The sequence below is a fragment of the Cytobacillus sp. IB215316 genome, assembly GCF_033963865.1.
GTDB classification, from domain to species: domain Bacteria; phylum Bacillota; class Bacilli; order Bacillales; family SM2101; genus Nanhaiella; species Nanhaiella sioensis.
This window is the reverse complement of sequence record NZ_JAXBMC010000017.1, coordinates 1-57,671: the sequence shown is the minus strand read 5'-3', so window position 1 is coordinate 57,671 and position 57,671 is coordinate 1. Positions and strand designations below refer to the sequence as shown.

Below are 57,671 nucleotides of genomic sequence, written 5' to 3'. Positions count from 1 at the left end.
TTTTCTTACGTTTTTTAGACACTAATATCACCTCCATCTGTATACTTTAACCTACTTAACTTATTTCATTCGAACAGCAATTTATTTAATCAAACCTCTTTTTATATTGTTTGATTTTAACTAAAGGCTGTTTGCACCTTTAGTGTTGTTTATCGTACAAAGACATAAAACATAAGATACAATTTATAACGCGATTGATAAGAATAATCAAATTGTAAACATCAAATAGCGGCATGAAGATAGCCAAAGTGAAATTTAGCTGTTTTTCGTTTTTCTACAATAAAATTAAACTTGTCAAACGTGTTACTTTGATAATGATCCTTCAACACTATTCTTCGTTTTGCTACGCGCTTTGCTTCAGATAACACTTCCGCTGTGATTTCTGAATAAACTGCTAAATGTTTTAAGCTATTAATACCGTTTGATTCGGTTATCGTTTTTTCAAACATTGGATCAAAATATACGACATCAAAATAATCACTCGGACAATTTTTTAAATATAGTAAATGATCGTAATGAACAATTTCAATCCATTTCATAGCATTGGTCATCTCTAATAACTGAGAATTCCATTCATGTAGCCCTCTCTTAACCAAATATGCTAAATAACGATTTCCTTCAACTCCTACAACTTTTCCACTCCTACCAACTACATAACTCGCCAAAATACTATCAGAAGCTAGTCCAACAGTGCAATCTAAAAAAGTCATACCTTCTGAAAGTTGTACAGCTCTAAGAAACGGGTCATCAAGTCCTAACATTATACGTTTTAAACGGAACATAGCTGAATTAGGATGAAAAAACACCGGTTCATTTGCAGTGATAGGATGTATTTCTAGTCTATTTCTACCTATCATTAGCACATCTTGGTTATAGTGGTGTTTCAATTCCTTTAAAGACGATTTTCTTCTATCAACATAAGGGATTTTTAAATCCCTCGCTACTTCTTTTGCAAGTAGAATACCATTTTCATCTGTTCGACCACCGGTTGTTGCAATCAATGTCATCACCTATTTTTAATTCTTCTGTAAAATCTCATAAATAGTTGTAAGCTTTAATTAACAAATAATATTAAGTGTGCTTTCACGTAATATATAGAAAGAGGACGTCATATAGACATCCTCTTAACATGATTTATTAAAAGCAGATTGTAAGTTCTCCATAATCTGTTCCATCGCATGACCTTCAATTTCATGACGGGGAATAAAATGTACCACTTCTTTTCCTTTCAGTAGAGCCATTGATGGTGATGATGGCTCAAGGTCGACAAAATACTCCCTCATCTTAGAAGTAGCCTCTTTATCTTGACCTGCAAACACTGTAACAAGCTGATCAGGTTTTTTGTCATTATTTAATACAGCCTGCGTTGCAGCTGGTCTAGCTAGCCCTGCTGCACATCCACATACCGAGTTAACTACAACTAGGGTAGTGCCTTGTGCTTCATCTAAAAATTCTTCAACTGATTCAGCTGTCAATAGTTCAGTAAAGCCTGCGTTGACTAATTCTTGACGCATCGGCTTAACCATTTGTTTCATATATTCTTCATAAGCCATCGACATATACAATTCCCTCCAATAACATTCCGATGCTTAAAGAATACTGTACATATCATAGAAAATCAACTAATAACAACTTAATAAAGATCTGTGACCGCACCTTTTGAAGCACAAGAGACTTGATGAGCGAATTTTCCTAGCACACCTCTTGAATGTAACTTAGGTGCTACCCAGCTAGCTCGACGTTCTTCTAGCTCTACTTCTGAGAGATCAACGGCTAGTGACTGTAACTCACTATTGATGGTTACGATATCACCAGTTTTCAACAACCCAATTGGGCCACCTACTTGTGCTTCTGGGGCAATGTGGCCAACAACAAGTCCGTGTGTGCCTCCTGAGAAGCGGCCATCAGTTAATAATGCTACACTCTCTCCTAATCCTTTACCAACTAAGATAGCTGATATTGATAACATCTCAGGCATACCAGGACCTCCTTTAGGTCCTTCATACCGAATAACAAGTACATCTCCAGCTTTGATATCATCATTTAGTACTGCTTGTGTTGCTTCATCCTCTGAATTAAATACTTTAGCTGGTCCAGTTAGGTGCTTTGTTTTCAAGCCTGATACTTTTGCAACTGCACCATCTGGAGCTAAATTACCTTTTAAAATAACTAAAGGACCCGTTGCTTTTAACGGTTGTGAAAATGGCATGATGACTTTTTGACCTTCTACTAAAGGTGGTGCCTCCGCTAAGTTTTCGGCTAATGTTTTCCCTGTTACAGTAAGGCAATGTCCGTGTAAAAGACCTTCATCAAGCAATACTTTCATAACGGCTTGGACCCCACCTGCTTCATGAAGATCTTGCATCACATATTGACCACTTGGTTTTAAATCCGCAATATGAGGCACTTTCTTTTGCAATCTATCAAAGTCTTCCAATGACAAATCGACATCAACTGAATGAGCAATTGATAATAAATGAAGAATTGCATTTGTTGATCCTCCAAGTGCTAATACAACAGTAAAAGCATTCTCAAAAGCTTCTTTTGTCATAATATCCTTTGGATAAATTCCTTTTTCTAATAAATGATAAACTGCTTCTCCTGCTTTCAAACAGTCTTCGCCTTTAAAGGAAGACTCTGCAGGATTCGATGAACTTCCTGGTAAACTCATTCCCATTGCTTCTATTGCAGAAGCCATCGTGTTAGCAGTATACATTCCCCCGCATGAACCAGCTCCAGGGCATGCATGACACTCAATTTGATGGAGCTCTTCACGATCAATATCACCTTTATTATATTGTCCCACTCCTTCAAATGCTGAGACAATGTCAATATCTTTGTCATTATGTCTACCAGGTTTTATTGTACCACCGTAAACAAATACTGCTGGCACATTAGAACGCCCAATAGCGATCATACATCCAGGCATGTTTTTGTCACATCCACCGATAGCAACAAAAGCATCCAAATTTTCTCCACCAACAACGGTTTCAATAGAATCAGCAATAACTTCCCGACTAGGTAATGAAAACCTCATACCTGCTGTTCCCATTGAAATACCATCTGAAACAGTAATTGTATTAAATATTAACGGTGCGCCACCGGCATTTTTAGCACCTTCTTTTGCCTTGATAGCTAGCTCATCAATATGAATATTACATGGCGTTACCTCGCTCCATGTACTTGCAATACCAATCATCGGTTTTTTAAAATCTTCATCACTAAAACCGACAGCACGCAGCATTGCTCGATTCGGTGCTCGTTTTACATCATCACTAAGCGCTTTACTTCGGATACGTAAATCCTTGGACATATTATCAACCTCTCTTTGAGTATATATTTTAACAATATAGTTTGTTTTCATTTGTTTTGCAATAGTTTTTTTGTGAATTTTTTTAAAATACTGTAAATAAGTTTATGACTGGTCAAAATTTACAAAATGAACATAGAAAAAGGGTAAGGTTCCAAAAAATTCAATTGCTTATTTTATTGGATCAACCGCCAATAAAATAGCCAACTTATTAGAACATACCCTATTTAAGTCTGCTTTATTTATCTATTAAATTCTGAATGTTATCGCATTGATTGTTGTTTTTCCTACTAAGAAATAAAAACGGATAAACCAAGCGGTCGTGGTAACTTTCCTCATATTAATAAGGTCACTTGGCATAGATTTATTTTTTCCTGTCCTCTATTATTTTCAATAACCACAAAGTTTACGAAAAGAGCCTTTCCTTAAAATAATTGATAAAAACGGATTGTGAACTCCCTTTTACGTAAATAAAATCAATGCTTATATTCATTCTAATTGGTGGTGTTAATTCAACTCGAACGAGCTGCTCCTTTTGAAGCTCCTTTTTTACACAATGTTCAGGTAAAAAGCTAATCCCCATACCTTGTATGACTAAATTTTTTGCTGTTTCCATATTGTCAACTTCCAAAGAAATATTCGGTGAAATACTATTCGTCGAAAAAATTCTATGAATATAAAGCCAGTCCATCGAGCCATAATCAAAAAAAATGAGTGGCCACTTTGCAACTTGCTCTAACGTTTTCGTTTCCTGCTTCAGCAAAACATGGTCGTTCGAAACAAACAGGCTTATAGGATCATCGTATAAATGAATCGATTCAATTTCTGGATGAGTTTCTCTTCTTATAATTCCAAAATCAACTTCTTGATTAATTACTTTTTGTAAAACGTCTTTTGAATGCCCAGTTATTATCTTCATTCGTACATTGTTAAATTCTGCTTTAAAATCAGGTAGCATAGATGGTAAGACATTATTAGCTATAGATAATGCACAGCCGATTTTTAATTCGTTCGGAAGCAGTTCTTGCTGGAGTCTATACTTTGCTTCTTGATAAGATTGCAATATTTTTTGCGCATGGGGAAAAAAATATTCACCTTTATCAGTTAGCGATACTTTATTTCCTTGACGAAAAAATAGCTTAATATTCATTTCACGTTCTAGAGATTGAATTCGTGCAGAAACAGAAGGCTGAGTCAAAAATAACGCTTCTGCTGCTTTATTAAAGCTCCCAAGTTGACAAACATATATGAAAGCTTCAATATTATCAATATTCATACTCCCCACCCTTTTGTTTTCTCACTCTTCTAACTTATCACTCTACTAAGTTATACGCTTGCTTTATACAGAAAGTAACTCATTATTCATATTTGTTGCTATGTGTACGACCTTTTTTGCAATAATTTCAGTTGGGTCTACCACAATCAATTGTTTTGTTGATTGAAGCACAAGTGGTATTTCGGTACAACCTGCAATAATTGCATCAGCACCAAGTTCCTTCAACTCTTTAGCGATAGCTGATAAGTAAAATAATCCCGTTTCTAGTTTACCACCTTTTATAGAATATATCCCTTTCATAACATATGCTTGCATGTCTTTGTTTGAATTGATAAGGGCAATGTCATATTTATTTAAACAATGCTGATACAAGTTAGATTGTAAAGTACCATCAGTAGCTAATAAACCGACTCTCTTGAATTTGTGCTCTTGTAAATATTTCGCAGTTTCAATTGGCATATGGATCACCGGTATCTCAACTGAGTGTATAACAGCCCTGTAGAAAAAGTGTGCAGTATTACACGCAATCATTAATAAATCTGCACCAGCCTTTTGTAGCCGTTGTGCAGATGCTACAATTGATGGTGTCGGATCTAAGCCTTCACCAATAATTGCTGAAGTGCGATCAGGAATTTGTGAGTTGCTATCCACAATGAGGTGAAGATGGTCTTGATCATGTTTGGCTGGCGTATTATTAATTATTTTATTCATTAAATCTACTGTTGCCTTCGGGCCCATACCACCTATTATGCCTACTTTTTTGCTCTCCATCATTATCACAACCTTAAAATAATCATTAAGTATGAAGTAAATTATAGTTTTATTTTGCTTCATTGACTTATAGAAAAGTTCTATTTAATGATAGAAACATTTAATGATCCGTATAATCATTACCAACAAAAAACCAGGTGTAATAAACTCTACACCTGATTTGAATATATACATCTTATATATTAATCTTTGTTATTCCTACTATCCGTCATCTGTTTCCAAACAGACCCTTTCGCTTCCTCCCCTTCTTTAATTCGTTCAATTGCTAGTTTCATTTGCATACTTACTTCAAATTCCGGATCATTTTGAGCTTCAATTAAAGCAGGCAATGCTGAATCGTCTCCAACTTCATATAAAAACATCGCTGCTCTCCACCTTACTAATTTACTCGGATCTTGTAAAGCTTTAATCATTGCCCCAATCGCACTTGGATCTCCAATATCTGATAAGCAATCCCCAGCCGTTCTTCTAACTGTTATACTCTTATCAGTCAACGCTTTATATAAATATGGTAACACAACTGGTTTTTCTATCATGCCTAAGTACACGGTAGCGAGCCGTCGTATCGAAGCTTTATCATCATTTAATGCTTGTGCTAAAACTGGAATATCTTCCTCAGTTGGCTCCATTTGTTCTAGTGCCGCATACCGTTTAGTCCAATCAGCATTTTCTAGCATTTCAGCTGTTACTTTGTAGCTGTTTTTTAACAAATGACTTGCTGCGGTATGATCTTTTTTCTTTGCTGCATCAACTAGTCTATTTAAGCGGTCTTCATCATAAACAGCTATTAATTCCTCAACCACCTCTGAACCAACATCTTCAATATCACCATAACGAGTTCCATATTCCTGCCATTGTCTATCACTAACGACATTATTTACGGATGATTGCATTGTTAATACTGCTTCTTTAAATCGCTCTGGTAAGCCATACCGTTTTTCAGTTTGTCCATCTAGTAATTTTACTTGCATTGGAATAAATTGGATCATTTGCACAAATACTTTTACATCTCCAAATGTATCAGCAACTTCTTGACGTGTATCGCTAGATTCTTCAATATCTTCCCCAAAAGCCTCCCTTACTTTTGGTAAGATCTCTTGCCAATCATACTTGGCATTACGTTCTACAGCTAAAAAATCAGCAACATGGTATACTCCTTTCACACCATCAATCGACAAAATGTCTTGAATGATTTGTGGTGCACTTTCGCTATTCTCTCTCTTATAATTATTACTTTTTCCAGAGGGTAATTCTTTGTTTAAGATAATTTTCATTGTATTTGGACTAGGTGTTGGTTCAATTGTATTGATCTTCAAACTAATCTCCCCTTTTTTACTACAAGTATAGTAAAAATAATTTTAACATACGTACGTCCTTCCATCCATTACACTCACTCTTAAAAAGTTGTCCGATATATTTCTACAAAAGATGAGCAAATTTACTGTTAATTTGTCATAATCAATCTTATTCACAAATATTAATGTTATAAATCATTCCCCTTTTACTAAGCTCAGGTAATTTTACTTATTTAAAATGACACTTTATTGGAATGGAGGTCAAACATGAAGTTATCAACAGGAACAAAGTATAACTTTGTTTTATCATCAGTTGCCGCCACTGTTGTATTAAGTACGTCATTGCCAATAAACACATCTGTAAATTCCGATATTTTAAGTGTGCGGGAACTAAAGAAAGAACAATTACGTTATGGACATACTGGGCAAGCAGTAAAAACACTTCAACTAAAGCTTAAAAACCTGGCAATGTATCATAGTCATATTGACGGGGTTTATGGTAAGAAAACGAAGGAAGCTGTACAATTATTTCAAAGTAAAACACAGTTAGCTACAGATGGCATTACCGATCAAAAGACGTTAACTAAATTAGCTAAGTTTGATACACTCCACAAGCAAAAAGTTTTGTCATACGGCGCAACAGGTGAAGAGGTAGTAAAATTACAACACCAATTACAAAACCTAGGTTATTACGAAGGACATGTTGATGGAATATTCGGTCCACTTACATTAGCAGCAGTAAAAACATATCAGCAACGTAATAAGTTGACAATTGATGGCATAGCTGGACGACAAACATTGCAACACCTTGAAACAAATAAGAATAAGGTTGGTAAAACAATATATATCAAACCAGCAAAACAAACGACAGTGAACTCTGTTGATACATCCTTGATCACAATTGCGCAAAAATACATCGGAAGCCCATATGTTTGGGGTGGAACTTCACCTAGCGGCTTTGATTGCAGTGGCTTTTTAACTTTTGTATTTGATCAAAAAAGCATCAAAATCCCTAGAACAGTCAGTGACATATGGAATTTTACTGTTGACGTCCAAAATCCAAGCATCGGTGATATTGTTTTTTTTGAAACGTATAAGCCAGGGCCTTCTCATGCTGGAATTTACATTGGGAATAACCAATTTATTCATACTGATTCATCAGTTGGCGTTACAGTTAGTCATCTTAGTAACTCCTACTGGAACTCTCGATATTTGGGAGCAAAGCGAGTTGTCCAATACTAAGAAACCTTCTACAGTGTGTATGTCTACTAAACTAGGAATAGATATATTATTTCTATCAACAATGATTAAGCCATACAAAAAGTCCAACTGTAAAAGTTGAACTTTCAAATGACATGAGAATGTGAATGGCACTGTAAACTAACAACCGAAGGTGTAGGTCTTTAACAAAGGATGTTTTCGCATTAAATATTGCCTTTCGTAATAAATGCGTACACAATTAGATTTCGTGGCACCTTTTTCTTCTGTACAACAATGACTAACCATGTAAAACTACTTTCTTTGGTAATAATTTGGCTTTTAATAGCAACGATGAGAAGAGCCTTAAAAAGTTATACCGAATTATGTTTTTTAGCTGGTGACTTATATCAAATCAAAGTTAATTATTCGGCAGTTGTTCTCAAACAAACGGGATCCATGTTCAGTTTAGTGCATCCATAATTGACAAACATTAATACAACAATTCAGCTCCATAACATAGAGTTTCATTTAGTTGCTTCTATGATTTCAGATAATTCTTCCCAACGTTCCATCAACTGTTCTAATTGTTTTGTAGTATCCTCATGTTCCTTCATTAGTGATTGAGCAGTTTCAAAATCACTTCCTGTTTGTTCAATTTGTTGCGTCAGGTGTTCACAAGTTTGTTCCATTTCTGCGATCCGATCTTCAATTGTTTCCCACTCTTTTTGTTCCTTGTAAGTTAGCTTGCGGATTTGCTTCTTTTCTTTTTTCGGAACTTCTTTGTCTTTTTGTAATTCTTTCACTATCGTCTTTTCAGAACGCTGTTCAATAAAAGCTGTGTATGAACCAAAGTGTGTTTTCACATGTCCATCACCTTGAAAAACGAGAATTTGTTCCGCTATTTTGTCCAAAAAGTATCGGTCGTGTGATACAGTGATTACAACACCTGGGAACTCATCTAAATAATCTTCTAATATTGTCAAAGTTCTAGTATCAAGGTCATTTGTTGGTTCATCGAGTAATAAAACATTTGGTGCATCCATTAATATTTTTAATAAAAATAGTCGTTTTCTCTCTCCACCAGAAAGTTTACGAATCGGTGTACCGTGAGTATGCATCGGAAATAAGAATCGCTCTAGCATTTGAGCAGCAGAAATTGTGTGACCATCTATCGTTTCTATAACTTCTCTTGACTCCTTCACATATTCAATGATCCGTTGATTTTCATTCATATGAAAGGTTTCTTGAGTATAGTATCCAATTTTAACAGTTGGACCGACTGAGAATTTTCCATCGTCAGGCGTTATTTTTCCTGCTATTAAATTTAGCAATGTAGATTTCCCAGATCCATTCTCCCCAACGATACCGATGCGGTCTCCCCGCTTTATTAACAGGTTAAAATCTACTAAAATGGTTTTGTCCCCGTAAGATTTGGTGACATTTTCTAATTCAACTACCTTCTTCCCTAGACGGCTAGATTGTAATGATATATCCAACTTGCTTTCATTTGTTGTAAATTTACTATTTTCTAATTCCTCAAAGCGCTTTATTCTCGCCTTTTGTTTCGTTGTTCTTGCTTTTGCGCCTCTTTTTATCCAAGCGAGTTCATAACGGTATAGATTCTGACGTTTTTCCTCACTAGCCTGTGCTTGTTCTTCTCTTAACGCTTTTCCTTCTAAATAAGATGAATACCCGCCTGCATAACTATATAAGTTACCATTATCCAACTCCAAGATGCGATTTGTAACTCGATCTAAAAAATACCGATCGTGTGTTACGAGCAATATAGCCCCATTAAACTTAGCTAAATAATCTTCTAACCACATGATTGTCTCATAATCTAAATGGTTCGTTGGCTCATCTAAAATTAATAAATCAGGTTCTGCTATCAATGCCTGTGCTAATGACACTCTCTTTTTTTGTCCTCCTGATAGCTCGCCAATTTGTTGTGAATAATCTTTGATACCGAGCTTAGTTAGTATTGCTTTTGCATTTGAATTCGCTTCCCAAGCATTCATAGCATCCATACGTTGCTGTGTAGTAAACAACGCTTGTTGGATTTTTTCATTTGTCGGTTCATCTGCTAGTTTTAATAAAATGTGCTCGTACTCTTTTAATAAGTTAATAAGTGGCGTATCACCATGAAAAACTTGATCAAGCACTGAATGGTTTTCTTTAAATACTGGTTGCTGAGCTAAATAGCTTATTGTATAGCCTTTTGAACACATCATTTGACCTTCATCAGGAGTTTCTTCTCCAGCAATAAGCTTTAACAAAGTTGATTTCCCTGTTCCGTTTACACCTATGACCCCAATTCGATCACCGGACGTTATACTGAAAGATATGTTTTCAAACAACGTCCTTTCTGTATAGCTTTTTGTGAAATTTTCTACTGTTAGTAATTTCATAGCTGACCATTCCATTCCTCAAAAAATTGTAATAAGTACTTTTCTATAAAAACATGCCTTTGTTGCGCTATCTTCTTTCCTTCTTCCGTGTTCATTTTATCTGAAAGGCGTAATAATTTCTCATAAAAGTGGTTAATTGTTGTACTTTGCTCATATCGATATTGCTCATACGTCATGCTTTCCCTTAACGGTATATCAGGGTCATAAAGTACATGTCCCTTTATGCCACCATATGTAAATGCACGAGCTATACCGATCGCACCTAATGCGTCTAATCTATCTGCATCTTGAACAACTCGACCTTCAAGGGATTTCATTGGAACTCCATTTCCTCCTTTAAACGAAAGTGAGGTAATGATATCCATTATATGTTCAGTATCGACAGATTTTACTCCGTTTGAATGCAGAAAGCTTGTTACGAGTTTAATTGCACCTTTTGGATCATCCATAATTTTGTCATCTATCGTATCGTGTAACAACGCAGCCATTTCAACTATAAAAAGATTTGACCTTTCAATTTTACCTATATGTAATGCCAAGTTTCTTACGCGATGTATATGAAAATAGTCATGACCAGTTCGGTCATCAACTAATATTGATTTTACAAATTGTTCAGTAATTTTTATCATTTCTGCATTCATTAATATCACCTGTTTAAATTATTGGACGTTTTACACTATATATCTTGTCCGTTGTAACAGCAAACAAAGAACATCCACTCTTTTAAAATACTATATAACCGACAATTTAATAATGCAGCATTTTTCGTAAAGTTTGAAGCTTTTGAGGCTAATATTGGATAGCACCAAATAAATTTTTGCAATTGACACCATTTAAAATGAGATAGTATGCCAAAGTTGTATTCGTCTATATTTAAGAGTTCAAAAAAACTTTCAATGCGAAAAAAGCCACTTTTAAAAAAAACAGACATAAGCCTATTGCTTTCTCAACACATTGTAACATGACGGAAGGATTATTGTGGAATCATTTTAAGTAGGGACATTTGACTAACAACATGCATATAATGATGAAGATTTAATATTAAAGCAACTAAATATCAAGGTTCTCTTGTCATACTTGTTGCTTTTAAACTAAGCATTAAGAATATGTCTTATATTCATAGTATTTAATGGGTAAAGGTCCTTTTCGTAAACTTTGTTGCGATAGTTCGTAAAATAGCATATAAAAACATCGTTTTATAGGGATGCCCCGAAACTTATTTATATACGTTTGTTATTTGTTGGAACGATAAACAACTTTCAATACGAAAACAGACTTGTTAATTAAGCTATTTAATGAACATGCACTAACCAGGTTGTCCCCAAAATAGGCTGGAGCTCATACACCAATTAATGCTTCTTGTTTAGACTTTGTTAGTTTACAGGTAGGAATAGAGAAAAATTGAAAGGATCTGGTTCACATAAATAATAATAGTTGCTTTCACCAACATCCTCCCCAAACGCAAGCCACAATTGGTACAGCTTGGTATGGACGCCATGTAATTATGATTGTCTGTAATCCTACAACAAACCAATTCGTTTCATTATACTCAAGCTTACATGCTCCTATAGAGCCTACCAATCCAAATTGTGCAGAAACTATAGCTCAATTATTGAGTATAGGCTATAAAATTGAGGCAAGCGTACCACTTTCTACTCATTTAGTGCAATATATACTAGTGTTGTAGGTTCATTTTCACACATGTAACCTTTAAAACAACACTATAACGATATGTAGTTACCTTTCATAATTATTTTCGCATTGAGTGTTGCTTTGCATACAAATAAATTAACACAGACACAACAATAGTTTCATGGCATTTATTCTATTGTGATAACATATGAGACTTCATGTTATTATCGTAATTTTGTATGAAAAAACAACAAAGTTAGAGCCTAATTATTAAACCAGCTAATTCCAATTGTGTCTTCACCTGTATGTACACCGAGAGAAGTAGAAAATGGGTACGTAAGTACATTCAACGAAGGAAACAAACTTTCTATTTTTTGTTTTAGTACCTGTGCTTTATCACTGCGTAATCCATATAATAAATACACTTCTGAGATTGTTGAATGTTGGACTTCTTCTTTCAATATAGTAAGGAAGCGATGTAAGGCCTTACGTTCTGATCGCACTTTGTCATAGATTGCTAATGTACCATTGTTAAAAGTGATGATTGGTTTAATTTTCAACAAACTACCAACCACAAATTGGATACTATTTAACCTTCCACTCGCATATAGCTGCTCAAGACTACCAACTATTACATACATTTTATTTTTGTCTACTAATTTTTGTATAGAAGATACGACATCTTTAATTTCTGTGCCTGCTCCGTTAAGTCGAATACCTTCAGAAATTAAAGCTGTCATTGGATATGAGGTAACTTTCGAATCAATTACATAAATTGGTTTTTGAATTTGTTGTGCTGCTTGAAAGCTTGAAGAATAAGTGCCGCTTAATTTCGAAGAAACATGTATTGAAATAATGTAATCATAACTGTATTGTAACTTTTCATACAATGCTTGAAATTGACCAACCGATGGTTGGGAAGTTTTCGGTTTGGAGATTGAAGATTTTAATTTACTGTATAACTCATAAGGCGTTAGATCCACACCATCCCGATATTCTTGATTATCAAAGATTATCGTAATTGGTACAACGTATACATCAGGGTGATGCTGTAATTCCTCATTAATGCAAGCTGAGCTATCCGTTACCCACGCTATTTTTAGCACATTTCTTCAATCCCTTCTTTTCATTGAACATTATAGCTATTCACATTCATTAGATACTTTTCTAAGTAGTATTTATGGAAGTATTGTTACTTTTTTTAAAAACTCATGAATCTTAGTTCTTTTCGTAAACTTTGTTTTATACCAAATTAGTACCATTTATATGTTAGCCATCGTTGTAAACAAGAAAGGATGCCAAGAACTCTTGTGGTGTGCGTGTTTATTTCTTTATACGAAAAAAACAATCCATGCGAAAACAGCTTTCGTCAAGTTTGTTACGATTGTTTTCAATTAGCAACGTAAGAAGGAATTTAATAGATTAATATTATCGTTTTACTTAAGAAAAGATGCCAAGAACAACAGTTGTGTAGGTGTTTATTGTTTAACTCATTATGATCACACCTACATATTTATAATAGATCATTGTGTTACTACTCTTCACGAATCATCATTTCTAACCTACCTTACTTAAATATATAAAAACTGCACCTTCATAAATATCTACGGCTATTTTGAAGGTGCAGCTTTTTATGACGATAGTTGTATAACAATTGATAGCTCAATTAGTTTAGCAACTGCTCAATATTTTCTTTCATTGCAGATGGTTCTACTTTAGGAGCAAATCTCGATACGGGTTTGCCATTTTTATCAATTAGAAATTTAGTGAAATTCCATTTAATTCCTTTCGAACCTAAAATTCCAGGTGCTTCTTCTTTTAAGTATGTAAATAACGGATGAGCATCCTCACCATTCACATCAACTTTCGAAAACATCGGAAATGTTACACCGTAATTAATTTCGCAAAAGCTCTCAATTTCTTCATCATCACCCGGTTCTTGATTTCCAAATTGATCACAAGGAAACCCTAATACTACAAGTCCTTTATCTTTATATGTTTTATATAACTCTTCAAGTTGTTTATATTGTGGAGTAAAACCGCATTTACTAGCTGTGTTAACAACCATTACGACCTGCCCTTCGTAATCATGTAAAGATTTAGCTTCACCCTTAATTGTTGATGCTGAAAATTCGTATATAGACATCTTTATCCCTCCTGTTTACTATTGTAAAAGTTGTTTTAAGGTATATCAAATGATTACACCTATAAAATTAGTTTAATTTCATAATTGTTGAAGGGTGCAAAGTATAAAATCAACCATTTCAATCAAATCATCAATATTTTCTTCATACATAAAACGGTCAAATATAATGTCCGTATGATGAGTGTATAAGGTTGGTTGTTCACTCGGGTTATGTGATATTGTTTGCTGATAAATATACTCTTGCCCCCACACACTTTTGACGATTTTTAATGCATGTTCCGGTATACCCTCAACTGACTTTAAATATTGCATAAACCCTACACTTATACTACAACCTGGTTTTTGCCCTGGTGTTTGTAATAATTCCTTACTAAGATTAGCAACATCCATAGATAGCTTCATGTATGCAGCTGGTGATCCTTGTCTATCTTTTAGTCGAAAGTTTATCTTATAAGATCTTGACATCGTTGCAAGGTTAACTAAATCATCCCGATTGATAATTTCAATTGTGCCACCTAAATCAAGATCATATATCTCTCCTTCAAGGACAACCTTTAGATTCTCAAAAACGGTAGGGTCGAATATAGTTCCATTTTCCATAATACTAGAATAAGCCCACCGCATTACCATCTTCATCTACATCCATATTTAATGCAGCTGGGTTTGTTGGTAACCCCGGCATAGTCATCATATTTCCTGTTAAAGCTACGATGAATCCTGCTCCGATTGATGGTTTTAGTTCTCTCACTGTAATTGTAAAATCTTTCGGTCTGCCAGCCTTTGTCGGATCATCTGATAAAGAATATTGCGTTTTAGCTATACAAACAGGTAGTTGATCCCAACCCAGCTGTTCAAATTGAGCAATTTGCTTTTTAGCTTTAGAGGTAAATTCCACCTTTTCCGCACCGTAAACTTGTGTGGCAATTGTATTAATTTTTTCAGCAATTGACTCATTTAGGTCATATAACGGTGAGAATTGATTGTTAGTAGATTCCATGACATCTAATAATTTTCCAGCTAAATCCACACCACCTTGACCACCTTTTTCCCATACTTCAGTTAAGGAAACAGGATAATTTTGGTCATTACACCAAGCGATCAAAGAGTTGATTTCTTCATCAGAGTCTGTGACAAATTTATTTACTGATACAACAAACGGTAACCCAAACGCTTTGACAGTTTCAATATGTTTCTGAAGATTTTCTAACCCAGCATTTAACGCAGACACGTTTTCTTCTTTTAAATTATTTTTATTTACTCCTCCATGCATTTTTAACGCACGGATCGTAGCAACAATAACTACAGCAGCAGGGTCAATTCCTGCTGTTCTCGCTTTTATATTCAGGAATTTTTCTGCTCCCAAATCTGCGCCAAAACCAGCTTCAGTTATAACATAATCCCCAAGCTTAGAAGCCATTTTCGTAGCGATAACACTGTTGCACCCATGTGCAATATTAGCAAAAGGACCACCATGTATAAGCGCAGGAGTGTGCTCAAGTGTTTGTACTAAATTAGGTTTAAGTGCATCCTTAAGAAGTAAGGTCAACGCTCCTTCTACACCTAAATCTCTAACTGTTACAGGCTGCTTATCAAAATTATATGCTACAACAATATTTGAAAGCCTATTTTTGAGATCATGTATATCTGTTGCTAGACAAAAAATAGCCATAATTTCGGACGCAACCGTAATATCAAAACCATCTTCACGTGGGACTCCTTGAATAGGTCCACCCAATCCGATAACGACCTGACGTAAAGCGCGATCGTTTAAATCGACAGCACGTTTCCAATTGATTCTTCGTTGATCGATTTTCAGTTTATTCCCATGATGAATGTGGTTATCGATGATAGCTGCGAGCGTATTATTTGCTGTAGTAATCGCATGTAAATCTCCAGTAAAATGTAAATTTATATCTTCCATAGGAATAACTTGTGAGTAGCCACCACCTGACGCTCCGCCTTTGATCCCCATAGTTGGTCCTAAAGAAGGCTCTCTCATTGCAATAATTGCTTTTTTCCCTAATTTAGTAAATGCTTGACCTAATCCAACTGTAACTGTAGACTTACCCTCACCAGCTGCAGTAGGGTTAATAGCCGTTACTAAAATGACTTTACCATCTTGCTTCGTTTTCAAACGATCCATAGCATTCAAAGAAATCTTAGCTTTATAATGACCATATGGCTCCACTTCTTCTCGTGTCAGATCAAGTTGGCTAGCTATTTCTGAAATCGGTTTCATTTCTGCTTTTTGAGCTATTTCAATATCTGATTTAATTGTCATTTTTGTGCTCATATGTATCCCCCATATTCATTCTTTTTATGAGTCATTTTACAAATTTATTGTACCACTTCTCAATAATTCAAGTAGAGAGAAAAATGAATTATATATAAATTATTATTGAATTTACATTGATGATAAATACTCGTTGTAATAATACTAGAATATATAGTATCGTTCCTTCTAAAGGTAAAGACAATAAAAATCCTATTCGCTATTGTTTTTTAAACAACTAGTTCGTTTTACAACTAAACTAATGACGTTATTTCTTTTTAATAATCGATGACAATCGTATAAAACATAAGATTACAGGCGCAATTTAGTAAATTTAGCAACAAAACATACCCAATAAGCCTATTATTCGCAAAACAGCAACAATGTTGCGATAAAAATCCTGAATAAGTGAATACAATTTTTCATTGAATAATTTATTAATAGTTTATATAATATGAATATTTACATAAAGGAGTTGAACCAGATGCCAATTAATATTCCTCATAACTTACCAGCTAAAGAAATACTGGAGAAGGAAAATATCTTTGTAATGGATGAGTTAAGGGCATATTCACAAGATATTCGCCCTCTAAATATTGTGATCTTAAATATTATGCCCGAAAAAGAAAAAACAGAAACAAGGTTGCTAAGGTTGTTAGGAAATTCCCCTTTACAAGTTAATATTACTTTATTAAGACCAACAACACATGAATCTAAGACAACAAAAAAATCACATCTCGACCAGTTTTATAGAACTTTTGATGAGGTAAGAGATAAAAAGTTCGATGGCATGATTATTACAGGTGCTCCTGTTGAACAACTTTCTTTTACTGAGGTAAATTATTGGGACGAATTAAAGGAAATCATGGATTGGACTACTACAAATGTCACATCAACACTTCATATTTGTTGGGGTGCTCAAGCAGGACTATTTCATCATTATGGTGTAAATAAATATCCCCTCCAAAAGAAATGCTCTGGCATTTTTCAACATCGACGCCTTTATAAAAACATTACTCTTTTACGTGGTTTTGACGATATATTTAACGTACCTGTTTCTAGATATACGACCGTAAAACAAGAAGAGATTGAGGAGAATACTAATTTAACTATTTTATCTACATCTGATGAAGCTGGTGTTTGTCTCGTTACCTCAAACGATGGAAAAAGGATATTTCTTACTGGACATTTAGAATATGATGAATACACGTTGAAAGAAGAATATGAACGAGATACTTCAAAAGGAATCTCTATTCATGTGCCAAATCATTATTTTCCAAATAATGATCCTTCAAAACAACCTATTCATTCTTGGCGTTCACACGCTAATTTATTATTTGTAAATTGGCTTAATTATTATGTATATCAAGAAACACCATATATTTGGGAATAAACAAGTCCTGTTAATAGGAGTGGATGCCAATGAATCAACAATGCTTCATTGAGTTAGCTGGTGGTGTATATACACACCATAAATTTTATAGCTCCTTATCAAGAAATAACAAGTTTGATCTTTTTTGGTCATTTTTCACTAGTGATTATAGCTATGTTAAATCAGTGTACGCAGGGGTCGAGATTGACATTTTACAAAAAACTAGCAAACATAGCATCGAACATATCTTCCCTCAAAGTACTATGAAAAAGTATTTAGCCATGAAAAAAGCTAATGTCAATGTAATTAAAGGTGCAACAGTAAACCCACTTAACTTTGCTGCTGCACATAAAAAAGTCAACTCACACAGAGGACACCTACCATTTGATATAGAAAATGATAAAGTTATACACCGCTTAAAATTGAGCGTACCACATAACTACACTGATTTTGGTATTGACTATGAAAACGAATGGATTATTCCGCATGTAAGTAGAGGAAATATAGCTAGAACGATGTTATATATGATGTTAGTTTATAATATTCAAGAGTTGCATATGGATCATTTACATACTTATCGATACTGGGCAAAATGTGATCCCCCTGAAGTATGGGAAATTGAGTATAACTCTTGGGTGTTAGAAAAACACCATATCTCTAATTTATTTGTTACTGATGACATTAAACAAATGGTGAAATTACTAGATGATGATCATTTATTTCAAAATATCCTATGTAACAGATGATCTTCAATCATAAGCGTTTCGGACCGACACCACGATTTAAGCTGTATCGACTTTCGACCTATTTTAGCAAACTAACTTTTTACTTGAAGAAGTTCAACAAATCAAATATGTAAAAAAACGGACTGTCTCATTTCTGTCGAGAACGTCCGTTTTTGTAGTTTTCTGAATTTTATTAATTATTTTACTTTTTGTGCCTTTTTACCTTTTTACCTTTTTTCATTAATCAACAATCTTCCTGTTGAATATATAAATCATGTCGTAATAAAAAAGAAAGGAAGATCGAGAAATGTCTATATTGAAATTATTTACACTTTTTAAAATGACTCCTGAAGAAAGAGTAAGGCATGAGGTTATAAAAAAGAATATAGAAGAAATGAAGCAGAAACAATTAGCATACTGGCGTTGGCATATTTAATTTTCATAAGGCTCAATTGCATTTCTAAATGCAATTGAGCCTGTTAATAGTCATCCTGTAATTCTTATCGTCATATACTTAAAGGCTTTATAAATCCGCCACAGGTGTTTGTTGATTCATCCAACTCCATTCTGTATCAACCAAAAAGCGGTTAGGCCACCCTTCTTTTATCGTGGGCCAATCTGCAAATTGCTCTATACTTTTACAAAAAAGCTCGGCATTTTTACTGCTTGGGGAAGACAGTAAATCGTTTGTTAATTCCATAAAATCTGTAGGTTTGTTGTCAAGTTCACTTAACACTTTCATGAACCATTTATGATAAGGATACAGTACTTTGTTCTGAGCCAATATTAACCTCCCACCAAATAGGACGAGTGATGAAACGATGTGCATCATCAAATATTTGTCATTCCTCTTCTCAGCTTCTGCAACATACCATCTAGCTGCTTCAAATTGCACATAAAATTTTTCTATCTTCTGTTGTTGTTCGTTTACTGGATATGTTGTAATTTGTTGTAATATCATGTCTAATTGAGGTATTTTTGAAAAGCCAATGATGGCATCTTGAAATGCAAATCTTGCTGGCTCACTTCCATGACGTGCAACATCTTCTAAAAATTGCAAATTTACTATTTTGCCATCTACATAGCCACCTTCATAATCACATTCATCACCAGACCAGTAAAATAAGTCATGCTGCTCCTTACGTCTTTCAAATTCTTCATCTGTAGCTATTAAAATTATATCCACATCCGAACTTTCACTAGCGTAACCTTTGGCAACTGAGCCACCTATTAACAGTGCCCGAACTTTAGGGTCATCTTTAAATTGTTCACTTAGTACTTGTACTGCTCTTTTATGATGTTCGTACATTAGTCCCACTCCTCTATCAATAGATCGTTTTTTATAGCTGTTTGTTCCAACTTTGATTCTCATAATATTACTCAAAGAAATACACGCTCTTTAGTTGTATATGCTTATATTTCTTAAGATGAAAAACAACAATCAATCCCTAACAGCCATTTGGTTACAAGATAAAACAACAAGTAATAATCATATGCCTTGTGTATTAGACAACAAAACCACCTAACTTTTACAAAAATATAAGGTCATTTTAACCATTATAATGATAGCTATCAATAGAATTAAACGATCACATTTGGACAAATCCGACTTAAATGATATGTTGCGCTTAAATATTGAGTGAACTAATTTTTAACACCAATAAAAACAGGCCACAATCATGTGGCCTGAATAAATGACAACTTATAACATTCGAATCGCAAAAGGAATATGATACTCTTCTCCTTGGTATGCTTTTATAGCTCCTACAACTGTAAAAATAAAAATGTAAATTCCGACCAACCATATAGTTATAAATCCTATTAAGATTAGCATTAGTAGCATACTTATTATACTATAAATGGTGTATGATATGAAAAAGTTAAAATACATCCTTCCATGATAATCAACAAAAGATGATTCATCCTTTTTAATTAACCATATAACCAACGGACCTAAAAACACTGTAAAAAAACTAATAACGTATATAACTGCTGCTAACATGCGATCTTCACTTGATGGCAAGATGTCACCTCCAAAATATTATTCAATATTACATACGTATGAATATTCAATTGGTTACAAAAATATGATTTTTAATTATGATTGATTCAAGTAATTATGACCATATAGCAAGCTTATTCATCTGTAAATTAATCATGCCCTTTTTATAAGCTTTGTTGCTTTCTTTAACTTGCATCGAGTAACTGATGTGTATGTTATGTTTTTATAGCCTTTAAGAGAAAAGATCCATAAAGCTATATGACGAAAAGCAACCATGTATAGGAGAAACAGCCCTGAAAAAAATAGGAACAGCTCACCAATTTGAACTTTTGAGATTAAATAGGAATAATACACAGGCAATTTAACACTGCATGAATATGTTAATGTTGATGAGGGATTGGAATCCATCCTCATAAGATTACATTTAAGGAGTGATAACATGGTTGATGGTGTTCGTTCAGGAGGAATATTTGCATTAGTCATTGTCTTATTCGTACTGTTAATAATCATTGGCGTCGCTTGTGGCGGTGGGCTTGGTTACGGGTATTAATCATATTCCAAGAAAAGTGAGAAGGTATGGGCAAGTTACAACAGGTGGATAGTAATTTCCAGCCACCTGTTTTTTTATTACCTTTGTTATCGGATAGGTTAAATCTATACAGAACAGCGGTTGTACAAACTCGTTTAACAAGCCATTATTTATCACTTTTATTTATTAGCATTGATACCCACATGAAAGTCAAGGCTTGCTTTAACTCTTTCGGTAAGCTGTTAATTAGTTCGGCTTGAACCTCCTTCTTATATACCCCATGACCATCTACAATGTCCCAATCATGTGACTTTGCTAAGTTCTCAAATTCCCAAGGCATCATCGTGTTACATATGACTCTTTCTCCAAATAGTCTAGGATAGCTATGTTGTCTAGGCGCAGCAGTAGGGCCTAATATACCTGCACAAAAAAAGCCATTAGGTTTTAAGACACGCTGAAATTCTAATAACACATGCTTTGGGTCTTCAGTCCATTCCAGACAATTAATTGCGATAATTGCATCTATTGAGCTAGTTGTAAAAGGAAGTTCTCTAGCGTCAGCCTGTATAAATGTTAACTTATCCTCATCATTAAAAAGGTTTGCTTTCTCAATCATCTCTTTCGATAAATCAATACCAACCACTTGATAATTTTCTTTCGCTAGCTTCTGTGATCCATAACCGTCTCCACAGCCAATATCTGCAACTACCCCACCCAATTTAAAGTACTTCTTAATAAATGGAATAATTGTTTTGCGGCTACCATCTTCCCACATTTGTTCACTTCTGTTATTCCAAAATTCGGCTTTTTTATCCCATTCTTCACCAGATCGGTGATGCCAATTAAAATCCTCCACTACATAAACCTCCTATAATTACTGTTATATTATTATTCGCCAATTTAATGATAATTCCTTGATTAATAAAGGTTTGGCTGTACAAACTAAATTTGTAAGAGATAAATGATGGATAACATCAACTAATTGACACAATCATAGTAAGAAAGAAGCTGATATGATGACTAAAAAAATGAATTACGGGAGCAAGAATCAAAATTCACCAACTAATGGTGAAGTACGTGGTAAAATAGTAGCCGGTGATAATAGCAAGGGTAATAAACGAAATAAAGACCAACGAGATAAATCTGATTTGTACGAATAACAATAGCTAATATGATCGAATGAGAGCTTGAGCATCGTTATCAAGCTCTTTCTTTTATGCTTTTTTTGCAATAATGATGGTTTTTTGTATTAAAATATAAACCGTACCCAACTAAAGTTCGTGGCATCCTTTCTTCTGCACAACGATGAATAACAAATAATACTCTTTTTGAGTACTTAATTGATTACAATCGCAACAAAGTTTACAAAAAAAGCTTTTTTTATCAATGTTCTGCTCTGATGTCGTTTATTCATGATTAAAGTCAAGCTTTTTCTAATATTCAAAATACATGTAACTATATATCATCCTCTATATATACATGATAATAGCTTAAAACCTTGTTAACCGATAGTTATTTTTTCACATCCTCTATGTTCAACATATCCATTCTCATAATCTACTGTTATAATCATAGAGCGAACAAAATTAAGGAGAAGATATATGAAAGTAGTTATAGCCGAAAAACCAGACCAAGCGATTAAATTAGCTGCTCCTTTTTCCTTTACTAAAAATGATGGTTATTTAATGGTGAAGCCAAATACTACATTCCCCAATGGAGCAGTTATCACTTGGGCGATTGGTCATCTTTGTGAATTAAAATCACCTGAGGAGTATCATTCAACATGGAAAAAATGGGATAAGCATACACTCCCAATGGTACCTAATAGATTTGAGTATAAAGTAACTAGATCAAAATTAAAACAGTTTAATATTATTAAAAACTTATTGAAGCGTGCTGAAGTTCAAGAAATCATTATCGCTGGAGATGCCGGACGTGAAGGTGAATTAATTATACGTACAATCATCAAACAATGCGGAGTAAGTATACCAATGAAGCGTCTTTGGATTTCTTCTCTTACTCAAGCTTCAGTCATGAAGGGTTTTTCCTCTTTACTTACAGAAGAAGATACGCGACATATTTATTTTGAAGCTTTAAGTCGTGCATGCGCTGATTGGCTGATTGGTATAAATTCCTCAAGAATTTATACGATTCTACTAAAAGAAAGAGGAATCCAGGATGTTTTTTCTATCGGGAGAGTTCAAACACCTACCCTCGCGTTAATAGTCAAAAGAGAGCATGAAATAGCTAATTTTAAACCTGAAGATTTTTGGGAGGTCGAAGCTCAGTTTGATTTTTTTGGACAGTCAATTAAAGCTAAGTGGCATAAAAAAAACGAAACTAGAATTTTTAATGAAAAACAAGCGAACGCTGTAGCTGAATTTTGTAAAGATAAAAATAGTATCATTTCAGATGTCAAAAAAGAAAGAAAAGAGTATCAGCCTCCATTTCTATTCAATCTTTCAGCACTTCAAGCAACAGCAAATAAAACGCTTAAGCTTTCACCACAAAAAACATTAGATGTATTACAAAAGCTATATTTGAAAGGAAATATATCGTATCCACGATCAGATTCACAGTACCTAACAATAGAAGAAGCTACAGTTTTACCAACTGTACTATCTCGTTTAAAAGATATAGATAAATATGAAAATTTATTACCCCCACCAAATGCGTCGATAATTAATAATAAAAGGTATGTAAATGAAAAGAAAGTAACAGATCATCATGCCATCATTCCTACCGAACAAATACCTGATCTTACTAAGTTAAGTTCAGAAGAGACTAAAATTTACGATTTAATCGTAAGACAAGTGATCAGCGCTTTTTATAACAATGCTATTTTTAATTATACTACTATACATATATTAGTAGACAGTCGTGCTACTTTCATCGCAAAAGGTAAAGAACAAATCGAAGAAGGTTGGAAAAAAGTTATAAACAATCCACATAGCCAGTCGGATGGTGGAGATCAAATTCTCCCGATCATTGAAAAGAATACAAAAGGCACTGTTACAAAAGTAAATTTAAAAAAAGGACAAACTAAGCCACCAAAAAGATATACTGAAGGTAACTTGATCACTTTAATGAAAACAGCTGGGAAGCATTTAGATGATACTGAGCTAGAGAATGTATTAGCAAAAACCGAGGGACTAGGTACCGAGGCAACACGAGCTGGAATTATAAACCTATTAAAGAATCGTAATTATATAAACATTAACAAAAACCAAACGATAGCTACCGCAAAGGGCATGCTACTAATAGAAGCTTTAGGAGATAGTATATTGGCCTCCCCAAGCATGACAGCAAAATGGGAGCAAAGACTTTCTGAAATAGGTGAAGGTTCTGCTTCACCCCGAAATTTTATTGAACAAGTGAAAAAATTATCACAGAATATAGTAGAGAATGCTCAGCAGCTAAGTAACAGTTGGTCATTTACAAACATTCCTATTGAGACGGTCGGATCGAAGCAGAAAAAAAGTAAATTTAGTAAGAAAAAAATATCTTTGGGTAAATGTAAAATGTGCAATGGTAGTATTCTAGACTTCGGAACGTTCTACGGCTGTACAAACTATAAAAAATCTGACTGTAAGTTTACAATTTCTAAAAAAATCTTAGGCAAAACGATTTCTCAAGCAAACATAAAAAAGCTATTAAAAACTGGCGAAACTAACGTTATAAAAAACTTCAAAAAAGATGATAAAACGTTTGATGCAATAGTTTTATGGAGTGATCGGGACAAGAAGATCGCTTTTAAATATATGAAATAGGACTTGATATGGTTACAGGTATACTCCCTGCCAATTCAAGTCCTTTAAATTATAATAGTTTTTACGAATAATTCTTTTTCCTTACTTAGATCAATCATTTCATTTTGCACTTGCACTAGTGGATTTACTGGATCAAAACGATTAATCATAATTATTTTCGCCTGACGACCATCTGTTAGATAACAACCCTGTCCGACTGTTGTATCCATCATGTGAAATAGAAAAACAAATAAAATATTCGGATCAAACTTACCAAATATATGATCATTCATTTCCTTAATCACTTTATAGAACGGGGATGCAACACGATAAATACGATTGGATGACATCGCATGAAAAACATCAGCAACAGCAACAATTTTGGAAAAATAATCGATTTTATTTCCTGATATCCCATACGGATAGCCTTCACCATTTTCACGTTCATGGTGCTGAAGAGCAACTAAACTGATTTGCTCATCAATACCTTTAGTATTGATTAACATGTCATAGCCGTATATACAATGATTTTTTATCTCTTCATATTCATCATCGGTAAGTTTATCAGGCTTTTGAAGTATGTCTAATGGGATTTTCGTTTTACCAATATCATGTAACGTTGCTGCAAGTGTAAGACGATGTAACTCCTGTTCATTTATATTCAGCCACTTTCCGAGTAATGTTGCAATCACTCCAACACCAATATTGTGTCGATATGTATAGTCATCCTTTTTATGCAATTCATTAAATAGATAGAAAAGATTAGGGATTTCTGCAGCCTGCTGTATCGTTGGAATGATATCTCTTTTAATTTCATAAAGAGGAATCTTATGTGAATTTCTTACCTCTGTAAAAATATCCTTTACTTGGTCTACCACTTCATCAATTTCACGGGAAACAGCTGTGATTTTTTTGTCATAAATCGAGTCAGCTGGAAGTTTAGTAGCATGTGATTGTGTATTTTTTAAATTGCTGAGCATCTCATCAATTTCTTGAACTGTTAGTGGTGTCAGCCTATTCTTTTTTTGCACAAATGAACTCATATTAACACCTCTCTATATTTGATTGTATCATAATTTCCAAACCCTTCCTATCATTAACATAACCGAAGAACTATTTTTTACTTTATTTACAATATAAGATACTTATGTAAAGTTTTCATTTTTCTGTTATTTCTGTCTATTTATATTGACTCAATAATATCATTGGTGTATATTTAAGACATCATTTAGCAGAATGTAAGATTTCATCATCTTAGACAGCTATTGATATTACAAAGCTTCAGCTTAATATATTCCGTTATTTGATAATAAATTATTTTGTAGCACTTTTGTGCAGGAAGTATTAGGAGGAAATCGTACTATGCAAAACGGTAAAGTAAAATGGTTTAATAATGAAAAAGGTTATGGATTTATTGAAGTTGAAGGTGGAGATGACGTATTCGTTCACTTCACAGCTATTCAAGGTGATGGATATAAATCATTGGAAGAAGGTCAAGAAGTTTCCTTTGAAATTGTTGATGGAAACCGAGGGGCTCAAGCAGCCAATGTTGTAAAACTATAAATTAAGCCATTCATTCACATAAAATTTGTTAAAAAAAGACTGTATGATACAGTCTTTTTTGTTTTGTAAAACCTATTTCCTATGGCCCTCACACGTTATGAACAGGTTGATCTTTTTTAACTATAGTATGATTGCGCAAGCTACTATTCGTAGCATCCTTTCAAACATAATACAATGCCGGTCCATAAAATTATTATGATAATCTAAGTACTGTGGCATCAACGTTTGCAACATGACCTTATAAAAAATATTCAATTATAGTGAATAATCGTCTACCCTCCGACTAACTATATAGTCAGGAGGTGTATGTATTGACTAATGAAGAAAATGAAGTATACACAGGATATAATGATATACAAGATCTTAATATGTCAATTCAAAGTGCACAAAAAATAGTAGGACGTGCCACGATGAGTATGGATGAAGAACAACTAGAGGGAGCTACTCAGGCTGTTTCAGAAGCACGTTCTAAGCTTGTAGATGCAAATGCAAACTCAACTGGTTTTGATAATGAATTTTTACAACAATCAGAGAAATTATTATCACAATGTGAAGAGCAGCTCAATGAAGCAAAGCAGTAATACAAATCATTCTAATTAGAGTATTCACTTCATCTGTATTAAAAGAATTTACATTACAAGCTGGGATATTCACCGATTAACATAAAACCGCAATTATGCGGTTTTTTCCTCGTAGGCTTATTTGCCATCATCTCCAAAATGATTAAGCTAGTAATCCCTATCAAGAATTGGCATATTACGTTCAAGTCCTTCATTATTTTCTTTCCCACTTGGATATAATTGACCATGTGACAAATTCTCTCCATATTTCTTTAATAAGTTACCTACTGTACAAGTATGAATACAAAATGATTGTGCATACGTTTTCCCGTATTCTTTTCTAAAATTACTTTTTACAAAACAATCTTGGCAGTACGTATCGAGGATTTCACTTATCTGTTCAATAATTAGTTTTCTTTCCAAAGTATCCACCCTCCTTGTCATGACTACAATACATATATATGTTATGATAAGTTTTAAATTTCTACATTACTGTGAATGACTATCCCTTCCAACGCTTGGCTTGCAAGCTGATCAGCCTCACCATTTTGCTTTCTTGAAATTGGGTCGTAATGAGGATGAATACCTAATTGCCGTATCTTATCCTCTATTTTATCTAACCATGTATTATATACCTCATCAAAGCATGGCCAATCACCTGAAAGCTGTTTGAGTACTACATGTGAATCTCCACGAAATGTAACAGAGATATGGTGAATACCTAACTCTTCTACTTGCCCCAGTAAGTACCAAAGCGCTGCATATTCAGCTTCATTATTTGTTTCAATTTCTGAAAATAACGCATTGGACCTTAAACGATATTTTTTGTTGTTTTGACTGTAATAAATAACTGCACCAAGCCCTGCTTGTTTGTTATTGTTATCATAACCACCATCAAAATATACAATTATATCGTTTGGTTCAGTTTCTAGTTCTTTAGAAAGCCTAATTAGTTCCTTCTTCGTCCATTTGTTATCTTTTTCATCATAAAATAATAACTCGTTTGTTCGTCCAGTACGTTCGAAATCTTCACTGATTGAAAGAGCAGCTTCCACGCTAATTTCCTCAGATGTTAACGTTATAACTTGCTTATTGATTGTTTTATAAGTCCATTCAATTCTAACTTTCATTTTTTCACCTTTCACCTCCGTTTTGTTCAAATGGTGAAATAATTTTTCGTAAGGCTCTTTTCGTAAAGTTTGTTGCTATTTTCACTAAAATTTCGACAGTATGATGAGTTTTATGAGAGCTCAATAATCGCATAAGTAACAAAGATGCCCGACGCCAGGTGTATACGTGCCAATACCTTTGAACGAAAAGTAACAAGCAATGCGAATGCAGCCTTTATTAAATAATGGTCAATTTAGATGAGAGGCTTTTCTGAACTGCATTAAAGATACATCGAACATGAGATGTTTACGTATTTTTATCAAACAGCAATCAACAGAAAAATAACCAAACATAAACACCAGTTTTGTATTCACTATTTTGTAGTATGTATGATACACTACAATTTAGCTTTTTATTTAGATCGAGAAAGGAAGATAGAAATATTGAGAAAGTCCGTCGTTGCAGATGGTGCTCTATTACTTATAGCTTTCGTATGGGGTACCACTTTTGTTCTCGTGCAAAATGCTATTTCTTTTTTACATCCATTTTCCTTCAATGGTATTCGTTTTTTTATAGCTGGAATATTTTTATTGTGCTGGCTTATTATGTTTAATAAACAACAATTAAAACAGCTAAATGCAACAATGTTCATGTCTGGAGTAATATTAGGCATTTGGCTATTTCTTGGTTATGCATTTCAAACATTTGGATTATTGTACACAACTTCATCTAAAGCTGGATTCATTACTGGTCTAAGTGTTGTACTCGTTCCTATATTCGCGGTTTTTTTATTAAAAAATAGCATGACACGTAATGGCATAGCTGGTGCTATGCTAGCTACGATAGGTCTTTATATGCTAACGATGGGTGACGAAGTTTCAATTAATCGGGGTGATGTTCTTGTACTATTTTGTGCCGTATCATTTGCGATGCATATTATATTAACAGGTAAATACACGAAGCGTTTCCCGAGTTTAATTCTAACTGTCACGCAAATCTTAACGGTGGCTTTTTTATCATTATTACTAGCGTTTCTTTTTGAAGATTGGAGAAATCAATTACAAATAAACATTTTACTTCAGAAGGAAGTATTTATTGCTTTAGTAGTTACTTCAATCTTTGCAACAGCCTTAGCATTTTTAGGACAAACTTTTTTTCAAAAGTCCACTACTCCTACTCGAGTTGCGTTAATATTTGCAACTGAACCAGTATTTGCTTCTTTAGCCGGATTTCTTTGGGCGAATGAGCAATTAAGCCACATTGCAATTATAGGCTGTATTTGCATTTTTAGTGGCATGGTGCTATCAGAATTACCTGAAAGGAAAAATAAAGAAGTGAAATGTAGTACAGGAGTCGATTAGAAACGCTCCTGTTTTCTTTATGTATTAATTTTTAGCCTATAAGAAATTACATAAGGTTTTTAATGTAGGCAAATTGTACAGCTTCTTCGCGAGTTTTAATGTTGTTCTCTTGGAAAGATTCTAGTAAAGAGACAAAAAAACTTCCATCAAACTCCTTTTGTACCTTTAAAGTTATTTCTATCGCTGAATTAACTAGTTCATCTGTTGATTTTGTGTATTGCTGACCGAATGTAATAAATCCTAGCGCATCTTCTCGGAAATGAAAGCCTTTATTAGTTAAGTATTGAATGTATTCTTCGACTGTAAAAGCCTTATGTTTTATCATTATGCCTCAACCCTATCTTAATTTCGTTCGAATCCACAAAAAGTTTGGATAACACATTCCTTATATTAACGTAAATTCCTTAAAATATCTATTCGTTTTTTCAACGTTATGCGCTAACAATGTTATGGACATGATGATGCGCTAACAATGAGAGGACATAATAGAACTATATTAATGAAAGGCTCTTTTCATCTTTGTTGCTATCGTGCCTAAACTAGAAGATTAAGATTTCGTTTTACGTAATAGTGATGCTTTACAGAAGAATAGATGCCCATAACACTAAATGTATAGGTGTTTACATCTTAGATCGTAGAGCTTCAATCAAAGAGAAAATAGCCTGATGAAAGACTCTTTTCGTAAACTTTGTTGCTTTTTCACTAAAAATGGGCTGTATGATGAGTTTTATTAAGCATTGTAAAAGCATAAAAAAGCCATGAACGCTATGGTTTTACGTGCTTCTGTATTAGAACGAGAAGCAACAATTAAAGGGAAAAAAGACTATTGAAAAGAGACTAATCTAAGTTATTTAATGAGAGGTCAATTCATAATAAATGATGAAATGGATAAAATATTAGATGGAGGTGAGGTTGTTGACTAAACAAAGTAAAACGAGAGGGCGAGTTAGTTCAGGAGTAAATCCACAAGGTTATGGACAAGGATCTGCTGCAAACAATTCTCCAAAAAGCAAGCTAGAGAATGTTGCAAAGATGAAAAATACAAAATAACAGCATGATCATAGATCATAAACATACGGTATGCTATTACAATTGCTACTATAATAATAAAGGCATGTAAAACCCCAACAGTCAGCATTTTATGTATCAATTACAAATGGATGACTTTGGGGTCAATAAACTTTTACATTTACTCTTCTTTTTTACGGTTTTTCATTTTGTTTGATTCAACTTCTGCATATGACGCAAATTCATTGTTATAGTCATTTTTCTGTTTAGCGTTATTATTTCTTTGTGCATTTGCATTACCTGCTTTTGTTCTTCCCATTTTATCGTACTCCTTTACGGCTATTTAGGAGGTCGATCAAACCTCCAAGCTTAGTATAGGAAATTTGTACGAACATATACTTATTAAATTTTTACAATTTCATTATCATCATACGATATCCAATCACTCCAGCTGCCCACATAGAGTTTAATATTATTATAGCCAGCTTCTTTTAAAGACAAATAATTAGGGCATGCAGTAACGCCAGATCCACAATAGACGATTATATTTTCATCCTTATCGAGTTGTAAGAACCTGCTAATCTGCTCATCACTCGTTTTCCACATACCATTGGAATGTAGACTATCTTTCCAATAGTAATTAATAGATGATGGAATATGTCCAGCAAGCTGATCAATAGGTTCTTCAATTCCTGCATATCTACTATTTTCTCTCGAATCAATAATAACAGCGTCATTACGTTGGCTATGCATTTTAACTTCTTCCATAGTTACCAACATATCATGCTGAATACGCGGAGTAAAAAAACTTCTTGTTACTGTTGGTATATCCGCTGTTATTGGCATGTGCCTTTCTTTCCATGCGGCATATCCACCATTCAAAATTTGTACATGCTTTAATCCAACATATAATAACATCCAGCAAAAACGTGATGCAAAGGCTCCTCCTTGATCGTCATAAGCTACTACCCTAGTATGTTGATTAATTCCTGCTGCATATAATTTTTCACAGAATTCTTCAATGTTTGGCAGTGGATGACGGCCTCCGTTCTTTTCAATAGGGCCTGATAGGTCCTTATCTAAATCAAAATACGATGCACCTGGGATATGCCCTTGTAAATAGCTATTTAATCCTGCCGCAGGGTCTTCTAAGTGAAATCTACAATCAATGATTCGAACATTTGAAATATGTTTGTGTAACCAATCGACTTCAACAATATGTTCCATGTCCCCTCTCCTTTCCATTTATATAAACTTGGCATAGAAGCTAATGGGTAAAACAAGTAAAAATATATACTCCTTTAGCTCTCTTCTTCAAAAAGGAAATTAGTTAATGAACTTAAACATCTGTCAATTACATAGGTAATTGTTTAGCTCGTACTTTTTCTACGTTAAAACAATTTGCATTGATTAAACTTGTACTCATAGCTCATGGTTAATAAAAGTAGGTAAGCGCTTTACTTATCAAAACTCATTTCATCTATAAGAAAAACTTATTATTAACCACCTTTAAAATTGGCATTTCCGTAGGCTCTTTTTCAAATTAGTACTATAAAAAGTGGTTGCTGTACAGAAGAAAAGATGCCACGAACTCTATTTGTGTACGTGTTTTCTTCTTAATACGAAAAACAACAATCAATGCGAAAACAGCTTTTCCATAACAACAACGTATTACTGACCCAATTTATTTACAACAAGCTTTTGTGCGTACTCTTTAACCATCATGTTAGTAACATATTTCCTAGTAGGACTAACTCCCTTACTAGCTAGTGCATTTATTTGACTTGTTATTTCGTTAATGCCATCAACAGAATAAGGTTGATTCGCTTTACACAATTCAAGAGCCTCTTCAATTAATGCTTCTCTTTGATTGTCCAATTGTACAAAAATCTGAATATGGCGATGCTGATTTTGTGAATGACTCGTAATTGCTTTGTGTACTTCTGACATGAGAGTTCCTCCTAAATATCCATATAACTCACTATAGATTGGCGTATTTCCTGTAACAAGGATACATCTACATTATCTGATAATGCAAGAATTATTCCTTCATAATAATCTTCATTTTCGTTTAATAACTTTTGCAGAGATGCTTGTACATATTGGTCGAAATTATACTGGTAATGGCTTGTCACTTGAGTTTTCATAGCTTTTAAAAAGCTATGTATAGGCTCCTCTAATTGCTTAACTATTTCATCACTCATCTTTTGTTTGCCGTTTTTTTCGAAGAAAGTTTTTGCGTTTTTATACATCCCTATTACTTTATTTTTATTGACTTGATCTCCAATAAAAGGATAGTGAAAAGCTGGTGTAGGAAACTCAAACTCACTATTTATATTAAATTGTAAATGATCGTTTATTCCCACAACACGTGTATTTATATCTTCTAATATTTCAGCAACTTGTTTTCGTAAAAATGCTTCAACACGTAGACTAGTTGCCCGTATTTCCTGTTCTAAATCGAACGATATTGCCGACAGAAATTCCTCTAATGCACCTTCCAATTTCACTTGAATATTTTTACCATCTTCACGTAAGGTCGAAGGGTTAAAACTTTCTTTAAATAAATCTGAAAAACGTAAAAAGTTCCGTTGTTGAATATAATAGACTAATTCTGTTATTTCTTGATCAATTGACCGCTTTTGACTGTCGATCTGGTAAGTGCTTATGATAGATCGAATGCTTTCTCGTTCATCTGTGGCTGCTAACAGCTTGCTATTTTTTTCGTCATTGCTGGTAGTTGCTGTTTTGATATAGTCATCTAACATATTGTTTACTTTCTCTATATCCGTGTAAGCAGAGCTTATCGTGATCTCTGCCAGTTCTTCGATGATAAATGTTTTAAAATCTCGTTCAAAACGTAAGATTCCTGAATAGTCTCCCATCTCAACATCAGCATCATTAGAATCATTTTGTTTTGCTGTTAGCGCCTTATGACTAGAGATTGGATAAAGACGTGGGTCTCTTATACCGTAAGAGACAAGTTGCTCGTCAACAAAGTTCATAACTGAACCGAGTTCCTCTTCTGAATGAGCCAAATCAGATGCGTTAACTACAAAGAACATTTTATCCATACTAAAAGTATCTTTCACTCTTCCGAGCTGAATAATAAATTCTCTATCTGCTTTGGAAAACGCATGGTTATAGTAAGTGACAAATAGAATGGCATCTGCATTTTTAATATAATCGAATGCTACATCTGTATGTCGAGCGTTCACTGAGTCCGCACCTGGAGTGTCAACTAATGATATACCTTGGCGTGTTAACTCACTATCAAAGGCTAGTTCAATCCATTCAACGAAGCACGCTTTTTCTTCTACAGATACATAGTCGGAAAAGGCAGCAAGGCTAGTGGTGATGATAGAGCCTAAGTTTTTGGACATTGTAGCATATCCACTACAAACAGCATGTAGAAAAGAATAATGTGATTGATCTCGACTATCAATAACCTGCTGACGATATGTACCTTGCTTTAATAACTTAATCGCATCTTCCAAAGTGCTAGCTTTCAAATTAAATATTTTTAACGATTGTTGCACATCTTCAAATATTTGTTGCTGTGTCTTTAATTTAACTTTTACCGTCCCATGTGGAAATTCCTCAGATGGTGGAATAATTTTGTTAATTGTTGCTGTTGTCGGATTAGGTGAAACTGGTAATACCTTATCTCCTAGGAGCGCATTTGCAAACGATGATTTACCTGCACTAAAAGCTCCAAATAATGCGACTGTAAAGTTTCTATTTTCAAGCCTTTCAGACTTTTCACGTAGCTCCTTAACAACCGTTGCAAAACCAGGTGTTGCTGATATTTGATTGCAAACATGGTTTAAGTATTTAATCGTTTCGTTAACGCGCCCCCCTTGATTACGATTGTTACGTAGTGTCAAGTTTGTATTATCTAAACTGCTATGAATCACTTGACTATCAGTTACTTCATTATCTTGATTTGCATCTTCCATTGAAGTAAAAACAATATGTTCTTCCAATAAAGCTTTTAACTCTTCATTATCCTGAGGAAGTTCATTTTGTCTATGAAGAAGATTATTTAGAGATTTTCTATGTCTCTCCTCCATCGATACCAATTGATCAAGCCCTGATTTAGCATCCATCAAATTGTTCTGCTGCTTAAGAATATTTTGTAACATATCAATTTGTGTACTCGTATGCTTGTTCAACTCAATGATTATTTTATTAATAATTTCATTTGTTTCATCACGACACATCCTCTTAATCATTTGAACTACATCATTCGTATATGTCAGGACATAATCACCCGTTAGTCTTGCTCCTTTTTTTAATATGTTTTCCAGCATAGAAGATTCAAGTGTAATGGAGAAAGTTTGAATGTCTCTAGTCAATTCATCTTCAAGAATAGCCTGTTTTTTACAGAATTCTAAAAAATAATCCTTAATATGCCATTCCAGTTGTGAAGAAATCTTATCCTTTATATCTTCACACAGTACATCTAAGCGATCTTCTCGTTCCTTTGCAATTTTCTTTTTGGAGCTGAATAATCCTATTTTGAAATCAGCTTGACTAGCTTCAATAAATGCTCTTGCATGTTCTCTAGTAGAATATGGCATAAGATATGCATTGTCTAAAATAGCCTGTATGTCTTTTTTGCAATTTAACTCTGCGCTTTCCAATGCTTGTTGTTTCTCATCGATTTCTTGTTGTACATTATTTATGTTTGATAGAAGTTCTTCTCGTTCATTTACAGGTAAATGAGAAAGAGTTTTTTCAAATATATTTTGCTGATCTAATGTTTTGTTTACATAATATTGAAAATGTTCATTTAGTAATTTTTCAGCCGCTAATAAGCTAGTTTTTATGAGGAGGCTATCCTTTTCGTTGATTTTTTTCTGCAACAATTTTTTGACGCTAGCTAATTCATTTAATGGATGATCCTTTTTCTTTAAAGATGTGTAAAATATACCATCTGCTTCAACTTTCCAATTTAAAAAAGAATTTTTAACACCGTTTGCAAAATCAAAAAAACTAACTTCCTGTTCCTGGTGCTTATCAATTTGATTAATGATTAAATATACTTCTTTTCCACGATCCTTTAATTCCTTTGCAAATAGAAAATTTTCTTCTGATTGTACATGGTTATAATCCATTACAAAAAATATCGTGTCTGCGATGTGAAGAGCCGATTCGGTCGCCAAACGATGCGCATCATCAGTAGAGTCGATCCCAGGAGTATCCATAATTGAAACCCCTAACGGAATGGAAGTTGTTTCTACACTAAGTTCAATAGATGCGACTGAATCACCATCTTTACAAAGAGATTTCACAAGTTCATAATTATACGGACCTTCATATTGCACCACTTCACCACTATGAAAGTAAACGCGTGCATACTTGTTTCCCCTCTTTACTTTAACAAGGTTGGCACTTGTCGGAATTGGACTAGTAGGCAATAGCCGTTCACCTATTAATTCATTGATCATACTTGACTTCCCTGCCGAAAAATGGCCACAAAAACCAATGGTAAATTCCTCACTTTGAAGTTTTTTCATTAATTGAACAATTTTCGACGCGGTTTGGCTATCACCTTCATCATTAATTTTATGATAAATATCGAACAATCCACTCGTAATATTTTGAGTTGTGTACTTTTTAACCCCTGTTTGCCCCATATACAATACCCCTTAACATTCTGACTGATTAGTTATTTTCTTATTTTACAATATTAAATATGATGTTTCATAGTAAAACTATAAATTATTAAGAAAAACCCTAGTATCATGAATATTTTGAAATTGAGCAACAAAGCCCTATCACTTTCCTATCTCTAATCAGGCTCCATACGAAATAGGCAAAGAAATTATTTTCTTTCCCAAAGGACATACATTGTAGTCATTTTTAGGACGCTCTACGTAATCATTGATTTCAATATTAACCTAGTTGACGATTTATAAGCTTGACTCCTAAGATTCAATAACTAATTTTCTTTCTTAGCTTAGTTTCGTGGCATCTTTTTTTCAATATCATAATGAAAACCAAATAAGACTTCTATAGTAATTTTGTATAAAAAGCAGCATAGTTTGCGAAGATTCTCAAATAACAAGCACCTTGAGCATTACATATCTAGTTATTTAAAAAACACAAACATGTAAGGTCTGAAAAAACAGATAAACATCGTTCATAATTTGTTGCTATTTTTACAAAAATACAACATATAAAGGAAGGCATTGGACAAAATCAACGGATTGTTCTATCAAGCTATGTAACTCTAATTAAATGTGAGTATAACGATAACTTTAAATAAAACGGAAGACCATTGTGAAGAGTTTCAAATAAAAAGGACTTCCCCTGTTTGGAGAAGTCGAACGTTTTAAAGGAGTTGTTGTTGTGCATTATTATTATAAATCTAATAATCATTACGTTCAGCACACAATTATTGGAATTGCACTATTAAATCTATTAAATCTATTAAATCTATTAAATCTATTAAATTCATTACACAAAACAATATTATGAGGTAAAATAGTAATGGGTATATTTTACCCAATTACAATCCCTGAAATAAAGATGGAGGTGAATTCAGTTTGGCCACATTAAGTTCAAAAGTAACAGGTGTTTTAAACAGCACTATTCATGTAGTTAAAACCGTAGTACCAATAGATGTAACAATTGATAAACCAGCGTTATTCACTCAACCGTTACTGCAATCCTCAATGGGCGTGTTAATTGGTATAACTGGGGATATAAGAGGAAGGTTAATAATAGAGGGAAACCCAACTGTATTTGGTGGAGTTGGTGAAATCATGTTCGGTATGCCTCTTGAGGGAGAAATGCTTGAATCATTTACAGGAGAGTTTGGTAATATGATTGCAGGTAATTTGTCTACACAACTTTCTCAACAAGGGATCAATATTGATATTACACCTCCTACAGTGTTAGTTGGTCAAACAAAAATCTACGGCTTTGAAAAAGCCTTTAGAGTTCCCATTCAAGTGGAAGCAATGGGAGAAATGCAAATCATTTTAATGATTGAAATGTAATCAAATACACAACCAAGCAAAACAATCGACAATTAGTCGGTTGTTTTCTGCTTTTAATTGCTTGTTTTCGTATTAATTGGTGTTATTCGTTCTAAGATATAAGCACATATAAATCAGTTGTGATGGCACCTTTACTATTTTATCATTGCTGAACTTTAATAAAACTCATCCCTCTGTCCATTTTTAGTAAAAGTAGGAACAAAGTATACGAAGAGAGCATTTTAATGTCACTTCCAGACCTGTAACTATGACCTTATGACAAAAGTCACAAGCATACAACTCAAATCTATTTAACTATTTCACATTTTTTTCACAAATTGTTTTTATTTTTTGTGATATTTATCACTGATAAATTAATTTATCACTATTATCATAGTGTTTATATTACATATGAACAATTTGTGAAAACCTAATAACTGTATGGATTTTACACATTAGTCTAGTAAGATAATAGTGTAATAATAGGAAATTTGTTCAATAGCGAAGGGAGTGAGAGAGATGCCGAAAACTGAGCTTCAAAATCAAAAAACTAAAATAGAAAGTGAGCCTTCATTAAAAGGAGCGTTAGCTTCAGTAATGTTGTTGGGTTTCTTTCTAATCATTACTTGGTTGGGAGTTTATTTTTTATTTGTAGACCGCTTATAGAAGGAGGGGAATTAGTCGATGCACATGCACAAGTTTGAAAAAATATGGTTGTTATTTGGAGTTGGAACTCTACTTGTCTTCTTAACTGTTATAGGTATTAGCGCATTTTATTTAGGAAACCAACCTCCTAGTTGTTTAACAACAATTGATCCAGAAAAGGTTGACCAAACAGCACCATTTGATAATCCAGGGTTAGTACAAATCGGTGACAATGAATATCAATTAACATTTGTTGCTTCTGCATTTAGTTACTCTCCAACAAAAGTACAAGTACCAAAGGGTGCGAAAGTAAAAATCGTTGCTACAACGAAAGATGTTATTCACGGCTTTGAAATAGCAGGTACAAATGCAAATATGATGCTTGAACCTGGGTACATAAGCGAAGTAACAACTACGTTTGATGAAGTTGGAGAGTATTTAGTTTTATGTAATGAATATTGTGGAATAGGTCATACAAGTATGACTGCAACAATCGAGGTGGTTGAATAATGAGTATTGTTGAAGCGAAAGTTGATCGACGCGATGGAAAATTGGCAATGGCACATATTTATGTCGCATTTATTGCACTAGCACTCGGAGGATTAGCAGGATTATTACAAACACTTGTTCGTTCAGGGAAATTTACTCTCCCTTCATGGCTTGGCTATTATCAAATTTTAACTGTACACGGCGTATTACTTGGTCTTGTTTTAACTACATTCTTCATTATCGGCTTTCAATTTGCCAGCCTAAGTAGAACAGCAGGTGCATTATCCAATAAGGTTCGCTTGACTGGTTGGATCGGGTTTTGGATGATGACCATTGGTACGGCAATTGCCGCAGTATTTATTTTATTGAATGAAGCATCAGTACTTTATACATTCTACGCTCCTTTAAAAGCACATCCAGGTTTTTACATAGGCTTAACTTTGGTTGTTGTTGGTAGCTGGGTAGCTGGATTTGCTATGTTTGCACATTACAGAAAGTGGCGTAAACAACATCCAGGTGAGATTAGTCCACTATTAAGCTTTATGTCTATCGTTAATATGATATTGTGGTTAGTAGCAACACTAGGCTTAGCTGCTACTGTCCTAGTTCAATTTATTCCATGGTCATTAGGTATTGTTGAAACGATTGATGTGTTAGTTAGTCGTACATTATTCTGGTATTTTGGTCATCCACTTGTATATTTCTGGCTGTTACCAGCATACATGATTTGGTATGTTGTTATTCCTAAAGTATTGGGGACTAAAATATTCTCAGATGCTCTAGCTAGAATGTCATTTATTTTATTCTTACTATTCTCTATCCCTGTTGGATTTCACCATCAATTAACAGAGCCAGGAATTGATCCAGCGTGGAAGTTTTTACAAGTCATTTTAACTTTCTTAGTTGTTATACCATCTTTAATGACGGCTTTCTCAATGTTTGCAACGTTCGAATTGTATGGTCGCTCAAAAGGTGCAACTGGGTTATTCGGCTGGGTTAAGAAGCTACCTTGGAAAGATGCACGCTTTTTTGCACCGTTTATAGGAATGTTATTCTTCATTCCAGCTGGTGCAGGTGGTTTAATTAACGCAAGTAACCAATTAAATCAAGTTGTCCATAACACCATTTGGGTAACAGGTCATTTCCATTTAACATTAGCAACAACTGTTTTACTTACGTTCTTTGGTGCAGCCTATTGGTTAATCCCACACATTACAGGGCGTGTAATGACGAAGGCTATGAACAAACTAGCAATCATTCAAACTATTGTATGGGCTATCGGGATGACATTTATGTCAGGAGCAATGCATGCTGCTGGGCTACTAGGTGCTCCACGTCGTTCCGATTATTCAACATACGGCGGCTCAGAACAAGCACTGGAATGGATTCCTTATCAAATCGCGCAAGCAATTGGCGGTTCTATCTTATTCATCGGTATCATCTTAGTACTAATTATTATTACTAATTTAGCATTTTTTGCACCAAAAGGTGAAACTGAATTCCCAGTTGCAGAGGTTACAGAGCATGCCGAAAAAACACCTATGGTTCTTGAAAACTGGAAACTATGGATTGGAATTACTATTTTGTTAATATTATTTGCATATACAATTCCGTTCATAGACATGATTCAAAATGCACCAGTCGGTTCAAAAGGTTATAGATTATGGTAAAAATGTAACAACAAGCGCCTTGTGAAGTCGTGTTAATATACTTCACAAGGCGCTTATTATATGTCTTTTATTTATTACAAAAGCCTCCTTTGTAAAATGACAAAGGAGGCTTTGCTATCTTTCATTTGCTAAACTAACATTAGCTGTTAATTTGATAGACTCTACGGTACTTCTCTTCTAAATACTCGATCAAATGATTTGCATTTAATCCTTCACCTGTTACATCTTGTAGGATTTCAAGTGGTTTTTTAAGTTTACCAAATTGATGTACATGCTCTGTGAGCCATTCGCGAACTGGCTCTAATTCCCCTTTTTCCATTAACTCATCAAAATTCGGAATATCTACAAGCATCGCTTTATTTAGTTGGGCTGCATACATATACCCTAATGCGTATGAAGGAAAATATCCAAACATTCCACCTGCCCAATGCACATCCTGTAGCACTCCTTCTGCATCATTCGAAGGGCGTACACCTAAATATTCCTCATATTTATTATTCCAAACTTCTGGTAAGTCTTTCACTTCAATTTCTCCGTTAAATAATCCTTTTTCAATCTCATATCGAATCATAATATGTAACGGATAAGTTAATTCGTCTGCTTCGATTCGGATTAATGAAGGCTTTGATTCATTAATAGCTTTATAGAAATCTTCTAACTCTATAGAATCAAACTGACCATTTGTATGATCTTTTAATAAATCATAATTCTTTTTCCAGTAAGAATAATTGCGTCCTACAAAATTTTCGTAAAACAGTGATTGTGATTCATGAATGCCCATTGATGTTCCTGAACATAAAGGAGTGCCTGTTAAGTCAGTTGAAATATTTTGCTCATATAATGCATGACCACACTCGTGGATTGTTCCAAAAACCGCAGTTCGGAAATCCTTTTCATCATACTTTGTCGTGATGCGTACATCTCCTGGGTTTAAGCCTGTCGCAAATGGGTGTACTGTTTCATCTAATCTACCAGCTTCAAAATCATAGCCCAATTGCTCTAGAATTGCTAAACTAAATTCACGTTGTTTACCTTTAGGAAAGTGTTCAAACAGGAAGCTCGTTTCAGGCTGTTCTGCTCCAGCAATTTCTTTTACTAATGGGACAATTCGCTCACGGGCTTCATGAAAGACCTTATCTAAAATGTCCACAGTCATACCTGGCTCATAATCGTCAAGTAGAACATCATATTTGTTATCTTTATAACCCCAGTATTCAATAAACCGCTTGTTAAAGTCGACTAATTTTTCTAGGTAAGGCTGGAACATTGAAAAGTCTGATGCTGCCTTTGCTTCCTCCCACACAGATTCAGCTTTTGATTGAAGAATGACAAATTCCTTATACTCTTCTGCAGGAATTTTTTTATTCTTATCATAATGTTTTTTACATTCTTTAAGAGTTTTGATCGTTTTTTCAGATAGCTGCTCTTTAACACCTTGTGACGAGAGCTTCGCAATATAGGAAGCCATTTCTTCAGAAGTAGTCATTGCAAAGATTTCAGATGATAAAGTTCCAATTACCTCAGAACGTTGGGCCACACCTTTTTTCGGAGCGCCTGTGCGTAGGTCCCAATGCATTAATCCAACAGCTTCATTATAGCCAATTATTTTTTTTACATAATCTAAAAATTGTTGTTCTAATTTTAATATATCTTGATTCATGTTGTTCCTCCTTAAACAGTTTTCATTTACTATAATTCTATACAATTATAATAAATCCTTCTAAATCTTACATTTAAATATTCTTAAGATTTTGTAACATTTGTAGGAAGATTTGTTTCTACCTTTGTGATTAATTCTTTATCAATATCACTTGTACAAAAAATTGTCACAACACCCTTATCATGATGAGAACGAACTAAACGTCCAACCCCTTGACGTAGTCGAAGCATCATATAAGGAACATCAATTGACCAAAACGGATCCGCAGATGCTTTACGTTTTGCATTAAATACAGGGTCATTTGGTGGATATGGCAAAGACCAAATAATAAGATTAGACAAAGCTGGGCCAGGTATATCTAAACCTTCCCAAAGATGCTGCGCACAAAGTATAGTATGTTCTTCATTTTGGAATATTGAAACTAGTTCACTAATCTCTCTATCTCCCTCAAATAAAAATGAAAATTCCGTTTGCTCACTACAGTGTTCTTTGAATAACTGTAAATCATGTTTACTATTAAATAATAATAACGCTCTTCCATTCGTTTTCTGTAATTCTTTCAGTGTATACGTAAACTTCTGCTGAAATAAGTTGTCATTAGCTGTTAGGATTGGCATCTTTATCTTCATTTGTTCATCGTAATCAAATGGCGATTCCACTGAAAACGATAAATAATCACGAATACCTAAGCTAGCTGTAACATACTCAAAAGATTGGTTATTTGAAAGTGTTGCAGAGCTAAACACAAACGGAATGTTGTTTGAGAAAACTTTTTCCTCTAGTACATTCTCTACCGATTTTGGCATAATCACAACAGTTGTTTCATCATCGTTTGCTTCAATCCATGTTATAGCCTCATCATTTTCAACCATTAGCTGCAAAGAATATTGCACTTGATCAATATATTCATCAACAATATTCAATTGATACTCTTCAATCGTATATGTTTCACTTTCGAAAACTAGTGCATCTCCAATGGCAATTAACTTTTCGTTTAATTGTTTAGCATAATTAATAATAGAGCCGGATAAAGCAAGGTTCATTCGATGAGACCCTTGTACTTGAACAGCTTGCTCCACTATTGAATCAAAAAATAACTGATTTGTTTCAATCGTCTCTTCTATTAACAATGCAAGCTCTTCTCTTATCTCATTTTCAAGCAGTCGAGTTAATAATCCTTCTAATAATGTTGCTTTTATTTTATAGGTCAACGCCTTTTGTGCCGCAATTTCTAACAGATGCCCTTCGTCAAAAACTACGCTGCTATATTCAGGGAGTAACGGCAATTGCCCTTCTCTCTTACGTGATTCTTTCGTCCAGACATGTTCCATATAAAAGTCATGTGAACAAATAATTAAATCTGTAGCCTTGCGATAATGATCTCTAGACAAAATTTGTCCACATCGATGTCGCTTCTCACAACTTGAGCAATCTTGAAATACATCCCATGAAATCATGTTCCATTCCTCATCAGACAACAGAGGATATTGTTTTCGATCCCCATAAGGTGTAAATTGTTGTAAGGCTGCATGATTATTCACGAATTTCGGTAGAGAATCATAAACATCATTAATATTGTCATGTTCTGAAAAAGTCATTGCATCATCTAGTTTGTTCAAACACAAATATTGATCAGGGGATTTTGCCAGTCTGACATCAATATTCATATTTAATAGTTTTCGAAGTTTTGCAATGTCTCCTTCCTTTTTAACAAGCTGTTCAATTAATGACTCATCAGCACAGCTAATAATTGCGGGTTTACCTGTATACCTTGCGTAACACAATGCATATAATAAATATACAATTGTCTTTCCTGTTCCAACCCCAGCCTCAGCTAATATTATCTTCTTTTCCTTAAATGCACGTTCAAGCTGAAATGCCATGAAAATCTGTTCATCTCTAAGCTCTAAACCTGCTTCGGGTAGTATGTCATAAAACACATCGCCAATCCATTCATTTAATTTATCAAAAAAGTTATCATTCGTTAATACTTGAAAAGGTAGTCGTTCACGAATCATTAATTATATTCCTCCGATATTAAATGTTACAACGATAATGATATTTTAATGAATAATATGCACCGGGTAATGATGCACGTAAAAATTACTCACCTATCATCACCATTTATAGATTTTTCATCTTTTCTCATAGAAGGAGAACACTGTCATTCGTTATTATTTTCTTGGAGATTTAGTTCCCCAATATTGATAATAGTCAGTTCTAATAAAACCGTTAAATAATTTTCTCTTTTTAGTAGCTTTCTTCCCGTATAATTTTTCAAAGTCCGGATGGGAAGTAACGATATACTTTGACCAAGTATCGAGGTCACCAAATACTTTGCCCATGTCTTTGTACATTTGCTCCACTGCTTGTTTTTCACCTATCCGCTCACCATAGGGTGGGTTACCAACGATAACACCATATTGATCCTTAGTCGTAAAATCTCTCACCTGCATTTGTTTAAATGTTATAAGGTCCCCAAGTCCAGCTTCTTCAGCATTTTCATTAGATATAGTAATCATTCTATGATCTATATCATGACCAAATATTTGCAGTGGTTGGTCGTAATTTGCCCTGTCCTCTACCTCTTGACGTGCATCATTCCAAGTGCTTTTACCAATCCAACCCCATTGCTCAGAAACAAAGTCTCTATTGAAACCAGGAGCGATATTTTGCCCGATCAATGCAGCCTCTATCGGTATAGTACCTGAGCCACAAACTGGGTCTACAAACGGTTTATTAGGCTCCCAGTTCGTAAGCAGCACTAACGCGGCTGCTAAAGTTTCTTTCAACGGAGCATCACCTTGTCCAACGCGATATCCACGTTTATGTAATCCAGAACCACTCGTGTCAATTGTTAGCGTTGCGATATCTTTGTGAATAGCAATTTCAACTTTATATAACGGTCCAGTTTCTGCTAACCAGCCAGCAGATCGATAATGTTCCTTCAAGTTTTCAACTATGGCTTTTTTCACGATACTTTGACAATCAGAAACACTAAACAACTTTGATTTAACAGATTTCCCACTTACAGGAAACTCACCATCTTCAGGTATAAAGTTGCTCCACTTTAAAGCTTTAGTCCCTTCAAATAAGTCTTCAAAAGATGTCGCTTTGAACTCACCAACTTTTATTTTAATTCTATCAGCGGTACGTAGCCATAAGTTTGATCTACATATAGCCTTTTCGTCACCTTGAAAAATGACTTTACCGTTTTCTACTGTACATTCGTAGCCAAGACTGCGTACTTCCTTTGCAACGATAGCTTCTAAACCCATTGCAGCGGTTGCAATAAGTGTATAAGTATTGTTCATGTCATCACCCTATTTTCTAGAATTACTCGCTTAGTTCAATTTAAAATCAATTTATCACTTAGCCCTTCCAACAGCTAAGTTATTTACGATGGTATAATCAACCTACTGGATGAACAGTTTTTAAATAACTCTTATTGATCATATCCAAATTTCCTCATTATCATAACATCTACTTAAGCTCTATACGCAAACTTTGTTGCTATTTTTTTAAAATTTATCGTACTATGAAATACTCAATGCTGGTATACATTAATTATATTTTTTTGATCAGCAACAGCATACGGACATACTTTTTCTTTAAGGTCATCCACATAACAAAAGCTCTCCATGTTAGGAGAGCTGTTAAGTCTAATCTAATTAACTCAGTTCATTAATAACGTTCTGTAAGCCATGTTTTGTTCCTTGTACTACAAACGGCCAACGCCTCGTACCAAGGTGGTAATCATCTATCTACAGGTAATTACCTGTCCTTCTTCTCGTTCATTTTCTCAAAGAAGGTGCCCCTACCATAATTTGGGTTTCTCGCTCGTGGGGTTTACCTCGTTCCACTCTTGCAATTTCTTGCAAGATTTCGTCACTGTGGCACTTTAAAGGTATTCTAACCATATCTAAGAAGACTTAGGTTATTTCCCTGCCGTTAGTTAGTATTACACTAACTACCCTAGCTTATTTATTCACTAGGCACGAACACTACGAGCATCTCAGCTCGTGCGAGCATGGACTTTCCTCTACACATGAACATGTGCAGCGATTACCCGAACGTTATTAACGCGTAACATTAATTATAGTAAATAACATAGTAAATAGCAATAGTTTTTATATGGTAATCATTTACTCGTATAATTTACTACCGAACACATGCTTTTCAAGACTCGATAATCTTTGTAAAATATCAAAATTTGTATTTCCAGTCGGTACACTTTGTTTTTTAGATGTATCATCTACTTGACGCTTCAAGCGCAAATTTTCTTGTTGTAGTTCTTCAATAATTTGATGAAATGATTCATAATCTTTAATGATGAAGTCTAAAAATTTATCTACGTCTTCTTGTTTATAGCCTCTCATCGCTGTTTTAAATTCTTTTTCCAAAATTTCTTTAGCATTTAGTTTAATTCGTTCTAACATCGTTTTCACCTCTACATAATTCCCCATTCTTCCACTTCTATTTTTTCAAATGAAAGAGCAATTGTCAATTTGTCTTTTGCATATGTTGTTTCGTATTAGTATTTTTTTGTCCTAATAAATTAACACGGACCTCAATTAGCATTCTACCCCTAAAATTCCTCATTCCAAGGATTATTCATTAATGATTCTTCTTCAGCAACTAAGTGAAGATCATCAAAATTTATAATAATTATATCATAATTGTCCGTATCTCTTCTATTTTTTGCAACATTAAGCAAATATGTAGGACTTCCTTGCTTATCTTCATCAAATACAGCGAGTAATGCATCACTTTTATTTACCAAAAAAAGGTTTTTCTGACGGAATTGGCTTGGATTTTCATATGATCGGTTCGAAATACTTTCAACAAAGTCCGCTTGAGATAAAATTAATTCGTAATATTCTTTATTTGCTTCATTCCAATTCACTTCTTGCTCAAGAAATGGTGTAAGAATTGCAAGCTTAAGGTGTGGATAGTCTTCCTGCAAAGCATACACTGTCTCTGCAGCCCATAGTTCAACACCGAGCTGACCACTGATTAATACCCATTCAAGTCCATTATCAAGAAGTGAAACTAAACGACTTTTAAGTGCTTTCTTTATAAAATTTACCGCAGGATGATCATTAGAAAAAATCCCAATTTCATAGGGCTTATATCCTGAAACGACTAAGACTTTGATCAAAATTCATTCTCCTTTAGGAAAAACATCATTTCTATGATCACTTAATAATGAGACTAGGAATGACGGCCTGCTAAAATAGCCCCATATTGCTATGGCTCTAAAAAGCTGCTGTTAGGCTTTTATTCAAACTTTAATTTTATTCATACAATATTGACAACAAAACGACGCTATTAGCATATGTATCGTGTTATAGAAAAAGATACAACGAGTTATATAGTATTTATTTTTACGTAGGACTATGAGCAGATAATGATCTAACATCATCGACCTTTAAAAATAGGGACGGTATAGCACCGTCCCTATAATTTACTCTATTCAAATTCTTATCTTCCACAATTAAATTGTTGATTAGAAACTTCATTGACTACAGACTCTGTTTGTGGATAATAATGTTGATGCTGATACAATACATGATTTACATGCTGTACGTGACTAGGATGAATGTGCGGGACAATAAATGTGCAATAGTGATGTTGGACACAGCATTTTGTTGGATGAACAATCGGTGGCTGTACAATTGGTCTAGGTTGCATCTCCTTATCTCCTTTCATATGCATATGTTACAATAACAGCCTATGAAAAAATGGGTAAACATGTACTAATGAATACACCTAATTTAACCACTATATTTTAAAAAGATTTAACTTTCTAAAACGCCCACATTACACATGATCATATGCTTTTGGTATATGTATATCCTTCTTTAGCCAAAATTAGCAGTAAGTCACAGTAGACTTGTTTTAAAATTGCTCATAATAATGACTGTTAAGCATATTACAACAAAAAATAAATAAACGATTTTCTTATACATGATCCATATTCTCTCCATTATGTATTTTAAAGCTCTATGTTGTCTTTAGGCTCAGCTCTATTCAAACTTTATTGCCATATGAAACAGCTTCATCAGTTGCAGTGTTGCTTGTTAACAATTATAAGTGAATAGAGCATAGAGCGTGTAGTTTTATTAATGAATATTTTATCATGTTTTAATATGAACACAACAGTCTTAAGTAAGGTGAGTATTTCCCTAGATCAATAGCTACGACACAATTTATTATACAATGAATTTGTTGTCGATTTGTTTTATTTATAATGCCGAATAAACTCTCTTTTTGCGCTTTCCACGGAAATAAATAGGGTCGTTATTTCCCCTTCTTTTCCAGCCTGCTAATACGCTTTAGTAATTCAGCTTTCTTGTTTTTTTTATACTCGTCCTTGTCACTAGTGATGTTATATGCAAGCCTCGCATATTCTAATGCAATGTCAATTTCTTTAAATTGATGCTCATACACTTTTGCTAATTCAACAGCAGCTTGTATTAGTAACGACATATCATTTGATTCGACTAGCTGTTTCCACAAGTCGATTGCTTTTTTTACATTCTTTTCTCTTTTATATATCATGGCTAAATTGAACTTAGCTTTATCAGAATGCTCATCTTCACTAGTAGCAATGGCTTTATATTTATGACTAGCGCTTTGCTTTTCCCCAAGAGTATCTAACCAACGGGCAATTTCAAACTGTTCGTTGGGGTTTTTCAAATTGTAATTAGCTAATAATTTTTTTGAGAGGTGTATATATAATGAGATTAAAGAAAGGACATCTGTTTCATTATGGCGTAGCACAGAGAAAATCCCTGTTGGGTTTTTATTTTGCAAAAAATCAAAGTACAGCAAAGGTGCTAAATATCCGGGAGTATCTTTCCCTCTGTTAATCACAAGCTTTTCTTTTTCCACTGTAGTTAACCTTACATTCTCCAATTCATTCTTCCACAACCTTCGAGATGCATGAAATAAATCAAAATGGCCGAACTCTGGTAATTTAGGAACAGACTCCTTAATTAATGTATGTCGTGTCTTCACCTGTGGCCAATCAAACGCTTTACCGTTATATGTTACTAATGTAGTATAATCTACATTTGTAAGAAAGCTTTGATAAAGAGCTACTTCATTTCCAGGAGCAGGCAAAAAATGTTGTCTTATTTTTACCTCGTCCTGAAACACTCTAGCATATCCTAACAAAAATATCGTATTTCCTACTCCACCACCTAATCCAGTTGTTTCAGTATCAAAAAAGAACAAATCATGTGGTTGCTTATTTTTTGCTGAAAGAGGGTGTTGAATGTGATGACTTTGCCACATCTCAATTACCTCATGGAGCTCAGCAAACGAGTGTTGACCATGTTTATACCCTATTGGATATGAAACTTCTCTGATAAGACAGTGTTGATCATCAAAAAAATATGGATTTGCCGCAAAAGAAGTCCATTGTTCAAGAAATGGTATAGTATGATCGTCTGTCTTTGAACTTTGGCTATTCTTCTCACTTTCGTTGACAAGGTGTTTCTTATATAAATTAAGTTTGTTTTTAATAGACATAAATAATACTACTTGTAACAACGTAAACAAATGAATGACCATTTGATTTATGTTATCACCGTATGTTCACCTGCCTCATATCTAATACGAACATAGCCATGAATGCTCTAGAAGTCACATGACAAATAAATAGCTTAAGCTGTTTTGGCATTGATTGTCGCTGTTCGTTCTAAGCATTAGCACGTTTTCACCTCGTGTTCGTGGGAGCTTTTCTACTATTACGATTATTGAGCTCTATTAAAGCTCATTTAACAGTCATAGTAACATAGCAATAAAGTTTACGTAAGAGTAATAGGTTAAAATTGTTCTAGCATGTTAAGCACCGCTCTCTTGCGGTCGTTACCCCCTATTTCGATACCAATACAGGATGGACAACCTTCCTCACAAGGACAACGTAATATTAGGTTTCTCGATGCTTTAATGATTAAGTCCTGACTTTTATAGACCTCTTCTGCTAATCCTATTCCCCCTGGGTAATGATCACAAATAAAGATTGTTGGTTTTCCTGTATGTGTGGCTTTAATTTGTGATACTACATGGAGATCATTACGATCACACATGACGTGGATAGGTATAATATGGCTAAATACATTTCTAATCCCAAGTAAAATTTGCTCCAACGCTTTTTCATCTTCGTTATTTTCAACTTTTTGGATTTCAAGCCATGTAGCACTCGTATGTAATTCTTCTTCGGGTAAATGAATTGGGCCAGAGCCTACATTCTCAAATGAAGACAATTTAATTTTCTTAAATATCGTTGGTCGAGCATTAATTGTTACATCTCCATAATTCATTGTAGTTGTTTTTCTATTCTTTGTTTGATCTATTTCCAATACTTTTAATTGTATAGCTAAATTAGCGTCAGTGTAATATTCTACATCCACTTTCTTTACGTACGCTTTCTTATGTTCCCAGTCTAGTTTTTCTACCTGATGTTGGATCCCTTCATGTATATAAATCGCTTCGTCATGTAAAAGAGTCATAGCGCTAAAACGATCCATTTCGCCAATGATTTTAACATCGGCAATATTTGATTGATCGATAATAACGACATTCTCTTGTGATGCCGACCTCAGACTAATATTGCTTGCTGGAAAGGATTGATTCGCCCAATAAAATTTCTCACCATTACGATACAACACGCTTTCATCGACTAAATATTCCATTATTTCCACCACATCTTGTTTCCCAAATTGTTCATTCTCTCTAAAGGGTAATTCATAAGCTGCACATTTTAGATGGTCAACTAGTATAATTAAATTTTCTGGATTGATTCTTGCAGATTCTGGTGATTTTTCAAAGAAGTAGTTTGGGTTGTTCACAATATATTGATCAATTGGAGTAGAGTTAGCTACCATAATAATAAGTGCTTCACTGTGACGGCGACCTGCACGTCCAGCTTGCTGCCACGTACTTGCAATACTTCCAGGATATCCTGTCATGACACACACTTGTAACTGCCCAATATCGACCCCCAATTCCAAAGCATTCGTACTCACTACACCCATTATATTCCCATTGCGTAGACCTTGCTCAATTTCTCTTCGTTGCTTCGGTAAATAACCGCCTCTATATCCTCTAATAGATCTTGAACCGAGTTCTTTTTTTACTAGTTGTTGGATATGACTTAATAAAATCTCAACACGTACTCTACTTCTTGCAAAAACAATTGTTTGAATATGATTTTTTAAAAATCTTTGTGCAAGATCATTGACTTCAACCGTTGCACTTTTTCTAATGTTTAAAGGTTTATTTACAACAGGCGGATTATAAAAAACAAAATGCTTCCTGCCACTAGGTGCACCGTTGTCATCAATTAAGGTCATTGTGCTTTCTGTTAACCTTTCAGCTAATTCCTTAGGGTTTGCTATAGTCGCTGAAGTACAAATAAAGATCGGATCACTACCATAAAAATTGCAAATTCTTTTAAGCCTGCGTATGACATTCGCGACATGACTTCCAAACACACCGCGATATGTGTGTAATTCATCAATCACGATATATTTTAAGTTTTCAAAGAGACTAACCCATTTTGTATGATGAGGAAGTATAGCTGAATGTAACATGTCAGGGTTGGTGATGACAATATGTCCAGCTTTTTTTACTTTTTGTCTAATCGTCGGAGAGGTGTCACCATCATAAGTAAAACTTTTTATATCAATCCCCATTTCTGAAATGATCTCATTTAATTCACTCTTTTGATCTTGCGCTAACGCTTTAGTAGGGAAAATATATAATGCGCGGTTCATTTCATCTTGTGCAACAGCTTGAAGAACTGGAAGATTATAACATAATGTCTTTCCAGATGCAGTTGGGGTCACCGTTACAATATTCTGTCCATCTTGAACTGCTTCATATGCCGTACATTGATGTGTATATAATGAGTTTACACCCCTATTATGTAAAGCTGTTTTAATTCTGGAGTCAACACTGTCAGGTATCCTCATTGTTTTTTCTTTCTCTGGCTCTACCTCATGCCAATGTATAATATTATCATTTACTTTTAGTTCGTCAATAATGTCGGACAGCGACTTTTTATTCACTACCTGTTCACCGCCTATTTTAATAAATATCACATCTATTTTATTGTAACGAATAAACGTTCGCAATGAAAGTTTTTAGTCGCCAAATTATAAAATCTGTTAAAATAAATATAATGAAAATACTGTGGAGTGGAAACAAATGAATAAACAAACTATTGAAGACGTTTTAAGAAATGTACCTTTATTTAAAGAACTTATAAATACTGAATTAAAGGAAATTGTAAATATTGCAATCACCAGAACGTACCAAAAAGGGACTCATATTTTCATGCATGAAGACCCGTTAGATTATGTGTATTTTATACATACTGGTAAGGTAAAGATATATAAAAATGATATTCAAGGGAAAGAACAGATTGTATCTGTATTAAGTGATGGAGATATGTTTCCACACGTAGGTTTTTTTAGAAAAGGCAATTATCCAGCTTCGTCATTCGCTGTCGAAAGTACTGCTGTTGTAGCAATTTCTATCTCTAATTTTGAACAATTACTTTTACAACATCCAGAAGTTTGTATTAAACTATTTAGAGTGATGGGTGAAAAAATTATAGATTTACAAAAGAGACTTGAAGAACAAATTTTAAATAATACATATGAACAAATCGTTAAGCTGTTATTAAGACTTTCAGAAACTCACGGAACGGAAGTTGATAACCATACTAGAGTGCTGTCGACCCAATTCACCAATAAGGAACTAGCTAATATGATTGGTACGACTAGGGAAACAATAAGTAGAACGATCACAAAGCTTAAAAAACAAGGATATATTACAGTGAATTGCGATGGCAACCTTGTTATTGATGTAAGCAAGTTCGAATCAGAAATCTTGTGAGTTAAAGGCTAAAAGCTCTTTTTAAAAGCGATTACGAAATGGACAATAAGGTAAAGTTCTATATGAAGTCCAAAACTTTGAAGATAGAAAAACATCCGAATCGCAGGTTATATACAAATTTAGCTCTTTTACGAAAACAACAATTAATGCAAAGACAACCAAAAAGATGAGTTGCTAGAGCAGCAACTCATTTTTCATGTTCCCAAACTGTTATTACTCAGAGTGAGTGTAAATTGGTCATCCGAAAAAACAAACTTACCTTAGTGAACTAAATGGTTAAGGATAACATTTGTTCCATATCGTCCTGCGCATTATCAATTAATTGGAGGTTGAATGTTTCTTGTAAAACGTTCAGGACTCCCTCAGAAATAAACTCTGGTGGCTTAGGCCCAATGCGAATATCTTTAATGCCTAAACTAAATAAACCAAGTAAAATTGCTACGGCTTTTTGTTCGAACCAAGAAAGAACAATACTGATTGGTAAATCATTTACTTCACATTGAAAAGCATCAGCTAAAGCAAGTGCTATTTTTACCGTTGAGCCTGAATTATTACATTGACCTAAATCAATATAGCGAGGAATTTCTGTCCCTGGTACCGTGCCATAGTCTACATCATTAAAACGAAACTTCCCACAAGATGTAGTTAAGATAACTGTTTCTGGTGGCAAAGATGTAGCTAGCTCTCGGTAGTACTCTCCACCTTTTCCTGGAGCATCGCATCCAGCTATAACAAAAAACCTTTTAATTTTGCCATCCTTAACTGCTTGGATAACTTCAGGTGCCAAGCCTAATACTGTTTCATGATGGAAGCCGGTTACTAATGTTTGTTCTGATTCAATGTTTGCATCTGGTAATTGGAGTGCTCTATTTATTAAAGGAGTGAAATCATCATTCTCTATTTTTTGAACATTTTCCAAGCCAGCTACTTCATATGAATACATTCGATCTGCATACGTACCCTTAATCGGCATTACACAGTTTGTGGTTGCTAAAATAGCACCAGGAAACTTTTCAAATAATCTACGTTGATCATACCATGCTTTTCCTATATTCCCTTTTAAATGCTGATATTTTTTTAATTCTGGATAACCATGTGCAGGGAGCATTTCTGAGTGAGTATAAATGTTTATCCCTTTCCCTTTTGTTTGCTCAAGCAACTCTTGCAAAGCAAATAAATTATGACCAGTTACTACGATACACTTTCCTTCAATTTTATTTTGAGAAACTGTTATTGGCTGGGGTATACCTAAACGTTCAGTATGAGCTTTATCAAGTACGTCCATGATACGAACTGCTGCTTGCCCTACCTTCATTGCCATATCAATATGTTCTTCAACATTAAAATTTGAATTCGTTAACGTCATATAAAGTGCTTCATGAGTCGTTGCATCAACAAATGGATCGGTATATCCAAGTTGATTAGCATGTGTCCGGTATGCAGCTATGCCCTTTAAACCAAATACGATTGTATCTTGTAAGCTTGCGATCGTTTCATCCTTTCCACATACACCAACCACTTTACACCCTCCTGATGGAGTTTGTTCACATTGATAACAAAACATGTCTATCTCCCCTTTAAAAACGGAATTTTCATGTTTTAGCATACATCTTTCGCATACTATCAATTGTGATGTTAATCACTTTTTTGCATAATTTACAAAATGTTCACATTTATACCATTTTTTCATTACATGACATGAGATACTTTGTGTGTTTTTTTGTGCCCTTTCCGAACGAAGCGCATAAGTTATAGCGAATAAACTTTTTTAATTGAGGTGAAAGTTGTGAGTTCAGACAATAATAAATTATCTAAAAATCTAGAGAACGAATTCAATGGCTTAATCAAATCGATGAATGAATTCATTAGTGAAAATCCTTTTAAACGGATATTTGAGTCTCTTGATGACCTACTTAGAGAGCCCCTCTTCATTCAACAAATACCTATACGAACATTTGAAACAGATAAAGAGTATGTTATTAATGCAGAATTACCTGGTGTTAAGCGAGAGCAAATAAGCCTTGAATTCTTCGAACATTATGTAACGATCTCACTTAATAACAGCGAAATAATTGAAGAGTCAAATGATAAACAACAAACATTCCAAAAAATGCATACATTCCAACAGGCTTCAAGAACCGTTCACGTTCCCTACAAAATCCCAGAGCAAAACGTAACGGCAACATTTAGGGACGGCCTACTAGATATACGTATTCCACGCCAACAACGCAAGCGGATATCCATTCAGGAATAGAACAGCTCTTTCGTAAACCTTCTTGCTATTAAACAGAATGATGAGTATAAATACAACTCAATAATTCTAAGAGTAGATAAAGTTCCACGAACGCTAGTGTATGTATATCAAAGAAGAAGTGAAAAAATCAATACTATATAAAAAAGCAGCGAAGAAAATATTCATTCGCTGCTTTTTATGTATTCCATTAGGAATTTTTGTGAGATTCACTTCCGTATTTCGGATTATTTTCTGGAGTTGAATCATGTTGAATGGACTGCTCATTAGCAAATTCAGTCTCATTCCTATTGTTCGGATATTTATTTTGTCTCTTTCGGTTATTGTTTTGATTAGTCATTCATATTCCTCCTAGTTATCGTTTTTATTATTCATTTCCTTTTTAGGACGTTTTTGTGTAAATTGGTTTCCAAATTCCATGTTTGTTTTTTGTGGTTTATTTTGCTTCTTTGTCACCTATGCTCCTCCTTTTTCAATTCATTTGGAGCAACGGATTGACATGACCTTTGCTCCAATACATAGTCTGTGACGCATGAAAAAAGATTATACACCTCATATTTCATACTATAAATTACATATTTTTAAAAATTAAAAGCAAGTTATATGTAGGAGGTGGATGTAGTGAATAAAAAGAATGAAAATCCAGAACATATACAAACTGAAACTCATCTAGACCCATCAGAAGAGCCAAGATTAGTAATCAAGACAAATCTTGATCCTGAAACGAGTGTTGAGGAAAATCCCTATTATAATGAAAATGTGAAAGATGTTGAAGAGTTTACGGAGTATTTTGATAAAACATAAAAGGTGTGTCAAACATTATGGATAAGACATTAAGATATTTACAAGAAACATTATCAAACTATTTAGATAAACACAATATATCGGAACAAATATATGAAAAACTTCTTGCAAAAACGTATCGCAGTGAAGGGGATTTTGTTAAAGAATTAAATGAAGAAGAAATATCATTTTTAGATGAGGTTTTACCTGATGAAATAATATATGCTTTAGATGAACAAGATTTCAAACGTGTAGAGCAATTGAATGAGGTTTATGAGTTACTGTATTAGTAATAATGAGTAGTCAATAATAAAGGTCATGGGGTGATGAAGCTGACACGTAACAATGATAATTTTATTAATATTAAATTTCAAGATGGTGCTATCGATAAGAATGGGATAAACGGTTGTCAAGTAGAAGACGTTCTTCCTATCTTAATCAATAAGCTTAAAGCATTTCAAAATGGCGATTTTCACAGCATGGAAAATTCACTAGCCATTTCAAATCTAGAAGCAGCTAACTATGCTTTACATTGTAGACGTGAAAGAGTTGAATTAGAAAAACATTAGAGCAGAGAGGATGACTTACAGGGCAGAAATTCCCCGAACCAATATAGCTTCTGCCCATTTAACAAAGAGTCATCCTATCAATTAGCAGTTAACCATTTTCTCAAGGTTCAAACTACGTTCGGAACATTTCTATGCGGCAAAGATGGTCATAGATTTATTAATGATGAAAAACCTTTAAAAGCAGAATTAAACTGATTCATCGCCCCCATCATTTGTCCTGCTGTATTCATCATCTTACTATAGTCATAAGAACCGTCATCTTTTTTGAAATGATTCATGATAGATCCGAAACCAGGCTGAGGTTGCTGCATATTAGGTTGTTGTAATGGGTATGGTGTTGGATACGGCTGAAACGTATTTGGTCTTGGTCTTGGCCTTGGCCGAAACGGTGTTACAGGAGCGGCAGGAATTCCTGGTGAAATTGAAAATGGTGCAAATGGTGTCGTAGGTGGAATTGGACTAGTAGGTTGAAAAGGTACAAAAGGCCCTTGCGAAAATGGTGGTCGTGGAACTGGTGGTCGCCAAACTGGCGGGAATGGGTACCTATTGTTTCTTTGATGCATCACACTCATTGCTATTTCCCTCCATAGGAATTAATATTGGCCTTAATAATGTATGTCAAATCAAGATGTGTTGTGCTGAAATTCGTGTGGAGAAAAGAGCCTCATTTCTGATTCAAGGCTACGAGCCTAAACACAGCTACTTCACAAAATTGAAAGGAGGCTGGGACAAAACTCACTTCTGTAATGAAAAAGCCGTTGAAATTTTACGACGAGTAAAATTTCAACGGCTTTGTTTGTTTTTTAAATAAAAATAAGGACCACTTCTGATAAAATAAAGTTACCACACAAAATTTCATCTGAAAGAAGGGTCCTTATGTTTAAAAATTATATCATGAATCAACTAGTTTTGCCGTTAGATTTAGAAGTAAAATTACAAAACAATGATATTGCTTTCCATGTCCATAATCTAGTTGAAAGTATTCCTCATAAAGCTTTCGAACCATTTCTCCGAAATGAGGGTTGTCCTGCCTATCATCCACGCATGATGCTTAAAATTATTTTATGTGCCTACACGCAATCTGTCTTTTCTGGACGCAAAATTGAAGCCCTATTAAGAAGCGATTTTTATTGATGGTACAAAGATTGAAGCAAATGCGAATAAATTTACGTTCGTATGGAAGAAATCCATTGATAACTATCATAAGAGTTTAATTGAAAAGTCAAACCAATTGTACAATGAGTTACTTAAAAATGCAATCATACCTGAAATTGAACGTGAATCCGCTGAGCAATTATCATTGGAAGAGCTCGCTCAATTGGTTCAAAAAGTAGACGATGTCGTAACTGAGTATGATAAACAAATTGAAGATACGTCAGACGTTTCAGAACGAAAAGCCTTAAGAAGTGAAC

General features: G+C 34.2%; 54 protein-coding genes, 1 other RNA gene and 2 pseudogenes (1 of these 57 running past the window's edge). 21 read left to right on the top strand and 36 right to left on the bottom strand.

What is annotated here, in order from left to right; translation table 11 throughout:
* From SLH48_RS19345 to SLH48_RS19315, 7 genes are all read right to left on the bottom strand, one after another.
* A protein-coding gene (locus SLH48_RS19345; RefSeq protein ID WP_214481198.1) for a YuzL family protein crosses the window boundary here: on the bottom strand, positions 1 to 22 show its 5' end (the start). It extends 113 nt beyond the left edge of the window; 22 of the gene's 135 nt are visible here — the first part of the coding sequence; it begins with the start codon at positions 20 to 22; the stop codon falls past the left edge of the window.
* 199 nt (positions 23 to 221) lie between these two features.
* A complete protein-coding gene (locus tag SLH48_RS19340; protein ID WP_320259479.1) occupies positions 222 to 1,001 on the bottom strand; it encodes a class I SAM-dependent methyltransferase in 780 nt (259 codons plus the stop codon).
* Positions 1,002 to 1,124: 123 nt separating this feature from the next.
* Positions 1,125 to 1,559, bottom strand: coding sequence for a BrxA/BrxB family bacilliredoxin (locus SLH48_RS19335; RefSeq protein ID WP_214481200.1), 435 nt, complete (start codon positions 1,557 to 1,559; stop codon positions 1,125 to 1,127).
* A gap of 74 nt (positions 1,560 to 1,633) precedes the next feature.
* The gene (gene ilvD, locus SLH48_RS19330) at positions 1,634 to 3,313 is read right to left on the bottom strand and encodes a dihydroxy-acid dehydratase (RefSeq protein WP_320259472.1); all 1,680 of its coding nucleotides are present in this window, start codon (positions 3,311 to 3,313) and stop codon (positions 1,634 to 1,636) included.
* Between the two features lie 403 nt (positions 3,314 to 3,716).
* Positions 3,717 to 4,586 (bottom strand): LysR family transcriptional regulator, encoded by an 870-nt coding sequence (locus tag SLH48_RS19325; protein ID WP_320259471.1) that lies wholly within the window; start codon positions 4,584 to 4,586, stop codon positions 3,717 to 3,719.
* A gap of 63 nt (positions 4,587 to 4,649) precedes the next feature.
* Positions 4,650 to 5,360 carry an aspartate/glutamate racemase family protein gene (locus tag SLH48_RS19320; RefSeq protein WP_320259470.1) on the bottom strand — a complete coding sequence of 237 codons (711 nt, stop codon included), beginning with the start codon at positions 5,358 to 5,360 and terminating at the stop codon, positions 4,650 to 4,652.
* Positions 5,361 to 5,539: 179 nt separating this feature from the next.
* A complete protein-coding gene (locus tag SLH48_RS19315; RefSeq protein ID WP_320259469.1) occupies positions 5,540 to 6,673 on the bottom strand; it encodes a conserved virulence factor C family protein in 1,134 nt (377 codons plus the stop codon).
* 246 nt (positions 6,674 to 6,919) lie between these two features.
* Here SLH48_RS19315 and SLH48_RS19310 point away from each other — a divergent pair, with 246 nt between their 5' ends.
* Positions 6,920 to 7,894 (top strand): peptidoglycan-binding protein, encoded by a 975-nt coding sequence (locus tag SLH48_RS19310; protein WP_320259468.1) that lies wholly within the window; start codon positions 6,920 to 6,922, stop codon positions 7,892 to 7,894.
* Between the two features lie 482 nt (positions 7,895 to 8,376).
* On the opposite strand, the gene SLH48_RS19305 is transcribed toward SLH48_RS19310, so the two are convergent.
* From SLH48_RS19305 to SLH48_RS19280, 6 genes are all read right to left on the bottom strand, one after another.
* A complete protein-coding gene (locus tag SLH48_RS19305; RefSeq protein ID WP_320259467.1) occupies positions 8,377 to 10,260 on the bottom strand; it encodes an ABC-F family ATP-binding cassette domain-containing protein in 1,884 nt (627 codons plus the stop codon).
* Positions 10,257 to 10,901 (bottom strand): HD domain-containing protein, encoded by a 645-nt coding sequence (locus tag SLH48_RS19300; protein WP_320259466.1) that lies wholly within the window; start codon positions 10,899 to 10,901, stop codon positions 10,257 to 10,259. The genes SLH48_RS19305 and SLH48_RS19300 overlap by 4 nt, the downstream gene beginning before the upstream one ends.
* Before the next feature lie 1,254 nt (positions 10,902 to 12,155).
* Positions 12,156 to 12,998 carry a DegV family protein gene (locus tag SLH48_RS19295; protein WP_320259465.1) on the bottom strand — a complete coding sequence of 281 codons (843 nt, stop codon included), beginning with the start codon at positions 12,996 to 12,998 and terminating at the stop codon, positions 12,156 to 12,158.
* A 560-nt stretch (positions 12,999 to 13,558) separates the two neighbouring features.
* Positions 13,559 to 14,038: a glutathione peroxidase gene (locus SLH48_RS19290; RefSeq protein WP_214481208.1), complete on the bottom strand. Its 480-nt coding sequence runs from the start codon at positions 14,036 to 14,038 to the stop codon at positions 13,559 to 13,561.
* Positions 14,039 to 14,116: 78 nt separating this feature from the next.
* Positions 14,117 to 14,662 carry a hypothetical protein gene (locus tag SLH48_RS19285; protein WP_320259464.1) on the bottom strand — a complete coding sequence of 182 codons (546 nt, stop codon included), beginning with the start codon at positions 14,660 to 14,662 and terminating at the stop codon, positions 14,117 to 14,119.
* Complete coding sequence (locus tag SLH48_RS19280; protein WP_320259463.1) at positions 14,643 to 16,331, bottom strand: formate--tetrahydrofolate ligase; 1,689 nt, start codon at positions 16,329 to 16,331, stop codon at positions 14,643 to 14,645. The genes SLH48_RS19285 and SLH48_RS19280 overlap by 20 nt, the downstream gene beginning before the upstream one ends.
* A 463-nt stretch (positions 16,332 to 16,794) precedes the next feature.
* Here SLH48_RS19280 and metA point away from each other — a divergent pair, with 463 nt between their 5' ends.
* The 3 genes from metA (at position 16,795) to SLH48_RS19265 (ending at position 18,843) form a co-directional block, all read left to right on the top strand.
* Complete coding sequence (gene metA / locus SLH48_RS19275) at positions 16,795 to 17,703, top strand: homoserine O-acetyltransferase MetA (RefSeq protein WP_214481211.1); 909 nt, start codon at positions 16,795 to 16,797, stop codon at positions 17,701 to 17,703.
* 29 nt (positions 17,704 to 17,732) lie between these two features.
* The gene (locus SLH48_RS19270) at positions 17,733 to 18,428 is read left to right on the top strand and encodes an endonuclease (RefSeq protein ID WP_214481212.1); all 696 of its coding nucleotides are present in this window, start codon (positions 17,733 to 17,735) and stop codon (positions 18,426 to 18,428) included.
* 286 nt (positions 18,429 to 18,714) lie between these two features.
* Positions 18,715 to 18,843 (top strand): hypothetical protein, encoded by a 129-nt coding sequence (locus tag SLH48_RS19265; protein ID WP_284730433.1) that lies wholly within the window; start codon positions 18,715 to 18,717, stop codon positions 18,841 to 18,843.
* A gap of 87 nt (positions 18,844 to 18,930) precedes the next feature.
* Here SLH48_RS19265 and SLH48_RS19260 read toward each other — a convergent pair whose 3' ends face one another.
* Positions 18,931 to 19,716 (bottom strand): nucleotidyltransferase domain-containing protein, encoded by a 786-nt coding sequence (locus tag SLH48_RS19260; RefSeq protein WP_320259462.1) that lies wholly within the window; start codon positions 19,714 to 19,716, stop codon positions 18,931 to 18,933.
* Between the two features lie 393 nt (positions 19,717 to 20,109).
* On the bottom strand, positions 20,110 to 20,409 hold the full coding sequence (locus SLH48_RS19255) for a DUF4870 domain-containing protein (protein ID WP_214481409.1): 300 nt from the start codon (positions 20,407 to 20,409) through the stop codon (positions 20,110 to 20,112).
* Between the two features lie 439 nt (positions 20,410 to 20,848).
* On the opposite strand from SLH48_RS19255, the gene yjcZ reads away from it, so the two are divergent.
* A complete protein-coding gene (yjcZ, locus tag SLH48_RS19250; RefSeq protein ID WP_214481214.1) occupies positions 20,849 to 20,959 on the top strand; it encodes a sporulation protein YjcZ in 111 nt (36 codons plus the stop codon).
* 145 nt (positions 20,960 to 21,104) lie between these two features.
* On the opposite strand, the gene SLH48_RS19245 is transcribed toward yjcZ, so the two are convergent.
* Entirely contained in the window at positions 21,105 to 21,794 is a 690-nt protein-coding gene (locus tag SLH48_RS19245; protein WP_214481215.1) for a class I SAM-dependent methyltransferase, read from the bottom strand.
* A 172-nt stretch (positions 21,795 to 21,966) separates the two neighbouring features.
* Between SLH48_RS19245 and SLH48_RS19240 the strand changes: the two genes are divergently transcribed.
* Positions 21,967 to 22,098 (top strand): hypothetical protein, encoded by a 132-nt coding sequence (locus SLH48_RS19240; RefSeq protein WP_284730440.1) that lies wholly within the window; start codon positions 21,967 to 21,969, stop codon positions 22,096 to 22,098.
* A 441-nt stretch (positions 22,099 to 22,539) separates the two neighbouring features.
* Positions 22,540 to 24,708 (top strand): DNA topoisomerase III, encoded by a 2,169-nt coding sequence (locus tag SLH48_RS19235; RefSeq protein ID WP_320259461.1) that lies wholly within the window; start codon positions 22,540 to 22,542, stop codon positions 24,706 to 24,708.
* Positions 24,709 to 24,752: 44 nt separating this feature from the next.
* On the opposite strand, the gene SLH48_RS19230 is transcribed toward SLH48_RS19235, so the two are convergent.
* Complete coding sequence (locus tag SLH48_RS19230; RefSeq protein ID WP_320259460.1) at positions 24,753 to 25,730, bottom strand: HD-GYP domain-containing protein; 978 nt, start codon at positions 25,728 to 25,730, stop codon at positions 24,753 to 24,755.
* Between the two features lie 319 nt (positions 25,731 to 26,049).
* Between SLH48_RS19230 and cspD the strand changes: the two genes are divergently transcribed.
* Together cspD and SLH48_RS19220 are read left to right on the top strand one after the other, a co-directional pair.
* Complete coding sequence (cspD, locus tag SLH48_RS19225; RefSeq protein ID WP_320259459.1) at positions 26,050 to 26,250, top strand: cold-shock protein CspD; 201 nt, start codon at positions 26,050 to 26,052, stop codon at positions 26,248 to 26,250.
* Positions 26,251 to 26,561: 311 nt separating this feature from the next.
* A complete protein-coding gene (locus SLH48_RS19220) occupies positions 26,562 to 26,831 on the top strand; it encodes a DUF2564 family protein (protein ID WP_250886534.1) in 270 nt (89 codons plus the stop codon).
* A gap of 225 nt (positions 26,832 to 27,056) precedes the next feature.
* Here SLH48_RS19220 and SLH48_RS19215 read toward each other — a convergent pair.
* Together SLH48_RS19215 and SLH48_RS19210 are read right to left on the bottom strand one after the other, a co-directional pair.
* Positions 27,057 to 27,254, bottom strand: a pseudogene (locus tag SLH48_RS19215) (zinc-finger domain-containing protein); the annotation flags it as partial.
* A gap of 32 nt (positions 27,255 to 27,286) precedes the next feature.
* On the bottom strand, positions 27,287 to 27,940 hold the full coding sequence (locus tag SLH48_RS19210; RefSeq protein WP_214481221.1) for a ribonuclease H family protein: 654 nt from the start codon (positions 27,938 to 27,940) through the stop codon (positions 27,287 to 27,289).
* A gap of 423 nt (positions 27,941 to 28,363) precedes the next feature.
* On the opposite strand from SLH48_RS19210, the gene SLH48_RS19205 reads away from it, so the two are divergent.
* Positions 28,364 to 29,281: a DMT family transporter gene (locus SLH48_RS19205; RefSeq protein WP_320259458.1), complete on the top strand. Its 918-nt coding sequence runs from the start codon at positions 28,364 to 28,366 to the stop codon at positions 29,279 to 29,281.
* Between the two features lie 46 nt (positions 29,282 to 29,327).
* On the opposite strand, the gene SLH48_RS19200 is transcribed toward SLH48_RS19205, so the two are convergent.
* Complete coding sequence (locus SLH48_RS19200) at positions 29,328 to 29,606, bottom strand: DUF6123 family protein (RefSeq protein ID WP_214481223.1); 279 nt, start codon at positions 29,604 to 29,606, stop codon at positions 29,328 to 29,330.
* 575 nt (positions 29,607 to 30,181) lie between these two features.
* On the opposite strand from SLH48_RS19200, the gene sspL reads away from it, so the two are divergent.
* Complete coding sequence (gene sspL / locus SLH48_RS19195; protein WP_214481224.1) at positions 30,182 to 30,331, top strand: small, acid-soluble spore protein L; 150 nt, start codon at positions 30,182 to 30,184, stop codon at positions 30,329 to 30,331.
* Positions 30,332 to 30,470: 139 nt separating this feature from the next.
* On the opposite strand, the gene SLH48_RS19190 is transcribed toward sspL, so the two are convergent.
* From SLH48_RS19190 to SLH48_RS19175, 4 genes are all read right to left on the bottom strand, one after another.
* Entirely contained in the window at positions 30,471 to 30,608 is a 138-nt protein-coding gene (locus SLH48_RS19190; RefSeq protein ID WP_214481225.1) for a hypothetical protein, read from the bottom strand.
* 83 nt (positions 30,609 to 30,691) lie between these two features.
* Positions 30,692 to 31,516: a sulfurtransferase gene (locus tag SLH48_RS19185; protein WP_320259457.1), complete on the bottom strand. Its 825-nt coding sequence runs from the start codon at positions 31,514 to 31,516 to the stop codon at positions 30,692 to 30,694.
* A 444-nt stretch (positions 31,517 to 31,960) separates the two neighbouring features.
* Positions 31,961 to 32,239 (bottom strand): YpbS family protein, encoded by a 279-nt coding sequence (locus SLH48_RS19180; RefSeq protein ID WP_320259456.1) that lies wholly within the window; start codon positions 32,237 to 32,239, stop codon positions 31,961 to 31,963.
* 11 nt (positions 32,240 to 32,250) lie between these two features.
* A complete protein-coding gene (locus tag SLH48_RS19175) occupies positions 32,251 to 35,931 on the bottom strand; it encodes a dynamin family protein (protein WP_320259455.1) in 3,681 nt (1,226 codons plus the stop codon).
* Between the two features lie 912 nt (positions 35,932 to 36,843).
* On the opposite strand from SLH48_RS19175, the gene SLH48_RS19170 reads away from it, so the two are divergent.
* The 4 genes from SLH48_RS19170 to SLH48_RS19155 all read left to right on the top strand — a co-directional run bounded on the left by SLH48_RS19170 (position 36,844) and on the right by SLH48_RS19155 (position 40,082).
* The gene (locus tag SLH48_RS19170; protein WP_214481229.1) at positions 36,844 to 37,299 is read left to right on the top strand and encodes a chemotaxis protein CheX; all 456 of its coding nucleotides are present in this window, start codon (positions 36,844 to 36,846) and stop codon (positions 37,297 to 37,299) included.
* Positions 37,300 to 37,797: 498 nt separating this feature from the next.
* Complete coding sequence (locus SLH48_RS19165; RefSeq protein ID WP_214481230.1) at positions 37,798 to 37,944, top strand: cytochrome c oxidase subunit 2A; 147 nt, start codon at positions 37,798 to 37,800, stop codon at positions 37,942 to 37,944.
* Between the two features lie 18 nt (positions 37,945 to 37,962).
* Positions 37,963 to 38,433 carry a cytochrome c oxidase subunit II gene (locus SLH48_RS19160; RefSeq protein ID WP_214481231.1) on the top strand — a complete coding sequence of 157 codons (471 nt, stop codon included), beginning with the start codon at positions 37,963 to 37,965 and terminating at the stop codon, positions 38,431 to 38,433.
* Positions 38,433 to 40,082: a b(o/a)3-type cytochrome-c oxidase subunit 1 gene (locus SLH48_RS19155; protein ID WP_320259454.1), complete on the top strand. Its 1,650-nt coding sequence runs from the start codon at positions 38,433 to 38,435 to the stop codon at positions 40,080 to 40,082. The genes SLH48_RS19160 and SLH48_RS19155 overlap by 1 nt, the downstream gene beginning before the upstream one ends.
* A 139-nt stretch (positions 40,083 to 40,221) precedes the next feature.
* Here the strand turns inward: SLH48_RS19155 and SLH48_RS19150 are convergent, their stop codons facing one another.
* The 9 genes from SLH48_RS19150 to SLH48_RS19110 all read right to left on the bottom strand — a co-directional run bounded on the left by SLH48_RS19150 (position 40,222) and on the right by SLH48_RS19110 (position 51,824).
* A complete protein-coding gene (locus SLH48_RS19150) occupies positions 40,222 to 41,742 on the bottom strand; it encodes a carboxypeptidase M32 (RefSeq protein ID WP_320259453.1) in 1,521 nt (506 codons plus the stop codon).
* Positions 41,743 to 41,825: 83 nt separating this feature from the next.
* Complete coding sequence (locus tag SLH48_RS19145; protein WP_320259452.1) at positions 41,826 to 43,760, bottom strand: ATP-dependent DNA helicase; 1,935 nt, start codon at positions 43,758 to 43,760, stop codon at positions 41,826 to 41,828.
* Positions 43,761 to 43,916: 156 nt separating this feature from the next.
* Positions 43,917 to 45,056, bottom strand: coding sequence for a class I SAM-dependent RNA methyltransferase (locus SLH48_RS19140; protein WP_320259451.1), 1,140 nt, complete (start codon positions 45,054 to 45,056; stop codon positions 43,917 to 43,919).
* Between the two features lie 379 nt (positions 45,057 to 45,435).
* An RNA gene (rnpB, locus tag SLH48_RS19135) (RNase P RNA component class B) lies at positions 45,436 to 45,819 on the bottom strand.
* 68 nt (positions 45,820 to 45,887) lie between these two features.
* The gene (gene gpsB / locus SLH48_RS19130) at positions 45,888 to 46,181 is read right to left on the bottom strand and encodes a cell division regulator GpsB (protein WP_214481411.1); all 294 of its coding nucleotides are present in this window, start codon (positions 46,179 to 46,181) and stop codon (positions 45,888 to 45,890) included.
* A 149-nt stretch (positions 46,182 to 46,330) separates the two neighbouring features.
* On the bottom strand, positions 46,331 to 46,900 hold the full coding sequence (locus SLH48_RS19125; protein WP_214481414.1) for a DUF1273 domain-containing protein: 570 nt from the start codon (positions 46,898 to 46,900) through the stop codon (positions 46,331 to 46,333).
* Between the two features lie 326 nt (positions 46,901 to 47,226).
* Entirely contained in the window at positions 47,227 to 47,436 is a 210-nt protein-coding gene (locus SLH48_RS19120; protein WP_214481236.1) for a CotD family spore coat protein, read from the bottom strand.
* A gap of 609 nt (positions 47,437 to 48,045) precedes the next feature.
* On the bottom strand, positions 48,046 to 49,281 hold the full coding sequence (locus tag SLH48_RS19115) for a ribonuclease H-like domain-containing protein (RefSeq protein ID WP_320259450.1): 1,236 nt from the start codon (positions 49,279 to 49,281) through the stop codon (positions 48,046 to 48,048).
* Positions 49,282 to 49,577: 296 nt separating this feature from the next.
* Positions 49,578 to 51,824 carry a DEAD/DEAH box helicase gene (locus SLH48_RS19110; RefSeq protein WP_320259449.1) on the bottom strand — a complete coding sequence of 749 codons (2,247 nt, stop codon included), beginning with the start codon at positions 51,822 to 51,824 and terminating at the stop codon, positions 49,578 to 49,580.
* 139 nt (positions 51,825 to 51,963) lie between these two features.
* Between SLH48_RS19110 and SLH48_RS19105 the strand changes: the two genes are divergently transcribed.
* Positions 51,964 to 52,656, top strand: coding sequence for a Crp/Fnr family transcriptional regulator (locus tag SLH48_RS19105; RefSeq protein WP_214481237.1), 693 nt, complete (start codon positions 51,964 to 51,966; stop codon positions 52,654 to 52,656).
* Between the two features lie 268 nt (positions 52,657 to 52,924).
* Here SLH48_RS19105 and hcp read toward each other — a convergent pair whose 3' ends face one another.
* Entirely contained in the window at positions 52,925 to 54,220 is a 1,296-nt protein-coding gene (gene hcp / locus SLH48_RS19100) for a hydroxylamine reductase (protein ID WP_320259448.1), read from the bottom strand.
* A 222-nt stretch (positions 54,221 to 54,442) separates the two neighbouring features.
* Between hcp and SLH48_RS19095 the strand changes: the two genes are divergently transcribed.
* Entirely contained in the window at positions 54,443 to 54,910 is a 468-nt protein-coding gene (locus SLH48_RS19095) for an Hsp20/alpha crystallin family protein (protein WP_320259447.1), read from the top strand.
* Between the two features lie 187 nt (positions 54,911 to 55,097).
* On the opposite strand, the gene SLH48_RS19090 is transcribed toward SLH48_RS19095, so the two are convergent.
* A complete protein-coding gene (locus SLH48_RS19090; protein WP_214481240.1) occupies positions 55,098 to 55,247 on the bottom strand; it encodes a hypothetical protein in 150 nt (49 codons plus the stop codon).
* A gap of 281 nt (positions 55,248 to 55,528) precedes the next feature.
* Between SLH48_RS19090 and SLH48_RS19085 the strand changes: the two genes are divergently transcribed.
* Genes SLH48_RS19085 through SLH48_RS19075 form a run of 3 tightly spaced genes read left to right on the top strand, consistent with a single transcriptional unit; the run spans position 55,529 to position 56,259 of the window.
* A complete protein-coding gene (locus SLH48_RS19085) occupies positions 55,529 to 55,711 on the top strand; it encodes a hypothetical protein (RefSeq protein ID WP_214481432.1) in 183 nt (60 codons plus the stop codon).
* 17 nt (positions 55,712 to 55,728) lie between these two features.
* A complete protein-coding gene (locus SLH48_RS19080) occupies positions 55,729 to 55,980 on the top strand; it encodes a sigma-G-dependent sporulation-specific acid-soluble spore protein CsgA (RefSeq protein WP_214481241.1) in 252 nt (83 codons plus the stop codon).
* Between the two features lie 36 nt (positions 55,981 to 56,016).
* Positions 56,017 to 56,259: a hypothetical protein gene (locus tag SLH48_RS19075; protein ID WP_320210077.1), complete on the top strand. Its 243-nt coding sequence runs from the start codon at positions 56,017 to 56,019 to the stop codon at positions 56,257 to 56,259.
* A 146-nt stretch (positions 56,260 to 56,405) separates the two neighbouring features.
* Here SLH48_RS19075 and SLH48_RS19070 read toward each other — a convergent pair whose 3' ends face one another.
* Entirely contained in the window at positions 56,406 to 56,831 is a 426-nt protein-coding gene (locus tag SLH48_RS19070; protein ID WP_320259446.1) for a YppG family protein, read from the bottom strand.
* 304 nt (positions 56,832 to 57,135) lie between these two features.
* Here SLH48_RS19070 and SLH48_RS19065 point away from each other — a divergent pair.
* Positions 57,136 to 57,671: pseudogene (locus SLH48_RS19065) on the top strand (transposase); the annotation flags it as partial.

Bases quoted from the DNA above. Each gene is read 5' to 3' on its own strand.
- sspL (WP_214481224.1), top strand. From the start codon at position 30,182: ATGGAGGTGAGGTTGTTGACTAAACAAAGTAAAACGAGAGGGCGAGTT.
- SLH48_RS19165 (WP_214481230.1), top strand. From the start codon at position 37,798: ATGCCGAAAACTGAGCTTCAAAATCAAAAAACTAAAATAGAAAGTGAG.
- SLH48_RS19140 (WP_320259451.1), bottom strand. From the start codon at position 45,056: ATGAACAATACTTATACACTTATTGCAACCGCTGCAATGGGTTTAGAA.
- SLH48_RS19300 (WP_320259466.1), bottom strand. From the start codon at position 10,901: ATGAATGCAGAAATGATAAAAATTACTGAACAATTTGTAAAATCAATA.
- SLH48_RS19190 (WP_214481225.1), bottom strand. From the start codon at position 30,608: ATGGGAAGAACAAAAGCAGGTAATGCAAATGCACAAAGAAATAATAAC.
- hcp (WP_320259448.1), bottom strand. From the start codon at position 54,220: ATGTTTTGTTATCAATGTGAACAAACTCCATCAGGAGGGTGTAAAGTG.
- gpsB (WP_214481411.1), bottom strand. From the start codon at position 46,181: ATGTTAGAACGAATTAAACTAAATGCTAAAGAAATTTTGGAAAAAGAA.
- metA (WP_214481211.1), top strand. From the start codon at position 16,795: ATGCCAATTAATATTCCTCATAACTTACCAGCTAAAGAAATACTGGAG.
- SLH48_RS19305 (WP_320259467.1), bottom strand. From the start codon at position 10,260: ATGAAATTACTAACAGTAGAAAATTTCACAAAAAGCTATACAGAAAGG.
- ilvD (WP_320259472.1), bottom strand. From the start codon at position 3,313: ATGTCCAAGGATTTACGTATCCGAAGTAAAGCGCTTAGTGATGATGTA.
- SLH48_RS19090 (WP_214481240.1), bottom strand. From the start codon at position 55,247: ATGACTAATCAAAACAATAACCGAAAGAGACAAAATAAATATCCGAAC.
- SLH48_RS19200 (WP_214481223.1), bottom strand. From the start codon at position 29,606: ATGATAAAACATAAGGCTTTTACAGTCGAAGAATACATTCAATACTTA.
- SLH48_RS19310 (WP_320259468.1), top strand. From the start codon at position 6,920: ATGAAGTTATCAACAGGAACAAAGTATAACTTTGTTTTATCATCAGTT.
- SLH48_RS19185 (WP_320259457.1), bottom strand. From the start codon at position 31,516: ATGGAACATATTGTTGAAGTCGATTGGTTACACAAACATATTTCAAAT.
- SLH48_RS19080 (WP_214481241.1), top strand. From the start codon at position 55,729: ATGGATAAGACATTAAGATATTTACAAGAAACATTATCAAACTATTTA.
- SLH48_RS19290 (WP_214481208.1), bottom strand. From the start codon at position 14,038: ATGTCTATATACGAATTTTCAGCATCAACAATTAAGGGTGAAGCTAAA.
- SLH48_RS19240 (WP_284730440.1), top strand. From the start codon at position 21,967: ATGAATTACGGGAGCAAGAATCAAAATTCACCAACTAATGGTGAAGTA.
- yjcZ (WP_214481214.1), top strand. From the start codon at position 20,849: ATGGTTGATGGTGTTCGTTCAGGAGGAATATTTGCATTAGTCATTGTC.
- SLH48_RS19255 (WP_214481409.1), bottom strand. From the start codon at position 20,409: ATGTTAGCAGCAGTTATATACGTTATTAGTTTTTTTACAGTGTTTTTA.
- SLH48_RS19155 (WP_320259454.1), top strand. From the start codon at position 38,433: ATGAGTATTGTTGAAGCGAAAGTTGATCGACGCGATGGAAAATTGGCA.
- SLH48_RS19210 (WP_214481221.1), bottom strand. From the start codon at position 27,940: ATGAAAGTTAGAATTGAATGGACTTATAAAACAATCAATAAGCAAGTT.
- SLH48_RS19235 (WP_320259461.1), top strand. From the start codon at position 22,540: ATGAAAGTAGTTATAGCCGAAAAACCAGACCAAGCGATTAAATTAGCT.
- SLH48_RS19335 (WP_214481200.1), bottom strand. From the start codon at position 1,559: ATGTCGATGGCTTATGAAGAATATATGAAACAAATGGTTAAGCCGATG.
- SLH48_RS19145 (WP_320259452.1), bottom strand. From the start codon at position 43,760: ATGATTCGTGAACGACTACCTTTTCAAGTATTAACGAATGATAACTTT.
- SLH48_RS19285 (WP_320259464.1), bottom strand. From the start codon at position 14,662: ATGCGGTGGGCTTATTCTAGTATTATGGAAAATGGAACTATATTCGAC.
- SLH48_RS19325 (WP_320259471.1), bottom strand. From the start codon at position 4,586: ATGAATATTGATAATATTGAAGCTTTCATATATGTTTGTCAACTTGGG.
- SLH48_RS19260 (WP_320259462.1), bottom strand. From the start codon at position 19,716: ATGTACGAACATCATAAAAGAGCAGTACAAGTACTAAGTGAACAATTT.
- SLH48_RS19175 (WP_320259455.1), bottom strand. From the start codon at position 35,931: ATGGGGCAAACAGGGGTTAAAAAGTACACAACTCAAAATATTACGAGT.
- SLH48_RS19265 (WP_284730433.1), top strand. From the start codon at position 18,715: ATGTCTATATTGAAATTATTTACACTTTTTAAAATGACTCCTGAAGAA.
- SLH48_RS19075 (WP_320210077.1), top strand. From the start codon at position 56,017: ATGAAGCTGACACGTAACAATGATAATTTTATTAATATTAAATTTCAA.
- SLH48_RS19105 (WP_214481237.1), top strand. From the start codon at position 51,964: ATGAATAAACAAACTATTGAAGACGTTTTAAGAAATGTACCTTTATTT.
- cspD (WP_320259459.1), top strand. From the start codon at position 26,050: ATGCAAAACGGTAAAGTAAAATGGTTTAATAATGAAAAAGGTTATGGA.
- SLH48_RS19180 (WP_320259456.1), bottom strand. From the start codon at position 32,239: ATGTCAGAAGTACACAAAGCAATTACGAGTCATTCACAAAATCAGCAT.
- SLH48_RS19120 (WP_214481236.1), bottom strand. From the start codon at position 47,436: ATGCAACCTAGACCAATTGTACAGCCACCGATTGTTCATCCAACAAAA.
- SLH48_RS19160 (WP_214481231.1), top strand. From the start codon at position 37,963: ATGCACATGCACAAGTTTGAAAAAATATGGTTGTTATTTGGAGTTGGA.
- SLH48_RS19320 (WP_320259470.1), bottom strand. From the start codon at position 5,360: ATGATGGAGAGCAAAAAAGTAGGCATAATAGGTGGTATGGGCCCGAAG.
- SLH48_RS19070 (WP_320259446.1), bottom strand. From the start codon at position 56,831: ATGAGTGTGATGCATCAAAGAAACAATAGGTACCCATTCCCGCCAGTT.
- SLH48_RS19270 (WP_214481212.1), top strand. From the start codon at position 17,733: ATGAATCAACAATGCTTCATTGAGTTAGCTGGTGGTGTATATACACAC.
- SLH48_RS19115 (WP_320259450.1), bottom strand. From the start codon at position 49,281: ATGTCTATTAAAAACAAACTTAATTTATATAAGAAACACCTTGTCAAC.
- SLH48_RS19230 (WP_320259460.1), bottom strand. From the start codon at position 25,730: ATGAGTTCATTTGTGCAAAAAAAGAATAGGCTGACACCACTAACAGTT.
- SLH48_RS19280 (WP_320259463.1), bottom strand. From the start codon at position 16,331: ATGAGCACAAAAATGACAATTAAATCAGATATTGAAATAGCTCAAAAA.
- SLH48_RS19150 (WP_320259453.1), bottom strand. From the start codon at position 41,742: ATGAATCAAGATATATTAAAATTAGAACAACAATTTTTAGATTATGTA.